The organism is Shewanella nanhaiensis (assembly GCF_019457885.1).
Lineage (GTDB): Bacteria > Pseudomonadota > Gammaproteobacteria > Enterobacterales > Shewanellaceae > Shewanella > Shewanella nanhaiensis.
The window spans coordinates 230,686-286,188 of the sequence record NZ_JAHZST010000007.1; the positions used below are offsets into that span (position 1 = coordinate 230,686).

The 55,503-nt window shown below is 42.9% G+C and carries 48 protein-coding genes (1 of these 48 only partly in view); 18 read left to right on the forward strand and 30 right to left on the reverse strand.

Translation table 11 applies throughout. The features are described from left to right. On the reverse strand, positions 1-810 hold the 5' portion of the coding sequence (locus tag K0625_RS12170) for a methyl-accepting chemotaxis protein (protein ID WP_220109936.1). Its footprint begins 684 nt before the window's first position; the window shows 810 of its 1,494 coding nt (coding positions 1-810); it begins with the start codon at positions 808-810; its stop codon lies off the left edge, out of view. Beyond that, a complete protein-coding gene (locus tag K0625_RS12175) occupies positions 803-1,678 on the reverse strand; it encodes a transporter substrate-binding domain-containing protein (RefSeq protein WP_220109937.1) in 876 nt (291 codons plus the stop codon). The genes K0625_RS12170 and K0625_RS12175 overlap by 8 nt, the downstream gene beginning before the upstream one ends. A gap of 540 nt (positions 1,679-2,218) precedes the next feature. Here K0625_RS12175 and K0625_RS12180 point away from each other — a divergent pair. After that, positions 2,219-3,112 (forward strand): sulfite exporter TauE/SafE family protein, encoded by an 894-nt coding sequence (locus tag K0625_RS12180; RefSeq protein ID WP_220109938.1) that lies wholly within the window; start codon positions 2,219-2,221, stop codon positions 3,110-3,112. Between the two features lie 95 nt (positions 3,113-3,207). Continuing rightward, the gene (locus K0625_RS12185) at positions 3,208-3,927 is read left to right on the forward strand and encodes a SapC family protein (protein ID WP_220109939.1); all 720 of its coding nucleotides are present in this window, start codon (positions 3,208-3,210) and stop codon (positions 3,925-3,927) included. 74 nt (positions 3,928-4,001) lie between these two features. Here K0625_RS12185 and K0625_RS12190 read toward each other — a convergent pair whose 3' ends face one another. Further along, positions 4,002-5,528, reverse strand: coding sequence for a tryptophan halogenase family protein (locus K0625_RS12190; RefSeq protein WP_220109940.1), 1,527 nt, complete (start codon positions 5,526-5,528; stop codon positions 4,002-4,004). Between the two features lie 117 nt (positions 5,529-5,645). Further along, a complete protein-coding gene (locus K0625_RS12195) occupies positions 5,646-8,267 on the reverse strand; it encodes a TonB-dependent receptor (RefSeq protein WP_220109941.1) in 2,622 nt (873 codons plus the stop codon). Positions 8,268-8,704: 437 nt separating this feature from the next. On the opposite strand from K0625_RS12195, the gene K0625_RS12200 reads away from it, so the two are divergent. Further along, complete coding sequence (locus K0625_RS12200) at positions 8,705-9,727, forward strand: LacI family DNA-binding transcriptional regulator (RefSeq protein ID WP_220109942.1); 1,023 nt, start codon at positions 8,705-8,707, stop codon at positions 9,725-9,727. Between the two features lie 81 nt (positions 9,728-9,808). Here K0625_RS12200 and K0625_RS12205 read toward each other — a convergent pair whose 3' ends face one another. After that, positions 9,809-10,147 (reverse strand): P-II family nitrogen regulator, encoded by a 339-nt coding sequence (locus K0625_RS12205; RefSeq protein WP_012323941.1) that lies wholly within the window; start codon positions 10,145-10,147, stop codon positions 9,809-9,811. A 243-nt stretch (positions 10,148-10,390) separates the two neighbouring features. On the opposite strand from K0625_RS12205, the gene K0625_RS12210 reads away from it, so the two are divergent. Both K0625_RS12210 and K0625_RS12215 read left to right on the forward strand, forming a co-directional pair. Then, a complete protein-coding gene (locus K0625_RS12210; RefSeq protein WP_220109943.1) occupies positions 10,391-10,900 on the forward strand; it encodes a GspH/FimT family pseudopilin in 510 nt (169 codons plus the stop codon). Positions 10,901-11,038: 138 nt separating this feature from the next. Next, positions 11,039-11,572 carry a GspH/FimT family pseudopilin gene (locus tag K0625_RS12215; protein ID WP_220109944.1) on the forward strand — a complete coding sequence of 178 codons (534 nt, stop codon included), beginning with the start codon at positions 11,039-11,041 and terminating at the stop codon, positions 11,570-11,572. 27 nt (positions 11,573-11,599) lie between these two features. On the opposite strand, the gene K0625_RS12220 is transcribed toward K0625_RS12215, so the two are convergent. The 12 genes from K0625_RS12220 to murJ form a co-directional block, all read right to left on the reverse strand. Next, positions 11,600-11,893 carry a TapY2 family type IVa secretion system protein gene (locus K0625_RS12220; RefSeq protein ID WP_220109945.1) on the reverse strand — a complete coding sequence of 98 codons (294 nt, stop codon included), beginning with the start codon at positions 11,891-11,893 and terminating at the stop codon, positions 11,600-11,602. Then, positions 11,893-12,279, reverse strand: a complete 387-nt coding sequence (locus tag K0625_RS12225; RefSeq protein ID WP_220109946.1) for a type IV pilin protein — start codon at positions 12,277-12,279, stop codon at positions 11,893-11,895. Before K0625_RS12225 ends, K0625_RS12220 begins: the two co-directional genes overlap by 1 nt. A gap of 14 nt (positions 12,280-12,293) precedes the next feature. After that, complete coding sequence (locus K0625_RS12230) at positions 12,294-15,854, reverse strand: pilus assembly protein (protein ID WP_220109947.1); 3,561 nt, start codon at positions 15,852-15,854, stop codon at positions 12,294-12,296. A 2-nt stretch (positions 15,855-15,856) separates the two neighbouring features. Further along, complete coding sequence (locus K0625_RS12235) at positions 15,857-16,285, reverse strand: pilus assembly PilX family protein (RefSeq protein WP_220109948.1); 429 nt, start codon at positions 16,283-16,285, stop codon at positions 15,857-15,859. 47 nt (positions 16,286-16,332) lie between these two features. Beyond that, a complete protein-coding gene (locus K0625_RS12240; RefSeq protein ID WP_232847064.1) occupies positions 16,333-17,301 on the reverse strand; it encodes a PilW family protein in 969 nt (322 codons plus the stop codon). Between the two features lie 12 nt (positions 17,302-17,313). Then, the gene (gene pilV / locus K0625_RS12245; RefSeq protein ID WP_220109950.1) at positions 17,314-17,880 is read right to left on the reverse strand and encodes a type IV pilus modification protein PilV; all 567 of its coding nucleotides are present in this window, start codon (positions 17,878-17,880) and stop codon (positions 17,314-17,316) included. Between the two features lie 238 nt (positions 17,881-18,118). Beyond that, positions 18,119-19,066, reverse strand: a complete 948-nt coding sequence (gene ispH, locus K0625_RS12250; protein ID WP_220109951.1) for a 4-hydroxy-3-methylbut-2-enyl diphosphate reductase — start codon at positions 19,064-19,066, stop codon at positions 18,119-18,121. A gap of 3 nt (positions 19,067-19,069) precedes the next feature. Then, positions 19,070-19,492: an FKBP-type peptidyl-prolyl cis-trans isomerase gene (fkpB, locus tag K0625_RS12255; RefSeq protein ID WP_220109952.1), complete on the reverse strand. Its 423-nt coding sequence runs from the start codon at positions 19,490-19,492 to the stop codon at positions 19,070-19,072. A 5-nt stretch (positions 19,493-19,497) separates the two neighbouring features. Next, positions 19,498-20,028: a signal peptidase II gene (gene lspA / locus K0625_RS12260; RefSeq protein WP_220109953.1), complete on the reverse strand. Its 531-nt coding sequence runs from the start codon at positions 20,026-20,028 to the stop codon at positions 19,498-19,500. 122 nt (positions 20,029-20,150) lie between these two features. Continuing rightward, a complete protein-coding gene (ileS, locus tag K0625_RS12265) occupies positions 20,151-22,973 on the reverse strand; it encodes an isoleucine--tRNA ligase (protein ID WP_220109954.1) in 2,823 nt (940 codons plus the stop codon). A 32-nt stretch (positions 22,974-23,005) separates the two neighbouring features. Continuing rightward, a complete protein-coding gene (gene ribF, locus K0625_RS12270) occupies positions 23,006-23,941 on the reverse strand; it encodes a bifunctional riboflavin kinase/FAD synthetase (protein ID WP_220109955.1) in 936 nt (311 codons plus the stop codon). A 97-nt stretch (positions 23,942-24,038) separates the two neighbouring features. Next, the gene (murJ, locus tag K0625_RS12275; protein WP_220109956.1) at positions 24,039-25,598 is read right to left on the reverse strand and encodes a murein biosynthesis integral membrane protein MurJ; all 1,560 of its coding nucleotides are present in this window, start codon (positions 25,596-25,598) and stop codon (positions 24,039-24,041) included. Positions 25,599-25,843: 245 nt separating this feature from the next. Here murJ and rpsT point away from each other — a divergent pair, with 245 nt between their 5' ends. Further along, positions 25,844-26,110, forward strand: coding sequence for a 30S ribosomal protein S20 (gene rpsT / locus K0625_RS12280; protein ID WP_012323926.1), 267 nt, complete (start codon positions 25,844-25,846; stop codon positions 26,108-26,110). A gap of 395 nt (positions 26,111-26,505) precedes the next feature. Here the strand turns inward: rpsT and K0625_RS12285 are convergent, their stop codons facing one another. Continuing rightward, positions 26,506-26,802 carry an ArsR/SmtB family transcription factor gene (locus tag K0625_RS12285; RefSeq protein WP_012323925.1) on the reverse strand — a complete coding sequence of 99 codons (297 nt, stop codon included), beginning with the start codon at positions 26,800-26,802 and terminating at the stop codon, positions 26,506-26,508. Positions 26,803-26,937: 135 nt separating this feature from the next. Between K0625_RS12285 and K0625_RS12290 the strand changes: the two genes are divergently transcribed. Together K0625_RS12290 and K0625_RS12295 are read left to right on the forward strand one after the other, a co-directional pair. Continuing rightward, positions 26,938-28,338 (forward strand): M20/M25/M40 family metallo-hydrolase, encoded by a 1,401-nt coding sequence (locus K0625_RS12290; RefSeq protein WP_220109957.1) that lies wholly within the window; start codon positions 26,938-26,940, stop codon positions 28,336-28,338. Positions 28,339-29,031: 693 nt separating this feature from the next. Beyond that, positions 29,032-29,412 (forward strand): hypothetical protein, encoded by a 381-nt coding sequence (locus K0625_RS12295; RefSeq protein ID WP_220109958.1) that lies wholly within the window; start codon positions 29,032-29,034, stop codon positions 29,410-29,412. A gap of 494 nt (positions 29,413-29,906) precedes the next feature. On the opposite strand, the gene yaaA is transcribed toward K0625_RS12295, so the two are convergent. Next, entirely contained in the window at positions 29,907-30,680 is a 774-nt protein-coding gene (yaaA, locus tag K0625_RS12300) for a peroxide stress protein YaaA (RefSeq protein WP_220109959.1), read from the reverse strand. A gap of 123 nt (positions 30,681-30,803) precedes the next feature. Beyond that, positions 30,804-32,267 (reverse strand): alanine/glycine:cation symporter family protein, encoded by a 1,464-nt coding sequence (locus K0625_RS12305; RefSeq protein WP_220109960.1) that lies wholly within the window; start codon positions 32,265-32,267, stop codon positions 30,804-30,806. Between the two features lie 431 nt (positions 32,268-32,698). On the opposite strand from K0625_RS12305, the gene K0625_RS12310 reads away from it, so the two are divergent. The 5 genes from K0625_RS12310 (at position 32,699) to K0625_RS12330 (ending at position 39,704) form a co-directional block, all read left to right on the forward strand. Beyond that, positions 32,699-35,065, forward strand: coding sequence for a phosphoketolase family protein (locus tag K0625_RS12310; protein ID WP_220109961.1), 2,367 nt, complete (start codon positions 32,699-32,701; stop codon positions 35,063-35,065). A gap of 243 nt (positions 35,066-35,308) precedes the next feature. Then, complete coding sequence (locus K0625_RS12315) at positions 35,309-36,412, forward strand: OmpA family protein (protein ID WP_012323919.1); 1,104 nt, start codon at positions 35,309-35,311, stop codon at positions 36,410-36,412. 269 nt (positions 36,413-36,681) lie between these two features. Continuing rightward, positions 36,682-37,638, forward strand: coding sequence for a transaldolase (gene tal / locus K0625_RS12320; protein WP_065187452.1), 957 nt, complete (start codon positions 36,682-36,684; stop codon positions 37,636-37,638). Positions 37,639-37,653: 15 nt separating this feature from the next. Then, positions 37,654-39,291 (forward strand): glucose-6-phosphate isomerase, encoded by a 1,638-nt coding sequence (gene pgi / locus K0625_RS12325; protein WP_220109962.1) that lies wholly within the window; start codon positions 37,654-37,656, stop codon positions 39,289-39,291. A gap of 227 nt (positions 39,292-39,518) precedes the next feature. Beyond that, the gene (locus K0625_RS12330) at positions 39,519-39,704 is read left to right on the forward strand and encodes a DUF3545 family protein (protein WP_012323916.1); all 186 of its coding nucleotides are present in this window, start codon (positions 39,519-39,521) and stop codon (positions 39,702-39,704) included. Positions 39,705-39,946: 242 nt separating this feature from the next. Here K0625_RS12330 and K0625_RS12335 read toward each other — a convergent pair whose 3' ends face one another. From K0625_RS12335 to K0625_RS12345, 3 genes are all read right to left on the reverse strand, one after another. After that, positions 39,947-40,492 carry a hemerythrin domain-containing protein gene (locus tag K0625_RS12335; RefSeq protein WP_232847065.1) on the reverse strand — a complete coding sequence of 182 codons (546 nt, stop codon included), beginning with the start codon at positions 40,490-40,492 and terminating at the stop codon, positions 39,947-39,949. 132 nt (positions 40,493-40,624) lie between these two features. Beyond that, positions 40,625-41,719: a response regulator transcription factor gene (locus K0625_RS12340; protein WP_220109964.1), complete on the reverse strand. Its 1,095-nt coding sequence runs from the start codon at positions 41,717-41,719 to the stop codon at positions 40,625-40,627. Between the two features lie 120 nt (positions 41,720-41,839). Beyond that, the gene (locus K0625_RS12345) at positions 41,840-43,879 is read right to left on the reverse strand and encodes a hybrid sensor histidine kinase/response regulator (protein WP_220109965.1); all 2,040 of its coding nucleotides are present in this window, start codon (positions 43,877-43,879) and stop codon (positions 41,840-41,842) included. Positions 43,880-44,017: 138 nt separating this feature from the next. On the opposite strand from K0625_RS12345, the gene nfo reads away from it, so the two are divergent. Beyond that, positions 44,018-44,887: a deoxyribonuclease IV gene (nfo, locus tag K0625_RS12350; protein WP_220109966.1), complete on the forward strand. Its 870-nt coding sequence runs from the start codon at positions 44,018-44,020 to the stop codon at positions 44,885-44,887. Between the two features lie 13 nt (positions 44,888-44,900). Here nfo and K0625_RS12355 read toward each other — a convergent pair whose 3' ends face one another. From K0625_RS12355 to thrA, 4 genes are all read right to left on the reverse strand, one after another. Beyond that, positions 44,901-45,158, reverse strand: coding sequence for a hypothetical protein (locus tag K0625_RS12355; RefSeq protein ID WP_220109991.1), 258 nt, complete (start codon positions 45,156-45,158; stop codon positions 44,901-44,903). Between the two features lie 372 nt (positions 45,159-45,530). After that, positions 45,531-46,811 (reverse strand): threonine synthase, encoded by a 1,281-nt coding sequence (thrC, locus tag K0625_RS12360; protein ID WP_220109967.1) that lies wholly within the window; start codon positions 46,809-46,811, stop codon positions 45,531-45,533. 28 nt (positions 46,812-46,839) lie between these two features. Then, the gene (gene thrB, locus K0625_RS12365) at positions 46,840-47,775 is read right to left on the reverse strand and encodes a homoserine kinase (protein WP_220109968.1); all 936 of its coding nucleotides are present in this window, start codon (positions 47,773-47,775) and stop codon (positions 46,840-46,842) included. Between the two features lie 85 nt (positions 47,776-47,860). Further along, positions 47,861-50,326, reverse strand: a complete 2,466-nt coding sequence (gene thrA, locus K0625_RS12370) for a bifunctional aspartate kinase/homoserine dehydrogenase I (RefSeq protein ID WP_220109969.1) — start codon at positions 50,324-50,326, stop codon at positions 47,861-47,863. Between the two features lie 727 nt (positions 50,327-51,053). On the opposite strand from thrA, the gene slyD reads away from it, so the two are divergent. Further along, the gene (slyD, locus tag K0625_RS12375) at positions 51,054-51,677 is read left to right on the forward strand and encodes a peptidylprolyl isomerase (protein WP_220109970.1); all 624 of its coding nucleotides are present in this window, start codon (positions 51,054-51,056) and stop codon (positions 51,675-51,677) included. Between the two features lie 165 nt (positions 51,678-51,842). Further along, complete coding sequence (locus K0625_RS12380) at positions 51,843-52,223, forward strand: hypothetical protein (protein ID WP_220109971.1); 381 nt, start codon at positions 51,843-51,845, stop codon at positions 52,221-52,223. Here the strand turns inward: K0625_RS12380 and trpR are convergent. After that, positions 52,220-52,498, reverse strand: a complete 279-nt coding sequence (trpR, locus tag K0625_RS12385; RefSeq protein WP_220109972.1) for a trp operon repressor — start codon at positions 52,496-52,498, stop codon at positions 52,220-52,222. The two genes, K0625_RS12380 and trpR, sit on opposite strands and share 4 nt — an antisense overlap. 281 nt (positions 52,499-52,779) lie before the next feature. Between trpR and K0625_RS12390 the strand changes: the two genes are divergently transcribed. After that, a complete protein-coding gene (locus K0625_RS12390) occupies positions 52,780-53,241 on the forward strand; it encodes a c-type cytochrome (protein WP_220109973.1) in 462 nt (153 codons plus the stop codon). Between the two features lie 78 nt (positions 53,242-53,319). On the opposite strand, the gene K0625_RS12395 is transcribed toward K0625_RS12390, so the two are convergent. Then, the gene (locus K0625_RS12395) at positions 53,320-53,988 is read right to left on the reverse strand and encodes a cytochrome b/b6 domain-containing protein (RefSeq protein ID WP_220109974.1); all 669 of its coding nucleotides are present in this window, start codon (positions 53,986-53,988) and stop codon (positions 53,320-53,322) included. 288 nt (positions 53,989-54,276) lie between these two features. Between K0625_RS12395 and hpf the strand changes: the two genes are divergently transcribed. Beyond that, positions 54,277-54,639: a ribosome hibernation-promoting factor, HPF/YfiA family gene (gene hpf / locus K0625_RS12400; protein WP_220109975.1), complete on the forward strand. Its 363-nt coding sequence runs from the start codon at positions 54,277-54,279 to the stop codon at positions 54,637-54,639. A gap of 659 nt (positions 54,640-55,298) precedes the next feature. Here hpf and K0625_RS12405 read toward each other — a convergent pair. Continuing rightward, a partial coding sequence (locus K0625_RS12405) for a hypothetical protein (RefSeq protein ID WP_220109976.1) occupies positions 55,299-55,503 on the reverse strand: 205 nt, incomplete at its 5' end.

Here is a 55,503-nt window from a genome sequence, read left to right on the forward strand (position 1 = left end):
TGCCACTTCATTGGCACTTGAATTTAGTTGAGTAACAGCAGCAACCGCAGCTTCTGTCTCTTTTAATTGAGATTGAACACGATGATTATTGTTTTTAGAAAGCTCGCCTAATGAAGATGCATCTTGGAGGATCTGCTCAGATGTCTCGTTGACCTTAGAGATGGTGCCATGTATTTTTGCTACGAAACCATTAAAAGCTGTGGCAAGTTGACCTATCTCATCATTACTCTCTACTGGTAACTTATGGCTTAAATCGCCATCACCGGAGGCTATTTCCTCCATCACAGCCGATACATGAACCAATGGAGTGATAACTAACCGCTTTAGAATAATAAAGATAAATAGTTGACTGAGAAGTAAAATAACTAGAGCTTGAAAGAAATAACTTAATTTAAGCTGATTCAATGCCTCTGTGATTGGAGCTGAAGAGAAACTCACCGTCAGCTCTCCGGTCGGTTTATTGTTTGTGGTGAATGCCAGCTTATCAGAAGTCACCGCTTTAGGATCTACAGGCGTGCTTTGTTTACTGTCACCAAGCATCTTACCTCTATGATCTTTAATCGTTATCTCATATATTTTTTCAGAGGCAAGCATGACAGATAAAACCGCGTCTATCTGTTCAAAGTCATAGTTAAATACAGGCTGAGCCAATGTCACTTCAAGGCTGGCTAAAGTATTACCCTTATACTCATTAAAATTAGTTTCTAATCGGTTAGCCTCAACCATGTAAGCGAGGGAAAACAAAACACTGACAACAACAAAAAGAGCACCAGCTAGCCCTATCTGTACCTTAATAGACAAACTATTCATCGCCCTTCCCCTCCATATTAAATAGATCAAGCCACAGCTCATCACGAGTTACTGGTGTTAATGAACTCAGTCCAGGTGTCTGTAATCGAATAATCCTACGTTTGCTGAATTGTGCTTGCTTGTAGAGCGCATCAATTTCGAGCTCTTTATTGAACATCTCATCAAAACTGCCATCGGCAATCATGCTCTCTAGCCCATCCCTTAAGTCTTTAGCAAGTAAAGGCTTTTCTGGGGAAATAAAGAAGTAAGCAGGCGATCGGTATTGCAGTAAGATGGCACTATCTACCTTCAAATTAGGATCAGGATTTTTATCTAGCTCCTGCCAGACCTCCTGTGCACCAAGAGCTAAATAATCAAAACGCCCTCCCTCTAACATCGGGTATAGATTTTTATATTTATAGCTGGTGATTAAAGGTAAACCATTCTCTTCAAGAATAAGCGCATCAGGCCAGTAACGATTTTGCCCTGCATAAAATTGCAAAAAGTCATCTCTATTTTTGACATTGATAAAACGCTGCTGCTTATCGCTTCTAATGATCAGTAAACGATTCCCCAACAAGCCTTTAAATATCGGGATCCTAACCGGGAGCACAACCGCCTCAAGTTGCTGTGATGTCATGCTCCAAAATATATCAATGCTTCCTGCTAACGCCTCTTCCACCTTACGTTTTTGATTCATTTCAGTGTCAAGCATTGAGATATCATATTGAGTTTCCACGCGAGATAGAGCTTCTTTCAACAGATTAAGCTGCCAACTTTGCGAAATGGTGGTGACAAGAGTTTCACTATAAGCACTAGGTGTTAAACAGAAGACGGATAGGAGAGAGATGAGGAGAAGTTTAATTCGAACTGGTAGCATGAAACGCATTTCCTCTTTTTATACGTCTAAATCAGACAAGAGTGTTAGTTAATTTATCTTCCAATGATTCAACCTATCAAACCTACCGCAGGATATAGTCAGCGACCTTAGAAAAAGTAGCTAAGTGTTAAATTCAAAATGATGAAGATAACACTTAGCCAAGACTAGTTTCTGGGGAGAGACTATAGAAATATCAAACACAAACTGATGCTAAAAATAACTAGCAAATGTTTGCCAAAACATGAATAAGGAGACCTCTTCCTACATCATGCAGACCTTACAAACAGAGTGTCACACAAGCAGATGACAACGCTGTCATTTACAAACATACACAAGAGCAAACAGAATATCTACATTTTTTTGACATTCATTTAGAACTTTTTTTAGCCCATCCTGAAAAGCATTAATAAAGAGAAGCGAGCAGCACTTAGATAAAAACCAGAGTAAAACACCAAAATATGACAACGCTGTCAATTATTGATAACATTCAAAAGCCCCCTTAATTCGGCTGAATAGGCACCAATAAAAAAACAATAAAGAGAGCCTAAGATGAACCTAAACAAAAACAAAAAGATAACGCTCATCTCAAGACCTCTATTCATCTTTATAGTGCTTGCTACCCTATGGTCTACATGGCTATTGCAATTCTCCCATCCCCTTGAGCTATTCAGTGATTACCTTCGTTATCTATTCTTAGGCATAACGGGAGCCATTTTTGCAAACTCTACCGGTGCAGGTGGAGGTGTCATCTTTATCCCCATCTTTAACAGCCTCGACTTTACCAATGAGCAAAGTATATCGACATCATTTGCCATTCAATGCTTTGGTATGACAGCTGGAGCATTAACATGGTGGCTACACTTTGCTCATCAAAAACAAGCTCAACAAGGGCGTCTACTTGTTAAACTTCTTTTTGTCTGTATCCCACTTTCTGTCGCAGGGATATGGACTACTCATATTTTTGAGATACAAGCCCCCGGATCGCTGGAGCACAGTTTTAGTCTCTTCTCTATTGCTCTAGGCTTTGGGATTATCTATAGCTGTTTTGCAGTTAAAAACAGTGACGCCAACCACACATTGAGCCGCTATGAAGTACTGCAACTCGGGCTTATTACCTATTTAGGTGGCATCATCACAGCTTGGTTATCTGTGGGAGTTGGTGAGATTATTGTTATCTATCTGCTGCTCAAAAAGGTGACACCAAGTTTAGCTATCGCAGTTGGCGTCATCGTCACCGCTTTCACTGTCTGGTCCGTTAGCCCTATACATTTATCAGATCAAAGTGATGCCTACTTTAAAGTGATCCTGTTTGCAGGACCCGGCGCCATTATGGGAGGCATTTTGGCAAAAAAGCTGGCTTTATATCTTCCAGTTAAGGGATTAAAAATATTTTTTGCTGGGTGGATTATTCTATCTGGCGTAACAATGCTAGTGGTGACATAAGAGTTGAAATCAGATACAACATGACTAGGGTGATAGATTCATACCATTAAAAATTAAACAATAACAAATAAATAGTAAACAGAGGCAAAATTAAAATGACAAATATCTCTCCATTGAATTCATCAAAACACCTCAATACCTACATTAAAGAGTCTAAAGACTTTAGTCGCTTTGCTGCGCAGAGCTTGATCCCTGTCGTAGTGCAAGAATTTGCAGTACTAGCAACAGAATTTCCTATTGTCTTTGTAAAAAATGCAGAGAATGGTCAATTTACCCCTATCGCTATGATGGGAATTAAAAATAACGTCAACCTGTACTGCCAAACGAAAAACTGGGAAGCCTCAGTAACTCCAATAGGCTTTAGCAAGGCACCTTTATCTTTAATGCAAACCTCTAAAGAGAGCGACGAGGTGATGGTCTTTATCGATGAAGATAGTAAGCTTGTCACCTCAGGTGAGGGAAATAAGCTTTTTGATGATTCCGGCGAGCAGACTGAATACCTGAAAAAACGCTCTAATGCGCTATTGGATCTCGCTAGCTTTACTCAACAAACAGCCGCCATTACTCAATACTTTGCCGAGCTAAACCTACTTGCTCCTAAGCAGCTGACAGTCAAACTCAACAGCGATAGCCCAGAGGTCAATATTGATGGTGTGTATATCATCGATGAACAAATCTTGAATGAGCTTAACGATGAAGCGTTTCTCACATTGAAGAGTAAAGGCTTGATGCCGCTAATATATGCTCACCTAACCTCACTGCACCAGATAGGTAGATTGATCACTAAACAAAATGAACTGGATAAAACAGCTTAATAATATTACCGGATCTAAATTCTATATAAAGACATATTGAAAGAGAGCTGCAAGCTCTCTTTCAATAAACATTACTAGATGGATTGAAGACCATACAGCTTAATTTTTTCAAGTAGATCTCTATGCTCGGGAAGCTCACCAATAAGCTGTAAAGCAACTTGATCCAGTTGATGACTCTGTTTAATTGCTAGGCTCATCTGCTTCTCTGTAAGGGCGTCAGCTTGAGTTTGATACTTCATGCCATAAAGGACATAGAGGTAGTTTTCCAGATCGAAAACCTCAAACTTACTAAAGAAGTCTTCTCTATTTGGTATATGAGTCTGCCAAAGAGATAGCTTTCTCGCTAGCTCATCGGGAATAGTACTTGGATCCCTGTTATCTACCCAAAACTGGGAATCACTTCTATCTGATAGGCAGTAATGTAGCTTAATAAACTCCACCACTCTCTCCCATGCATATTCCATCACTTGATTAAATTGAGTTTGAATACTCGCCATTTGCACAACGGATTTCGGCAGCCGATTAGCAATATAACTAGCAGCAAAGTCGGTAAGTAAAATAGATGTGGCCTCTAAAGGCTCTAAGAAACCTTGTGCTAATCCAAGACAGATACAGTTTTGATGCCAAAACTTCTCTCGGTAGCCGACTTTCATCGGTAGAAAACGGTAATTTAAACCTGATAAGCCTCCTCCCAAGTATTTATCAAGCTTTTTGATGGCAGTTTCATCATCCATATACTTAGTAGAATAAACAAACCCCACTCCCCGCCGATTAGATAACGCAATATCCCAGATCCAGCCAGCTTGATGAGCAGTAGCGAGTGTAAATGGTGGAATAGGCTCATTACTCTCAGTAGGCACCTGTACAGTTAATGCCCTGTCCACTAAAAGCTGCTTTGACTTATCAACAAATGGCACCTTAAGTGCTTTGTTAATAATTAGCGCTTCAAAGCCAGTACAATCTATGTAGAGGTCAAATTTCAACTCCCCTTGTGTATCTGTAACCAGTGAATGAACCGCGCCAGTGTCATCAAGTTTTACTTCTCTAACATTAGCTAATATATGCTCAACGCTAAACTTGTCACGAGCATTTTTTGCCAATAGTTTTGCAAATTTTGCCGCGTTTAAGTGATAAGCATATCCAAGCGAACCAACATACTCAGGTGTTGTTATCTTCTTAGGGGCCTTAAAGGCTTCACAAACACGAAACTGGGGGGAAACTATATTTGCGTAATCTTCGACCTCCCTATTAAGCCAGAAAGGAGTTAAATCATCACCCATAGGAGATGGCATATCAAACAGATGATGGAAGAAATTATTTTTGCCATGAATATCACTATCTAGCCAATTAGAAAACTTTATTGACTGCTTAAATGTTACATCGCACTGTGTAATAAACTCAGTTTCACTGATGCCAAAGCTTTGTAATGATTTTCTAATTGCTGGAACCGTACCTTCTCCAACGCCAATAGTGGGGATATCAGGGGACTCAATCAAGGTGACAGTGACATCATTAGTGTTAAACAAAGTTTTACCAAGGTGATTTGCCGCTAACCAGCCAGCTGTTCCACCTCCAACAATCACAACTTTCTTAATATCCATACTTAGCCCTTTAGATTAACGACCAATACCAAGCGATATAACTAATTATCACAACTCATGTTAATAAAAAGCCCAGCAATCGCTGGGCTTTCGTCTATACACTAGAGTATTTAATTATTAGAAGCGTAAAGCTACACCAATTTTGTAACGAGCTTCACCTTCGAAGCTCCATACTGGGTAATCAGCCTTGAACTCAGGGATAACTTCTGCATCAAGTGGTGCAACACCAATTTGAATACTGTCTTCCTCTGTTAAGTTAACCGCTTCAAACGTAATGTCCATCCAGTCGGTTACGCTGTAACCAGCACTTAAGTCGAGTGTGCCATAATCCTGGTGCTGACGGTTACCGTAAAAACCTGGTAGTTCACGCATCATGTACTCACTACGCCAGTTATAAGCAAGACGTGCCGTAAAGCTATCATTCTCGTAATAACCAACTAAGTTAACCGTATGCTCTGAAGAGTCTGAGAATACCCCCACTTGATCTGGGTAGTTTTCAGAAGGAGAACCTGCATCTGCGTAAGTGTAGTTAGCCGCATAACCAAAGCCACTATCGAATGAGTCCTGTACCTGAAGCTCGATACCTTCGATTCGACCACCGTTAGCATTATACTTCTCACTCACAGTCCAGCAATCATATACTCCGTCACCACAAGCACTTCCACCAGCAGCAATTAAATCATTATCTTCAATGCCAATCTGTTGATTCAGCTTCTGTCGAGTTGAGATAAATGAGCTTACATCTTTAATGAAGTAAGTTACTGCAGCAAGACCTTCACCACCAAAGTACCACTCTAAGCTCACATCAGCCTGCGTTGCCTTAAATGGATCAAGCGCTACTGAGCCACGGTTTAATTTTTCATTACCAGGAGTACCATCATTTAAACCTGGTAAAGTTGATGTAGCAAATAGCTCAGAATAGTTAGGGCGAGAGATAACCTGCGCCGCAGATGTACGTAGGATAAGATCTGGGGCTAAATCAAAAGCGACGTTAATGCTTGGCAAAACATCACTGTAACTTGCAGTATCGGTGCTTAGAGTATCAGCAAATTGTCCCGTATCACTTAGCGCATAGTAATCAGACTCTATGTCTGTTGACACAAAACGAAGACCGAAATTACCCCGTACACCTTCAGCTTCAAAATTAGCCATAGCGTAAAGTGCTAAATTTTTCTCATTTAAAGTACCGTAACCAGACTTGTCACGAGTAAAGCCATCAATTGCAGCATTTGCATCGGAAATCATCGCATCAAAGTTAGGCTTTGGCAGAGTAAAACCAGCACCAGCAGACATAGTACCGCTGTAGTAATATGAAGCATCACGAGAAGCAATATCACCAACGTTAGCAATATCAGTCTCTTGTGTCACATCATGATCTGCATAACGTACGCCTGTTTTAAAGGCCGTTATTGCGCCTAACTCAACGGGGATAGTAACATCGAATTGTGCATAGGTTTCTTCATCTGTATTTGGTTGCTTCTTGAGCGCCCAACCTGCAGAAGCTAATTCACCATTGAAGTCACTTGAATCAAAAGATTTATTGGCAATATCAATAGCAATCACTTCACCAGTCGCATCATAGCGGCCAGCAAAATCGCTAGACTGACCAATAGAGTTACCGTAGTTAGAAGTGAGGCTAGTACCGCCTTCCGCAGAAGTATTACCAATACGACCTTCTAGAGTAAAATTATCAGCTTCATAATTAAAATCAAAATCAAAAGTATCTGACTTCATCTCAGCTTTACGAGCCCAAGTTTGAGCCCAAGCAAAAGCATCGACGCCAGAGTGAGTGATATCAGTACATACGCCTGCTGCATTGGTCTGATTACAAGTCGATTGACCTTGTTGAGTCGGGAACAAGAAAATAGACGTGTTAGCATTATCAGCTTTCAAATCTAAACTCGTTACCGTCAAACCAAACTCTAAACTATCTGTTGGGCGATACTGAGCGGCAACATTGATTGCAGTTCTTTCACGATCTTGCTGGAAAGTTGTCGGAACGATTTCCCCCCAACCAAGAAGCGTCTCGATACCATTACGCTGATAAGTTGTTTGAGAGCCTGCTGCTGAAACTAATACACCAAAGTTCTCGCTCTCATTTTTCCAGCTATAAAGACCAGATAAAGCGGGGTCAGTTTCTTCAGAAACCGTACCGTAGTCACCCTTTGCACTTAAAAATACTGTATTAGCGTCTAGATCGAGTGGTTTACGAGTCTTAACGATAACCGTACCACCAATACCACCTTCAGTTATGTCTGCTTGTGATGACTTATAAACTTCAATTCCGCTAACCATCTCTGGCGGTAGCAATGAATAGTTGAAGCTACGGTCGATTGCTTGCTGGTCAAACCAACCAGTTGAAGCTACAGAGTGACCATTCAAAAGAGTTCGAGTTAATTGTGAAGAAGCACCACGAATAGATACTTGCTGACCTTGGCCAAACTGACGAGATACACTCACACCCGGAATACGTGCAAGGGACTCACCTACATCTCCGTCAGGAAACTTACCAATATCTTCAGCAGATACTGCATCAACAACTGAATCTGAGAAACGCTTAGCGTTTACAGATGCTTTCATTGAAGCACGCATTCCACGCACTTCAATCTTCTCAATATTTTCATCCGCTGTAGGTGCAGAGTCTGCTTCAGCTGCGACAGCAGACATAGAGACTGCTGTACCTAGCATTAAAGCGATGTTTGTCGCTAATATACTTTTCTTAAAATTAGATGTTCGCATCTCGTTTCCCTTCCATAACTTTATTTTATTTTTTTTTAGTATCCATAACCATTCCCTAATGGAATGACAACGCTGTCATGTTCAGAGCAAACATTACACAATTATTAACCCGCACGCTACAAGAAAATAACCGAGGAAGCCTTTTTTAAGTTTATTTGCACAATTTTCTTACACCAGTATTGTTTTAATCGGAAGTTGTAAACTGAGTGTTAACATAGTCTCTAGCCAAACAGTAAGAGAAAATAACTTAGATGAATTGTATATAAGAGACTTAAAAATTAAATTTGTCGTTTGCTAATTAGAGTAAAAATTCGCACTATAGTCGTAACAAATTGAAAAACTCTTCTTCGTAAAGCTAAAAAAGCAAGCATATAAATGGCTATTTCACATGCTTAGTTTTATGCGTAATGCATTGATATTAAAGAGTGTTAAACAGAATGAAAGTAACTATAAACGACGTTGCCAAGTATGCTGGCGTCTCAATAAAGACAGTCTCTAGAGTCACGAATAATGAGCCTTCGGTTAAACAAGCGACCGTAGATAAAGTCAATGAAGCGATAAAAGCACTCGATTACCAACCTAACCTTGCGGCTCGAAATTTGGCAGGTACCAAGTCTTACGTGATCGGTTTTATATATGATAACCCAAATGCTTATTACGTTATCGATATGCAAAACGGTATTCTCTCTTCTTGTAAAGATATGGGCTACGAGCTACTGATCCACCCATGTAATGCCAAATCTGACACCATTTGTGACGAGCTCACGACCATGGTAAAGCATGCCAGACTAGCGGGGTTAGTGCTCACCCCACCTCTGTCTGAAGACCCTAAAGTATTAAAAGCATTGGATGAGATAGAGGCAAATTATGTTCGGATTATTGCCGGAGATAAGATCAAAGAGGATACTGGATTAGCGGTACTCGTCAATGACAAACATGGCGCAGTGTCAATCACTCAGCACCTTATCGATCTGGGTCATAAGAAAATTGCATTTCTTAGTGGAGATCAACATCATGAGTCAACAAAAGAGCGTTTGACTGGTTTTACTCAGGCGATGAAGAGCAACAAGCTTGACGTGGATGAGAACGATATCATTGCAGGCCAATACTCCTTTGAATCAGGCGTTGAAGGCGCAAAAGAGCTATTACACAGAGATAAAATGGATAGACCAACCGCGATAGTCGCCTGTAACGATGAAATAGCGGCAGGGGCACTTTTTGCCGCTCGCCTTGAGGGAGTGGAGATACCAAATCAGCTCTCAATTGTCGGTTTTGAGGATAGCCCATTCTCCAGACAGACTTGGCCAAAACTCACAACGGTACATCAGCCAAATCAAAAAATAGCCCAAATAGCGACTGAGTTATTGATAGCTAAAAGACGCTCAATAAGTGCTGAACAAGCTAAAATATTCATTCCTGAACCAGTTATTAGAGACTCCAGCTCAGAAGCCTCAAGTTAGTAGCTCTTCTTTGTAAACTGGAACGAAAAATGCCGCAATAGGTTTGCGGCATTTTCATATAAGAAACTCTTTTAAAAAGAACTAGACGGCCTCTTCGTTCTCTTCACCAGTACGGATCCGTATCACTCTCTCAATCTCAGTAACAAAGATCTTCCCGTCGCCAATTTTGCCTGTACGGGCTGTATCAACAATGACCTCTAACGCTTGATCTAACAGTTCATCCTGGATCACTAATTCAATTTTTACTTTAGGCAAAAAATCAACCATATATTCAGCACCACGGTATAGCTCTGTGTGGCCTTTTTGACGCCCAAAACCTTTTACCTCTGAAACCGTCATCCCAGTTATACCAATTTCAGCAAGCGATTCCCGCACATCATCTAATTTAAATGGCTTAATAATGGCTTCGACCTTCTTCATCAAACTCTCCTAGTCACTTGCTTAAATGGATAAAAATCATCAATGTTTAAGCTTATCATGTGTATCTCTTTTCCCCAAAGGCAAATATCATTTTCCTATTACAGGGTTATTCCACTTTGCAAACAGTATCAAAAACTCATTAGCATAATTATTAGTCTATAATTGTCAAAAATTCACCTTAAAAATATTTTCAAAATACACTGAATTACTGGATGTAAATCAGTTAATCATCAAGGATGAAATATGAAGACACAACTAGGTTTTACTTTAGTGGAGTGTATCTCTACCTTAGCCATATCCACCATTCTCATCTCTGTCGGCGTACCACAATTCAACTCTCTGTATGAATATTTTCGCTCTGATACCTCTATACGCCGAATACAGCAATCTCTTCAACTCGCCAGAAACTATGCGATTAACTACTCAATAAGAGTAACTGTCTGCCCTATAGAGGAGGGGCGATGTTCAAAAGATTGGAAAATTGGATTAACAGCTTTTACCGATCTAGGTGAGAAAAATCTACTCGATGGAGATGACAGGGTAATATTTAAAACAAATCCTTTCAATTCAAGGGATTTTATAACATACAACCGTTCAGCAATTCGGTTCCAGCCAACAGGCTTAGCATCAGGAACAAACGGAACCCTAAGATATTGTCCCTCTAGAATCGATAGTGAACACTCCTCAGCCTTGATAGTAAACCAAGCAGGGCGCGTAAGGTTTTCAAAACAGAAGGTAATAACCTGCGATTAGAGAATTAAAAAACACTATCTTATTTGTGCCAAAAAAGCCTTAAATGCCAATATATTGGCTCATTTTTTTATCATTAAGGTGCAGATAAAACATACATTTTCACTTATACTGTAGTAAGTAGATGTGAGGATTTATGCAATGTTAACACTAGAAAAAGGTTTCACCTTAGTTGAGCTTATGGTGACACTTGTCATTGGTATGATATTGATCACCGTTGGTGTGCCCTCTTTCACAGAGATGTATCAGGGATATAGAGCTGAAAGTGAAATTAGGAAGGTGCAGCAATATTTAATGTTCGCCAGAAGCCAAGCGGTCAGTTACGGCGCTAGAGTCACAGTATGCCCTATTTCAGGCACCAGTTGCGGATCTGATTGGAAATCAGGTTTCAGCATCTTTATTGATAATGGCGCCGCAGCAACAATCGACTCTACAGATGGTGTAACAGATCCCATAATCAAGCAGGTAGATGCATTTAACAGCAAAGACTTTTTTACCTACGCAGGAAACTCAGTGAGCTTTACACCAGATGGGCTAATTCCCACCAATTCAACTGTGGGGACTTTTTCATACTGCCCAGGCTCTACAACCAGTGAGAACTCACGAGGTGTAGAGGTTAGTTCCTCAGGAAAGGTCCGCTTTTCAGATACCGTTACAAGCTGTGTTTCGTATTAAAAAGTGAGATAAAAAACGCGCTAATGGTTAATGAAGTGTCACCTTATCGACTTTTTGAGCGTCTGCGGATTCAAAAGTGTCATTGATATGAACGCACTCTTGTACCTCTTTAATAAAATACTTTTTCCCTTTCTTATTGGTATTGGTACGTCCAACTAATTTTGCCATCTTAAGTTTTAGCTCATCTGTTTTCCATCGATAAAAAACAACTTTATCTCCATCTGTTGAGTTTACAAAACATTTATAATCTTGTTTCTCGCTCGCCACAGCCGTTGTAGATAAACTCAACAAAAAGATGGGTATCATAATAAAACATTTCATTACCAACACTCCGTAGGCGTTTTTGCACCTGTATCTGTAATTTGAATCGTTGCGCAAGCACTATCTCGAGTCGCTTGAACTCCTAATGCTGTTGCAACTAAAACAAAACTGCCAGTCCCTGTTGAATCAATGCTATAAAGGTTACTTTGTGTCACAAAGGGATCAGCACCTACACCAAGCTCGTTCATATCTTCCGTGTAAGTTCTATTATCTAAATAAAACTGCTCCTGTAGGTTTGAGATCCTTAGCAGTGATGTATGTGCCTCTGCTCGAGCTCCCTCGGCAACATATTCTGTATATGAGGGGTAAGCTATTGCTGTTAATATTCCAATAATCGCAATACCAACCATCAACTCTACTAACGTAAAACCATTTCTCATTTTCATCTTAAATTCTCTACCTACTCATCAATATGATAATAGATCTTATTAACACCTAAACCAGCACCTACATTAATGGTTCCTGTTGGCGCTCCATCTTTAATCTCCCCTTTCCCCACGCCAATAATATAGATATAGGGATCTTCCCCTGTTTCAGGAGCTGGGACCACTATTTGAGGGGTATCAGGCACGCGCTCTCCTAATTCATAATAGACATTTTCATAACTTCGTGTCCCTCGATGAAGATCAAACACATATAATCGACCTTGGCCAGAGCTACTACAAACTAAATCTGAAACCTCATTCACTGACGGTAGAAAAGAGGTAAAGAAAACCTTGCCATCAATAATTAAAGCCGCAGTTAAAGATTTTTCACCTGACCCCCTAAAATCAAAGTACCATCCCCGCTTTGTACCAAAGGAAATATTTTCAGCTTCGGTAACTGGCGGAGTGGAGGTAACATTGTAGAGTTTACTCATGTCTAACACTTCAGGAACAGGCTCCCCTATCACACTTCGAGTAACAACATTACGATCTTGCAGTACAAAGAACTTATCTGAAGTCACTACACTCGTAGGGTGAGGGCGACTGCCACTACCAATAACAACGGCATCATAGGGAACATTCTGATATGAGGTTGTTGTCGTTGTCGTCCCTTCTCCATCTGTCACTTCAACTTCAGAGATGTTACTAAAAGTCGTTTGAGCCACAGCAGGCTCCGCAAAAAAACGTCTGTCATTGATGGCTGTACTTCCACCTAAATCTGCAAACTTATAAGCACTCCATGTACTCCTTGATGAATCAGCTAGATCTATCCTCCATACATGACCACCTACATCCGTGGCATAGATTCTATCGGTGTCACCATCATTGTTACTGTCCAAAATCGCAACAGAGTTTGGAATACTGTCAACAAGTCCATCCATTTTAGTCCCGCCAACTCCAGTATCTGTAAATGCATGCACTAAAGCACCTGAATCAGCATCAACTATGTAGATAGCTTTACCTTTAGCCGCTGCAGTGCTAGGTACGGTATCAGCATCATAAAGCGGAGCATCATAACCGCCACCAAATATCAGAACAGGACCAGAATGCCCCGGAATAGTCGTCACAATAGGTTCAGACCAAGATTGCCCAAGCTCAGAAAAACCTGAGCTATCAGGAGTAATAATCCATTTAACACTTGGCGAATCTGGAGAGGTGACATCTAGCGCATAATAGGAGGAACCACCACGGCGCATCCCCATAAATACCCAAGCTTTATTCACTCTCCCTGACGAGTCAGTTTCAGTGTAAGAAACTGGAGAACCATCCATACCGTAAATATAATGCCCTCCATTAGCCACATTTTGTTTCAACACAGGAACATTGCTTAAGAGTTCTGTAGGGATAAAGGCCCAGCTCTCTTCAACTTCATCTCCTGTATCTTTAAACATATGAACTAAGCCTTGATTAGTTCCTAAAACAATACGGATATCAGGACTCGCCTTTGTGCCAAAGTTCAGCGCTAATGGCTTTGAATGCAGAGGATCTCCCATAATATCACTGCGAAAATCAGTTGCACTTCCACCTGGGTTATCACTATCAACATCATAACCATATAACCACTTAACCGTGTCACTGACATCAGCTTCAACTATCCCCATACTAGTCGAGAGAATAGGTTCTAAAACTTGTGCAAGATCCGACATCGGGCTAGTCAAATTTGAGTAGATAGTACGAGCACTTACCCCAGTAGAGGGTGTCGCTCTCTGTAGGGCTTCTATGACTCCGCCCTCTAGAACACTTTTGCCATCAGACTTACCTGTGCATAAACTCCAGAAAGTACATGCAGTGTCTTTAATATCACCTCCATCACCAATAGCAACACTTCCAGACTTATCCACCAGAACACCACCAGAGGTCACTTTAAGCTTTTTAAGATTACCACTCCACCTAGGTCCTCTTCCTGGTAGAAACATTGCATAATAAGCCGCATCAAAGGTCTGAGTTCTATCGAAATTATTACTTGCGATACTAGGCGAGGTAAAGCTGGCATCGGTCTCCATAATAGACAGGAGTGCATCATTCATAGCAGCAACAAGTCCTAAGCCTCCCGTGGCTTGGAAATACCCAGTATTAACACCATCGTCATCGACTTTATTTCCACCTCTCTTCGCCGTTTCTTTCAATAGCGCTTCAGCATCCTCAGCACCAGAGCTAAAACCAATAGTAAAGGTTTTAACTGTTTGCATATGCTCTCTTGTAGAGCCATCACTCAATGTCTCTGGTGAAGTGACTAGATCGTTATGATAAAGATAACTTGCTAACGCTGGGAGATAACTTGGAGAGCTTAAGCCTGGATCAGAAAAAACAGAATAATCAGGAGCATTCACTTTATCATCAGCTTTCTCTGTCACGCCGCTAGCAGTGAGTGTGACAATATCAGTATCGGCAAAGGTATCTTGAGTTGGCACACCATCAGTAATATAGATAACATAGGCTATATCAGGGCAAACTCTGAATGGCGAGGAGTAGTTCAGACCAGACTCAGCACTCGTATCTCGTGGAGGTTTATTTCCCTCATACCAAGTTGAGTAATCAGAATCTTTTTTACCATAGAGTACTGGCTTACCGGAGAAGTACTTATAAGCTTCAAATAAAGTTTCACAAAGAGGGGTGTTTGTATCAGCGGGGATACCATCTATGGTAGATAAAAGCGCAGTTTTATTGGCCGGAGACATCTTCTGTATCTTCGACACTATTCTGCCGCCATCTCGATTCCCTTCTGATGGGTAATTCATATTAAACAGAGCTAACCCAAAGTCTACTGAAGTATTCGTGTTAATCACGGTCTCAATTGCCGTTTTTGCAATGTCTAAACGAGATTGTGGGCTAGTTGGTAACGCGTCAGCAACAGCCGCCGCATGCCAGCGAAGATAATTAGCCGTATACAGAGTAACAGCTTCACCTAACCCAAGCTGCGTATCTCCGCCTGTTGTGCTATAGGGCTTAGGGGTATTACCCTGTCTCATTCCATCGATAGGAAAACCGTCACCGTGGGCATTACCATCTTTGTCTTTGGCATTGATAGGATCATTTTCCTGAATATCTTCAAGGCAATCTATGGTGTCATAGTTAGCCCCACTGTTATCTCGTAGCTCCCCCCAAGAGCCCGTTTTACCCTTTATTCTATACTCACCAACAAAGCCAGTGAAACGCCCATACCGCTCTATAAGATCCCAACTTTGATGACAGCCATTGATATCTTTTAAAAAGCGTCTTGAATCAGAGGGGCTTAAGGGGATGTCCATACCAGCATTATCGATACCTATTCCTTTTGTGAAATAGATCTTATCATCTTGATAGGCATGGGCTGAGCTAATCGGTTCATAGGTGGTGGTTGAATCATAAGCGCCAGGAGCATTCTCCTCAATGGTCGTCATACTTCCAGAGTTATCAAAAATAATCAATACTTTAGGGTTCGCTCCCGTTCTTACAGAAGACTCTACAACATAGAGTTCAGTATCATCAGCAAAGGTTCCTGCCGATATACCAACTAAAACAAATAAAGCTGCGCATGCAACATGTTTAATCATCATCTTTAGCTCCCAGTAAGCACTTCTTGCTCTACGCCACCCACAACCGTTAACCGTCCCATATTATTTCGCCCAAAACTGGAAACACTCGTAATTTCAGAGCGGCGGCAACTGATTAAATTCGATGAACTTGCATTGGCACTGCGCTGGCAACTGACATCATCAAGTTGTAATGGCGTTATCGTACTTGCTACCCCTAGCATAGTGCCGGCATTCACTTCTCCAGTTAAATTGGCTAGTGCAACCCCTTGATTATTGTCAATGACACTATCGAGTGCGCCATGTGCTGCGGCCATCGCTTCAACCCGTTCAGATCCTGCCCCAGCCATCCGAATAGACTGGGTAGAATTAACAGCCAGAGCCACGCCAATCACCGTCATAATGACAAGTACAATTAGCGAAAAGAATAGGATCATTCCTTTTTGCTTCTTCATCTATTTACTCCAAAACATTTCACATATACCGTGAAAATGAATATTGACTATCTGATGAGTACTGGGTTTTCAAGTACAACAGTAGTCGACACCACTTTCCGTCTAAAGTTATCACCCGTAGCAGCAACCGTTTTATCACCTAAAACATAATCGGTGTTATTGGTGTAGCTGTTGTCAGCTTCTACTGCACGAACTAAGACAAATATCCTAAGAGCAACTAGGCGTTGAAACAGTTCGTTATCCCACATTAGATTTGTCACATTTTGCACAGGCATAAAACTATCAGCAGTGTTATCACCATCATTATCAAATCCGTATAACACTCTGATATTTTCGATACCTTCAACAAGCTGGTCTTCATTGGCCATGCCATTATTAACACTTAACGTTCTGCGCCTTAACACTGGGATATCACCATCATTTGCGATGTAATAAACATGATGTTGATACTCCCAGAACCGAGCATTCGCCAAAACAGGGGGAGCGGGATTGCCCACAAAAAAGATAGCCTGATTAGGCGTTGCTGCCACGTAATATCGAGTATTCAAATTTGGAGTAGCTGTTGCAGGTCCAATTAACCTTTTTATTTGAAGAACATCAGTGCCGCTATTAACGCTGTTTAAACAAGCAAGTGAATCACCGCTAACCCCACTTTCATATCCCCAAAGACGCCTGAAATGGGAAGGAGTATTGTTGGGTAAACTGGCATTATTCGCGCCAGCACCGACACAATCATTTGGGACTCCTCCAGCTGGGATCTGTGTATTTGATCCAAGTACAAAGTCAGTCCCTGTCATATCGCCCATAAACCCAAGTTGGCTGATATCTCTCTCTACTAAGGCAAGTGCAATACGCCCATTCTCTTGCAATTGATTAAACTGACTCGTCGTCGTGACATTGGTTGCCGACATATTAAACATGGAGAACAAACCAGCAGAGAGAAACAAGCCTATGACCATAGCCACCATAAGCTCAACTAGGGAGAACCCCGAAACTTGTATACCCTTATTTCGCATTAGCTGTCTCATCTATATGATCACTGTATTAATTGAATAAACACGGCGTCTGTCACTACTCGAACCACATCCTTTAATGAAAGCTGCATTATCACCTGCTGCATTAGCAGTTCCATCTGAGAGCGCTCTAATCCCTCTCCATGTCATCACAACAAGCACCTGCCCATTTGCTTGAGTCCTGATGCAAGCCGTTGGAGTATCTAATCCTCCAACATCACGCCCACTCAGTTGCTCTGAAGCGCCACCAAAAAGCTGCTCCCACTGGTAAAGATCCCAAAGCCGAGTTTCAACATTAGTGCAGACCACAGCAGGACCACCCGCAGCAACATCACACGAAGTACCAGGCAGCGGTAATCCACCGCTATAAGTGCCGTTATAGTTAATTAATTGAGAGCGGTTGAGCTTCATACGATTGATGATATCGTTGACATAATAGGAAGCTTGAGTCTGTTGAAATGACTCAAAGCTGCTTCTCTTCGAAACAATATGTAGATTAAAGATGCCAATTAAGCCGATCACCAAAATGACCAGCGACACTAACACCTCAATTAAAGAGAACCCTTTCGTCCCGTTATTCATCTGCGTCAATTGTCCTTCATTCGCCATATTATTGACGGTTAAAAACCTTATTTACCCGTTAAAAATCTGAAAGTTAGCAGTAATACCCCACTATATAGGTTAATCATAGTTTAGTCGAATGTTAGCCGCTAGTAATATTAGTGTATAAGAAGTCTTCTCATTAGAACCTGAGTAAAAATCAGGCATAAAAAAGGAGGCTATAAGCCTCCTTAAAACAAAAGTTAAACCTTCTAAATTATCACCTTAACTCGGCAGGAACAGCGAAAACCGTATCCTCTTTTCGCCCTTCAACCTCAGTGATCACGCTAGGGGCCAGTTGGGCTATTGCATCAATAACCTGCTTGACCAATACTTCTGGTGCAGATGCACCTGCTGTAACCGCAACTTTTGTCACACCTTCAAACCAACTTGAATCGATATCATCTGAGTTATCAACTAAGTAAGATTGTGTTCCTCTCTTCTGTGCAAGCTCCCGCAGACGATTTGAATTAGAGCTATTTTTAGAGCCAACAACAATAAATAGATCAACATCATCAGCGACATTTCTTACCGCATCTTGCCTGTTCTGGGTTGCATAACAGATATCATCTTTACGTGGCCCTTGAATACTAGGGAAGCGAGATTGAAGCGCCTCAATAACATCGGCAGTATCATCCATAGAGAGCGTCGTTTGGGTAACAAAACAGAGGTTATTTGGATCTTTAACCTGTAATGATTCAACATCCGCTGGGGACTCAACTAATAATACTCCTCCCTCAGGGTTATCATATTGGCCCATGGTCCCCTCAACCTCAGGATGTCCTGCATGACCAATAAGAATGCACTCAATCCCTTTGCGACTGGCCCGAGTGACCTGCAGATGAACCTTAGTCACAAGTGGACAGGTCGCATCAAACACCTTCAAACCACGATGTTTGGCTTCTTTTCTGACTGCTTGTGACACACCATGAGCACTGAAAATCACAATACTGTTATCTGGAACCTGATCTAACTCTTCAACAAAAACCGCACCGCGCTCTTTCAAGTTTTGCACCACATAGCGGTTATGAACCACTTCATGACGAACATAAATAGGTGCAGGAAACAGTTCTAAAGCTCGCTCTACAATACTGATAGCTCTATCCACCCCGGCGCAAAAGCCTCGAGGATTAGCTAGCTTGATCTGAAGATTCTGGGCTACTTGCATACGTTATAATACCTGTACAACTTCAAGCTCAAAGGTGACCACTTGGCCAGCTAGAGGATGGTTTAAATCGACGGTAATGGAGTCTCCAGCCACTTCGCGGATCATGCCTGGAATCTCACTGCCACCCGGTCCGCCAAAACTGACTATCACGCCAGGTTCAAGGCTCATATCAGCAGGGAACTTGCTTCTGTCCATATGGTGAATTGCATCGGGGTTTGACTCACCAAACGCATCCGCCGCCTGCAGCGTAAAGCTATGCTTCTCACCTTGAGCTAAATTCGTTATCTCAGCTTCAAATGCTGGGCTTAGGCTGTCATCACCAATATTGAGTCTGGCAGGCTTACCCGATGCTTTAGTACTATCGGCCGTAGAGCCATCTTCGAGTACGATATTCATATGACATACAATAGAACGTGTATCAGACAAGGTAACTACTCCTTCGCTGTATTATTATTTTCTTGAGCTTTTTTTTTCTTATCATTTCGGTCGGTAATAATGGAGTCAATAATGATCAAAGCTGCACCAACACAAATAGCAGAATCGGCAATATTAAATGCCGGAAAGTGGCTAGTGTTCCAATAAAAATGCAAAAAGTCGACCACATAACCATGTTGAAGACGGTCAATTAAATTACCTAACGCGCCACCTATCACTAAGGTGTAAGCCAAATTCAAACGCCACATCTGACTCGGTTGCTTTCTCAACCAAATGGTCAGTAATGTACTGAAGCCTACTGCCACAAAGGTAAAGAACCATCGTTGCCAACCTCCTGCGTCACTTAAAAAACTAAAAGCAGCCCCATAGTTTCGTAAGTAGGTGAAGTTAAAGAAAGGCAATAACTCTACCGATTCACGCAATTCAAAATTAGCTAATACCCATTGCTTAGATAGTTGATCGGCAATAAACACCAATACAACCATCCAATACCAACGCAAGCCACTGTCTTTCCAGTTAGTTGGCATCTATCGATCCTTTTAAATCTCAATATTGCTTCGCAATCACTTAAAGAAGCGGAACCCTTCAAGCATGCAAATTAGATAGCAGAAAAAACAACGGCTCCTCAAGAGCCGTTGCAATTACCTATTTAAGCGAACTGACGAACTTCGCCATCACCTTCAATGTTGGTTACGCAGCGTGTACATAGCGTTGGATGAGTTGCAACTTGCCCAACATCTTCTCTATGGTGCCAGCAACGTTCACACTTTTCGGCTTCTGCCTTTTTAAGCCCTAGCTTAAGCGAGCTTAGCTCTGTTTCTATCGCATCAGCAGGCGCTGCAGACAGCTCAAGTATTTGAGTCTTAGAGGTAAGCAGTACAAACCTCAACTCATCACCTAAGGTCACTAATGCAGTAGAGAGTGCATCATCGGCATAGAGTGTGATCTCAGCTTCAAGCGAACCACCAACCTGCTTTTCACGTCGAGCCTGCTCAATCACCTTGTTCACTTCACCGCGCACGGTCAAAAGCTCAGACCAGAAATCATCACTTAGATCAGACTCAAGCGTGACTGACTTAAGTCCTTGGAACCACTCTTGTGTGAAGACATACTTATCGCGCTGACCCGGCAGCAGCTGCCACACTTCATCGGCGGTAAAGCTTAAGATTGGTGCAATCCAACGAACCATAGCTTCAGAGATCAAGTACAAGGCACTTTGACAGCTGCGGCGGGCATGGCTGTCACCTTTCGCTGTGTACTGTCTGTCTTTAATGATATCTAAATAGAAACTACCCAATTCAACAGAGCAGAACTGCATCAATTTCTGCGTCACAACGTGGAAGTTATACTGCTCGTATGCTTCCAGCAGCTCCTCTTGCAGCGCAGCAGCGCGGCGAACTGCCCAGCGATCCAGCGCCACCATCTCTTCAACGGCAACCAGATCTGTCTCTGGATTAAAGCCATTGATATTAGCCAGCAGGAATCGAGCTGTATTACGAATACGGCGATACGCATCGGCGCTACGCTTTAAGATCTCGTCAGAAACCGTCATCTCGCCACTGTAATCTGTCGCAGCAACCCAAAGACGCAGAATATCGGCACCCAGTTTATTGGTCACTGTCTGAGGAGCAATCACATTACCCACAGACTTTGACATCTTGCGACCATTACCATCTACGGTAAAACCATGGGTTAGCACTTGCTTATAAGGTGCTTTACCATTCATCGCAGTCGAGATCATCAAAGATGACATAAACCAGCCACGATGTTGATCGCTACCCTCTAGGTAAAGATCAATCTCATGACCTTGAAACTCAGGGCGTGAGGCCACAACTGATGAGAACGATGAACCTGAGTCGTACCACACGTCTAAAGTATCAGTCACTTTACGGTACTGATCAGCTTCTTCACCTAAAAGCTCAGCAGCATCAAGATCCCACCAAGCTTGGATCCCTTCCTGCTCAATCTTATTCGCAACACGCTCCATAAGAGAGCTGCTGTCTGGGTGAAGCTCTTCAGTTTCACGGTGCACAAACAGTGCAATCGGTACTCCCCAAGTACGTTGACGAGAGATACACCAATCAGGACGGTTCTCAACCATCTTCTCAATACGACTCTGACCCCAATCAGGGATCCACTGAGTCTGTTCAATCTCATTGAGCGCTTGCTTTCTTAAGCCCTTCTGTTCCATAGAGATAAACCACTGAGGCGTAGCTCTAAAGATAATAGGGGTTTTATGACGCCAGCAATGAGGGTAGCTATGAAGAATATTCTCAAGCTTGATTAACGCGCCCTTCTCTTCAAGAAGTGCGACAACATTATCATTAGCCTTAAATACATGCTGACCGGCAAAAATTTCAGTATCAGACTTATAAACGCCGTTATCACCAACAGGGTTCGCCACTTCAAGGCCATACTTCTGACCCACAACGAAATCGTCTTGACCATGTCCAGGCGCGGTATGAACCACACCAGTACCTGAGTCTACAGTCACATGCTCACCCAAAATAACTGGCACATCAAAATCATAAAACGGGTGGTTAAATCTTAGTAATTCAAGAGATTGACCGCTTGTTTTACCTAATACGTTATGGGAATCAACACCATAACGCTCCATGCATGACTCAACCAAGGTCTCAGCTAAGATAACACTGGTTGTCTTATCGCCTTTAACAAACTCAACAAGGGCATAATCGATATCACCGGCAACAGATAATGCACGGTTAGCAGGCAGCGTCCAAGGTGTGGTCGTCCAGATAACCATAGAAGCTGAGCCACTGCACGCCTCTACGCCAAACTTAGCAAGTAATGCCGCTTTATCGGCAGCCGCGAAAGCCACATCGATAGCAGGAGATTTTTTATCTTCGTACTCAACTTCAGCTTCAGCCAAAGCCGAGCCACACTCGGTGCACCAGTGAACAGGCTTAACACCTTTGTGCAGATGACCACTGTCGATAACTTTTGACAAAGAGCGAACAATATTGGCTTCAGTGCTGTAATCCATCGTCAGATATGGGTTGTGCCAGTCACCAAATACGCCTAAACGCATAAAGTCATCACGCTGGCCATCAACTTGCTTTGCCGCATATTCACGACACTTCACACGAAACTCGGCAGCGGTAACCTTATGCCCAGGCTTACCGACTTTTTGCTCAACTTTAAGCTCAATAGGCAGACCATGACAATCCCAACCAGGAATATATGGCGCATCGAAGCCTGACATCGTTTTAGACTTAACAATGATATCTTTTAGAATTTTATTAACTGAGTGACCAATATGAATACTGCCGTTCGCGTAAGGAGGGCCATCATGTAGAATAAAAGGCTTACGGCCAATACGACTATCGCGGATCTGTTGGTACAGATCATCTTCTGCCCACGATTTCAACATCACTGGCTCACGATTAGCCAGATTACCACGCATCGGAAACTCAGTTTCCGGCAAATTCAAAGTAGATTTATAGTCGCTCATTAATCCTATACCATTTATGTTTGCCAAAAGGCTTAACCTGCATCACAGCCAAGCAAGGCTTTGGCTTTGTCTGCATCATTGTTAATTTGTTTTCTCAGCGCTTCCAGAGACTGGAAAGGCTGTTCATCTCGAATTTTTGCTACTAACTCAACCTCAACAGTGCGCCCGTATAGGTCACCATCAAAATCGAAAAGGTGTACTTCCAACTGGCATTTTTGCCCATTTACCGTCGGCCTAAACCCGACATTGGCAACACCATCATATATGTCACTATCATCCCAATACAGTTTAACGGCAAACACCCCTCTAACAGGGCTCACTTTACGTTTCAAAGCGATGTTGGCCGTAGGGAACCCTATGGTGCGCCCAATCTCTTCACCATGGGCAACTCGCCCACTCAAGGTAAAAGGGTGACCCAATAATCGTCTCGCCTGCTCCATCTTCCCCTTAGCGAGTAAGCCCCTTATTTCAGTGGAGCTGACACGTTTATCCCCAAGAAGAAAGCTTTGAGTACTGACAACAGCAAACTGATGTTTCTCACCCGAAGCCCTGAGCATGTCAAAATTACCCATTCGCTCCTTACCGAAGCAAAAATCATCTCCGACAACAAGGTATTTAACACCAAGTGACTTCACCAACAACTTGTCGATAAAATCTTCGGCGGGCATCTCGGCAAACTTAGTATTGAAGTTAATGCACACTAAGCGATCGATACCTAACTCTTCAAGCAAGACAATTTTATCCCGCAAAGTGCTGAGTCTTGCAGGGGCACTATCTCCCCTAAACATCTCTTGCGGTTGAGGCTCGAACGTCATCAAAGTTGCAGGTACATTCAGTTGTCTCGCTTTTTTTACAAGCTTTGAGATAACTTCAGCGTGACCACGGTGTACCCCATCAAAGTTGCCAATGGTGAGAACACAGCCATGATGTGCTGGTAAAATATTGTTTATACCGCGGATTAGTTCCATTACATTACATAACTAGCAAGCCTAAGTGGGCGGATTATATACCAGCTGACATTGATTATCAGCAATGATCTTACTTGGTATTGCCTCTAGCCGTTATTTACAGACCCGTTTTAATTTTCCAGGGACGAATTCCCAGCACTATCATGCTGATTAAGTAACTCCCTACGCCTGCACCAATCAAGGCTAAAAGTGTTAAGGCTCGCTGTGTGAACACTTGTTGCAACCAAATATCTTGACTGGGTAAAAGTTGAATTAAAACGGTGACCATCACTATACAAGATAGCAGTGCTTTACCAAAAAAGAGCCCTGTTTGTTTGCTGACTTTATAGACATTCGCTTTAGCCAAGCCTCGATATAGCAAAGTTGCATTGAGCAGTGCCGAGAGCGAAGTGGCGATTGCTAAACCAACATAACCAAATGGGATAGCAAAAATCACATTAAATACCATGTTACTCACCATGGCGATAATGCCATAACGCACGGGTGTTTTGGTATCTTGCCTCGAATAATACCCAGGAGCTAATACCTTGATAAGCATGAAACTTAGTAAACCACTGCCATAGGCCATCAAGCTGTAGGAAGCCATTTCAACATCATCGACAGTAAAGGCCCCACGCATAAACAGCACCATCAGCATAGGCTTAGCTAACAATATCAGGCCACACATTGCGGGCATGCCGAGTAACAAGATAGCTTTAACGCCCCAGTCCATGGTTTTTTCAAACCCACCTCCCTCATCATTCACATGTTTTTTAGACAGTGCGGGAAGAATAACGGTGGCAATCGCAATACCAAACAGACCTAAAGGAAACTCTAATAGCCGATCAGAATAGTAAAGCCAGCTGATAGAACCCGTCATTAGATAACTAGCAATAAAGGTATCAAATAGAAGATTAATTTGTGAAACCGACACTCCAAATATGGCCGGGATCATTAAGGTGCGGATCTTGACCACTCCCGGATGGTGCCAACCCCAAGATGGCTTAACTAACGCTCTTTCGTTAAGCAGGAAAGGTATTTGAAACAGAAACTGAATTAAGCCACCAAAAAACACCCCAAGCGCGAGTCCCAGTTCAGGGCTTTCAAGCTTTGGAGAGAGAAAAAGCGCCGCGCAGATAATGGCAATATTCAAAAAGACTGGCGTGAATGCTGACACAGCGAATCGCCCACGGGTATTAAGAATAGAGCCCGCCATGGCTGTAAACGTAATAAACCAAAGGTAGGGGAAAGTGATCTTGAGCAGCAAAGAAGCCAGTTCAAACTTCTCACCACTAGGCTCATCATTTAACCAGGCGACAAACCAGCCATTAGCAAATAGTGCCATCAATAACGGGGAGCCAATCACACCAATTAAGGTGACAACACTCACCAAAATACCTAAGGTGCCCGTTACTTTTGAGATAAGTTCACGCACCTCTTCAGGTGAATGTTTCTGCTGATATTCGGTAAATACGGGAACAAAGGCTTGTGAAAAAGCACCTTCGGCAAATAAACGTCTTAAAAAGTTAGGGATTTTATTCGCTAAGATAAAAACATCGGCGCCACTTCCGGCTCCCATCAAGTTAGCGATAACGACATCTCTGATTAATCCCATGACACGGGAAACTAACGTCATGACACTCACAATCATGCCTGACTTAACTAATTTTTTACTCAAAATATGCCCAGAAATATACCGAGAAGCCCAGAAGAATCGTCTCAATAATTTGATTTTCCCTCTGTCACCTTCTCACAATAGCTGCTAGAATTGCGCTCCATCTTACACGAGTTAGGTTGAAGATAGCCAAGCAGGCTGAATTATTTATCTTTAAGATAAAGATTCAACTATTGTCATTGACAAAGTGACAAAAATGAGGCATATTCCCGACCTTTAAAATATCTAACCCTTTTAGGAGTTGCACCTTGGCTAATAGCAAGTCTGCAAAGAAGCGCGCGCTTCAATCTGAAAAGCGTCGTCAGCATAACGCTAGCCGTCGCTCAATGTTACGTTCATACGTAAAGAAAGTTATCGCAGCTATTCAAGCTGGCGATCACGCTGCGGCGACTGAAGCATTTAATGCTGCACAACCAATCCTTGACCGTATGGCAACTAAAGGCCTTATTCACAAGAATAAAGCTGCCCGTCATAAGGCTCGCCTAAACACAAGAATCAAAGCACTAGCTGCTTAATTCTGAGTTTTGCGATAAAAAACCGGCTTAGGCCGGTTTTTTTATGCCTAAATTTTAATAATACCAATCAGTATAAGAAGTTGATCTACTCAGAGTGTCTTTTGGCAAACTAATTCAAGGCGAATGGATGATAGAATGGTTGTTCCCTTGTGAGTTCATTCAACGCAGAAGTAGGCAGCCAAAAACACTCCTTACAGGCGAGTTTTAGCGATTCTGATGCTGTGTTAACGAGCTTAACCGTAGAATAACTATGCTCTTCACTCGTTGCCTTGCCTCAGGATCGCTAAACTCTCGCTGAGCGATCAAACCTTTATACTGATTGGTATAAGACATAAAAAAACTGACAAAACAATTCGTTCTGTCAGTTTTTAATACCGATAGGTATCTCCTTCCACTTAATGACAGTAGATGTTATTGAGCAACTTAATGATCTCTGACACCTCTTGACTCTTCAGTGAGTAATAAACGGTTTGTGCCTCTTTACGGGTTTCGACTAAATTATCTTTTCTTAACCAAGCTAAATGCTGAGACAGAGCAGATTGACTTAATCCCAATTTCTTATTCATCTCACCAACACACATCTCCCCTTCGCTAAGAAGGTAACACAGGATAAAGAGACGGCGTTCATTCGCTAAAGCTTTCAACATTACAACGGCGTGGTCAGCACGTTGCTGCATTAATTCGATATTCATTACGAGCAAATTCTCCTAAAACAATCCCCGCCACTAATATAGCCTTGCCTAACGGATATAGTCGGGACATAAAGCACACTTTTTGCTAGATTGTTTTCAAAAATGGGACATAAGTAATAAAAACAAAGGAAACTTATGCAAAACTATCGTCGTACCTTACTCATGGCTTCTCTTTTAGTGCCACTTTTAGCCTGTCAACACACACAGCCAAAATCGGAAAACATCCAGATTTCCGAACAGTTACAACAGCAAGCTCTCGCCTCCTCCCTGGCCTATGATCTTGTCGAATCTCTCACCGTAGAGGTTGGGCCAAGATTAGCCGGCAGTGAAAAAGATCTTATTGCCGTTCAATGGGCAGAAGATAAATTAACCACACTCGGTTTCGATAAGGTTTATAAGGAGCCAGTAAAGGTCCCTGTATGGGATAGAGGTGATGCCAAAGCGATGGTGGTTGCCCCCTACCCTCAAGGCTTAGTCATCACAGCCCTAGGTGGCAGTGTCGCCACACCAACTGAGGGGATCACCGCCCCTATTGTCCGGTTTGATACGCTCGCCGCACTCAAAGCCGCACCAGAGGGGTCATTAACAGGAAAAATCGCCTTCATCGACCATAAAACTGAGCGACACACCACAGGTAAAGGCTATGGTAAAACCGTAGGCGGACGTTCACGGGGCGCAGTGGCGGCAGCTTCCAAAGGCGCCTTAGCCATTGTTATTCGCTCCATAGGCACAGATCATGACCGTATGGCCCACACAGGTGCGATGCGCTATCAAGACGATGTGCCGCGTATTCCAGCCGCCGCATTATCATCTCCCGATGCAGACCAACTCAACTTAATGCTAAAACGAGATGAGAATGTTGTGCTGCAGCTTAAGATGTCACCACAAAGTCATGGATACGCCACCTCCTATAATGTTATCGCCGAGGTGACTGGTGCCACTAAGCCCGATGAGATAGTGCTTATAGGCGCACACTTAGACTCATGGGATGAGGGCACAGGCGCATTGGATGACGGTGCAGGCGTTGGTATCGTGACAGCAGCAGGTAAACTGATTCAAGACTTACCACAAAAACCTGCCAGAACCATTCGAGTTGTACTTTACGCCGCAGAAGAGCTTGGGCTGATAGGGGGTAAAGCTTACGCAAAAGCCCACCAAGATGAACTTGCAAAGCACTATATCGCTGCAGAGTCTGATTTTGGCGCAGGGCTTATCTACCAGATCGACTACCGCGTCTCAGAGCCGGCATTTAAAGATGTGTTAGCAGTTAGCGCACCTATGACAGCAAATGGTGTCGCAATGGGCACCAATACCGCCTCTGGTGGCCCAGATGTCTCTATGCTGCCTAAACAAGGCGTTCCCGTTGCATCATTAAGGCAAGATGGCCGAGACTATTTTGATTATCACCACACCCCTAATGATACGTTAGATAAAATTAATCCCGAATCGTTACAGCAGAACGTGGCTGCCTATGCACAGTTTGCTTATCTAATGGCTCAATCGGAGATTGATCTACGTCCCTTGGCAACTAAGTAGATATTGCTAAATAGCTGTTTAGCGATCAGCTAGTTTGGCTTTAGGCTTCAAATGAAGCTAGATGGCATTTACAGTTAACTTAGTTGGTATTTGAAGGTTCGCTTTAAAGTGAACCTTCATTTTTATCTATCACCAGCTGACCCCCTTGTTACTCAGAGTAGAATCAAGTTTATTGTTCTTCTAATGAAGAAAGTTACATTTACTTATTTAGCTTCTGGTTGAATTTGTATTGGGGGAAGTGTCTGAAGTTATCACCTTCATCGCTGTTTATTGCCTGCCGCAGGCTTATGTGCAAGTAATCTCTCGGTACGCTGTAAACCCATCCGTGGGTGCTCTACGATTTCATCCCTGAAATCGAAGTCCTCGAGCTCACTTACACCTGTTCATAAGTCTCTTCGATTTGGCTTTGATTGGTAGGGGATGCCCAGCTATAAACTTGAGGTAATAAGCAGTCTTCAGCAGCAAGCTAGTTAAGCTACCTTTACAAATCGATAAATAACACTTGCTGATTAGACATAAATATCCATGCTAATGTTTCAATTCCCTATACTCGTTTATTCCGTAACATTCTAGTAAGGCTCTATTAATAAATAACTTTTCTATAGTGAATTTTAAATCATAGGTTTAATATATACGCATACGCATACGCACTATATAAATTCTAGCTGCCTTGGTCATCAAAAATGGAGTTGTATGGAAAGAATAGGAGTTATAATCAGCTGCCTTTGGTTGTTGATTATTGGATCTTTACTCGCCCTAAAATGGAGTGACGTTATAAACCTAACTTTGAATGAATGGGGTGATTTTCTAGCAGGTGTTACAGCTCCACTTGCCTTTTTATGGCTTATAATCGGTTATGGCTTGCAAAGAAAAGAACTCAAAGCAAACACTGAAGCTTTATTATTTCAACGAAATGAACTGGCAAGCCAGGCTAAAGAATTGTCAGCACAAACAAAACATATGGCAGAAAGCGCTAAAGCAGCTTCTGACCAAGCTAGATATACACGCAGAAAACAAACACAAGAACGTCTTGCTGCACGACTAGCCCAAAGGGAAAGTGATTCTTCAGAGTAAGCAGCTTATCGGGTAACGGTCAGAACAAACCTGATCGACTACAAATTAGGCTTAGAGGTGCGAATAAATTAAGTTACCTTTTCTAATCAATATCCGGTCACCTAAACCTAAAACTCTAACGTGTTTTTCTCCAAAACTAGCTATAACTCACAACTTCAATCGAAGAGATAAACAACTAGGTGTGAACGCAGCTGTGACCTTCCGTGACAAGGATGTCACGGCAGAGCCCACAGGGATTGTGCTTGCGGCGAGTCACTGAAGTGTTTACACATTCAGCGAGCCGCAGGCTATAGGTTAACATTGAAAATTTGATACCGAACAAGCTCAATAAGTACAAAGCCAGCCCAATGAACCCAACTTAAAAGCTATTTTAAACTTGCTAGCGGGCAAGTTTCACAAAACGATTGATATCAACGAAGTTATGGTATTCAGCAAATTACCAAATACCAACAACCAAAAAAATGAAATAGGCCTTCATTCGAAGGCCGACAAATTTATTGTTCTTCTCGCTTAAAAACGGGTGAAAGCTGCGTCGATTCAGTTTCGCAGTAATAGTAGCCTGCTACATCAAACTTGTTTAGCTCTTCAAGGTTGCTGACCTTATTATCAAGAATGTACCTCACCATCATGCCGCGAGCTTTCTTGGCAAAGAAGCTTATCACCTTGTATTGACCATTTTTACGATCTTTAAAAACAGGGGTGATAATAGTGCCGTTGACCAGCTTAGGCTTGACCGCTTTGAAGTATTCATTTGATGCTAGGTTCACTAAAAGCTCGTCCCCCTGCTCCTTCAGTGATGCGTTAACTTCATCTGTTATCACATCTCCCCAAAATTGATACAGGTTGGTGCCTTTAGCGTTGGCTAGGCGGGTGCCCATCTCTAAACGGTAGGGCTGCATCAAATCCAGCGGCTTTAATAGGCCATATAAGCCCGACAAGATGCGTAACTGACTCTGAGCTCGACTTAGACTGTCCTCTGATAAACTGTCGGCATCTAAGCCTGTGTAGACATCACCGCGAAACGCGTACACAGCTTGCTTAGCGTTGTCTGTGGTAAACCTTGGACTCCAGCTCTCAAAACGGGCGGCATTCAAACCAGCAATTTTGTCACTGACCTTCATAAGTGAGGCGATATCAGCAGGCGTGAGTTTACGACACTCCTCGATGAGCTGTTCACTGTACTGAGTTAACTTAGGGAAAGTATATTCAGTCGTCGCCGCAGGGTTGTCATAATCTAATGTTTTTGCTGGTGAAACTAAAACTAACATCACTAATCCTCATTGAACTTTATTGCTGATTATCATACTGATACCAACATAAAAAAACCACGCTATTAAGCGTGGTTTTTTAGATTGCACTAATTCAGTTAACCAAACAAAGGGCTAAGTAACTTACGCTTTATTCGTTTCTGCCGAGCTTTCAACCGTTTTTTGATTTTTGTTCACCCAGATCCCGCCCTCTAAATTATCGATTTCAGGAAATTGAGTGCTATCAAACGTTGGTGTTACGCCAGACTTAAGCTGACGCTCATAATCTTTAATCACGGCATAGGCCACCTTAGAGAGCATCACAATCGCAGCGATATTAACTAGGGCCATCAATCCCATCGACACATCAGCAAAGTTCCACACTAAGCTTAATGATGCCACTGAGCCCGCCATCACCATGGCTAGCACTAGGCCACGGAAGATGAAGAGTACTTTTTTGCTCTTAGTTAAAAACATAACATTGCTTTCTGCATAGCTGTAGTTAGCAATAATAGAGGAGAAGCAGAACAGGATAATCGCAAATGCCAAGAAATAAGATGACCAGGCACCTAGCTCATTATTTAGCGCTAGCTGCAGCAACCCTATCCCCTCTTGTCCATTTGGTGCATCGAGTACACCAGAGAGCATGATGATCGCCGCAGAGGAGCTACAGATAACAATAGTATCAACAAAAACACCGATCATCTGCACAAAACCCTGAGATGCAGGGTGATTTGGGTTCGGTGTCGCCGATGCCGCAATATTAGCCGCGCTGCCCATACCCGCTTCATTGGAGAATAAACCACGTGCAATACCCGCCATCATAGCGCCCATCGCACCACCAGCGGCCTCTTCCCAACCTAGCGCACTCTTCACTATCAGTGATAATGCTGCAGGAACCTGCTCGATATTGGTCACAAGTACCAGTAAGGCTATCGCTAAGTAAGCCACCGCCATCACAGGCACAATCAGTTCAGATGCCTTGGCAACCTTCTTTAATCCACCACAAATAATGTAAGCAGAGGCCAGTACGATAACAAGACCTATGATTGTTTTATCGAAACCAAATGCATTATTAAGCGCATCTGTCATGGTGTTGGCTTGCACAGAGTTGAAAGCGAAACCAAAAGCGATAATCAGCAGTATAGAGAAGATAGTCCCCATCCAGCGTTTGCCCAGTCCACGCTCCATATAATAAGCCGGACCACCACGGTACTGGCCTTCACTGTCTTTGACTTTGTAGACTTGGGCCAAAGTCGATTCAATAAAGGCCGTTGCCATACCTAACATAGCAATAAGCCACATCCAGAATATCGCGCCAGCGCCACCTACTGTGATAGCAACAGCCACACCGGCCATGTTGCCGGTACCCACTCGCGCCGCCATCGAGGTACAAAACACCTGGAATGAGGAGATCCCGTCAATCTTCTCACGCCCTTGAATAACGAGTTTGACACCATGTCCGAATAAACGAAACTGGATAAAACCTAAGCGTAGTGTAAATAGGACACCAGCTGCGACTAACACATAGATAAGCACGCTGCCCCAAAGCAGACCATTTGTGTAGTTGATCGCAGACTCTATCCACGTCATTAAATTTTCAAACATAAGCTAATTTTTATCCCCATGACAGATATCGGTCTGATAGCTTTACCTTACCGTATCTGGCTTGTTATAAGTTTCCTTCCAATTTTGATCAAAGAATACCGGTAAATTTTCTATTTAATTATCCTTTCCTAAGCCAACTAAAGCTAGGTTTACCGAATTCGATGCCGCAAAATAGCATACCATTAAAAATACCTCGCGTGATCATGATCACACTTAACCATTTACATAACACCTAAATCACGGTCGTTCACATTAAAGGTCACCTTTCACAACTGATAACACAAAGGTTTTACCACCAAATTGGCAACAATTTACAAAACTTATAACTTTTGCAAAACAAGATATAGAACACATTTTTGTAATAAAATTACAAATATAGTGTTTCCCATGAGGTTTGATTAACTTTTTGCTTACTATAAATGGGGTTATTTATGTCACAACAGCAAGAGATCAGCGCATTAAAGAAATTTGTCCGAGCTACCAACTTTCTAGCGACTTCGCAAATTTACCTCAAGCAGAACGTGCTACATAAACGTTCGCTTACTCACTCAGATATTAAACCTAGACTGCTTGGCCACTGGGGCACCTGCCCAGGTATCAACTTTGTTTATGCCAACGTCAACCGTCTTATCGTCAAGAACCAACGCTCTTTTGTCTATTTAGTCGGTCCAGGCCACGGTTTTCCTGCCGTACAAGCTAACCTGTTTATGGAAGGCTCTCTTAGCCACTTCTACCCAGAGAACATTCCATACAACGAAACTGGCATTGAAGATATCTGTAAAAAATTCTCCGCCGCTTACGGCTACCCATCCCATGCAAACCCTGAAGCACCAGGCCAGATCTTAGAGGGTGGCGAGCTAGGTTACTCGCTTTCTGTTGCTTGGGGCGCAGTACTGGATAATCCAGATTTAATTGCTGCATGTCTTGTGGGTGATGGTGAATCAGAAACAGGTCCACTCGCAGCATCTTGGTATGCTAACCGCTTAGTTGACCCAGCAACCAATGGTGCTGTACTGCCTATCGTCCATATTAATGGTTATAAGATCTCAGGCCCAACCCGTATGGGACGTATGAGCCATGAAGAGCTAGATCTTGAGTTCCGTGGACTTGGCTACCATCCAATCATTGTTGACGATGAGCTCGATGAAGATGTCTATGTGCAGATGACGAAAGCCATGGACACTTCCTATGAGATGATCACCGCCATTCAAACCCGTGCACGCAGTGGTGAAGATGTCGTCAAGCCTCGCTGGCCAGTGATATTGATGCGTACAGCAAAAGGCTGGACAGGTACGGCACAATATAATGGTAAGAAACTTGAAGGTAACTGTGAATCTCATCAAGTTATCGTGAATAAGTGCGCCACAGATAAGGGTCACTTAGATGCCCTCGATACTTGGCTTGCAAGCTATAACTTCAATGAGCTCTACTCAATCAACGAGCAAGGCCAGCTAATTTTCGATGAGGAGATCCAATCTCTTATTCCACCAGCAGAGCTTTGCTGTGGCCGTCAGCACCTAAGCTATGGTGGCGAGGTGGTCCGCGCCCTATCCAAACCCGACCTTGAAAAGCTCTCTTATGGTCCGGAAACACCGAGAGGACAACGTGGACTCTCTATGTATAAGATGGGTGAGTGGATGCGTGATGCATTTAAACTCAACCGTGACCAACGCAACCTGCGTATTTTCAGCCCTGATGAGACTTACTCGAATCAACTTCAAGCAGTCTTTGAAGAAACTGACCGCGCATGGCAGTGGCCTATCGAGGAGTGGGATGAAGATATGGCCCGCGATGGACGTGTTATCGAGCTACTTTCAGAGAACTTACTCTTCGGTATGATGCATGGCTACACAGTAACAGGTCGCCATGCGATGTTCCCAACTTATGAATCATTCTCACAAGTTGTCTCATCAATGGCCGATCAGTACTGTAAGTATGTCTATGCCAGCCAAGGGGTACACTTCCGTAAGCCAGTCCCCGCCTGTAACGTCGTGCTCTCATCGCTCCTTGAGCGTCAAGACCACAACGGTTACTCGCATCAGAATCCCTCATTCCTCGGCGCAATGCTTGAGAAACACCCTAAGATCATCTCAGCTTATCTACCAGCTGATGGTAACAGCACCTTGGTTTACACAGAGCGTGCCTATGAAGACAGAGATAAACTCAACATCTTAGTTGCGGGTAAGAAAGACTTGCCTCAATGGCTAACACTTGATGAAGCGCGCCAACAAGCAAAAGATGGCGTTATGGTCTGGGATTTTGCCTCCGATGAAGACCCTGATGTGGTCCTAGTTGGTTGTGGTGATTACGTCACCCAAGAGGCGATGGCATCACTGGTACTCATACGTGAACTACTACCAAGAGTGCGTATCCGCTTTGTTAGCGTCACCGAGCTTACCAGCAGCGGCTTAGGTAGCTTGGATTTCCAAAGTAAGCCTTGGTTAATGGATGAGGTATTTACTGCCGATAAAGGAGTGGTATTTAACTATCACGGTTATCCAAATACCATTAAGAAGTTGGTATTTGATTACAAAGGCAGTGATAGATTCAGAATCAAAGGCTACGAAGAGGAAGGTTCAACAACAACCCCATTTGATATGGGTGTTCGTAACGGCACTTCTCGTTACCACTTGGTTATCGACATGGCCTACAAGTTGTTCCAGCAGGGAGTCATCGACGAAACCCAACATGTGGCCATCACTACAGACATGCTTCAACGTCTCGTGGACCACAGAAACTACATCAAAGCTAACGGTGTTGACCCTATTAGCCTTGAGAATTGGGTCTGGACTCGCTAAAAAACGCTTTCATTAAGTAAAATTAATAAAAAGGTGTATCCCTACTGGGTACACCTTTTTTTATACAAAAAACTTGTAGTAAATCACTTTTTAGACACAATCAAATTGGAATTAGTTCACATTTCAATGGATAATAGTGACGCCAACGACAAAAACAAAGGATTCCCCTCCCAAAGGGTTGGCTCTGCATCATCAATCGATAAGCAGTCACGGGGAAGTATTAACAAGAAAAGGATTTGGAAAATGATGAACAATACATTAAAAGCAGTTTTGCTGACATCTATGCTCCCATTTGCTGCTAATGCAGCTCAAGAGCTCACCCCATGGTACGTGGGTGGCGGTGTTGGTGTTAACGATTATGAACCAAGCTGCGATCTAAAAACCATGAAAGTTTGTGGTAAAGATGATCCTTACGCTTGGGACGTATTTGGCGGTTACCTATTTAACGACTATTTTGGTGTTGAGCTAGGTTACCGTGATCTTGGTCGCGGAGAGTGGACAGACTATGCTAACAAGCGTAACGATGTTGGCGCCAAAGGTATGACCTTAGGTCTAGTTGGTTTTATGCCACTTTCACAACGCTGGAGTCTATCGGCTGAAGCTGGTGCGATGAACTACCTGCTATCAAACAACAAGCAGTATGGCACTGAGTATTACAGTGACAGCGGCGTAGCACCTTACTTTGGTGTTGGTGTCGGTTATAACATCACTGAAAATTTAAAACTGCAGGCTAAATACCGCCGCTATGAAAACTTAGAAGATGACAAGTGGAATACACTTGACATGGAAAGCAACTATTGGGGATTAGAGCTAAGTTACCGTTTCGGTCGCACCGCTCCAGCCGCAGTGGTCGCTCCAGTCGTTGCCGCACCAGTTGATTCAGATAATGACGGTGTGACTGACGATATGGACCAATGTCCAAATACACCTTCAACTCATCAAGTTGATGGTAATGGTTGTACTATCTACAAAGAGACAACTGAGCAGCGTGATGTTGGCTCGATTCAGTTTGCTAACAACTCATCTGTGGTTAAGAACGAATCTTACCAGCAGATAGAGAAGCTAGCGAACTACATGAACCAGCACCCTAAATCGACAGTACTGATCTCAGGTCATGCATCTGATGTAGGTAAAGCTGAGTACAACATGATGCTATCTGACAAACGTGCTAACGCCGTTGCTAAGATCTTGGTTGAAAAATATGGTATTGCGCAAGATCGCGTAGAAGCGAAAGGCTTCGGTATCACTCAACCTATCATCGAAGGTAGTAGCCCAGCCGCAAACAAGGCTAACCGCCGTATCGAAGCTCACGTCACAGGCGTGAAAAAAGAAGCCCTAATCAAGTAACACGCTTCTTGCTCTTTGGTTAAAAAAGTCGCTGCCTTGGTAGCGACTTTTTTTATCTGTAATGATAGCAAGCTACAAGCTATACTCTCGGGTACTCATTTTAAGTGGCTATTTTCAAGCAATCTTATCCTTTAAAAACCTTTTTACTGATATTTTGCAACTTTCCTGTAATTTTTTTTCATTTATGGTTGGATTTATCATCAAGATCGCTTCTAATACCTGCTGCAAATCACAAACCTTAAGCTGCTTCTTAAGAAGGATGTAATTTTATGGCTAATACACTAGAGCAATTCAAATCAATCACCACCATTGTCGCTGATACTGGAGACATTGAGGCCATCAAGCGTTATCAACCAGAAGACGCAACGACTAACCCGTCATTAATTTTAAAAGCAGCCCAGATCCCGGACTATGCTCACCTTATCGAAAATGCCATCGAATGGGCTAAAACGCAGAGTTCCCAGATTGACCAGCAAGTAGAAGATGCTGGTGACAAACTTGCTGTTAATATCGGCGTCGAGATATTAAAAATCGTTCCAGGCCGTATCTCTACCGAAGTCGATGCTCGCCTCTCTTTTGATAAAGCAGGCTCTATCGCTAAAGCCCACAAGCTCATTAAGCTTTATCAAGAAGCTGGCATAGACAAGTCTCGTATTCTTATCAAGCTTGCTTCTACTTGGGAAGGGATCTGTGCGGCTAAAGAGCTTGAGCAAGAAGGGATTAACTGTAACCTGACATTACTATTTAGCTTTGCTCAAGCACGAGCATGTGCAGAAGCTGGTGTTTACCTTATCTCTCCTTTTGTTGGCCGTATCTTAGACTGGTACAAGAAAGACACTGGGCTTGAATATTCAGCAACCGAAGATCCAGGCGTTGTTTCTGTTACCGAGATCTATAACTACTACAAGCGTCATGGATTTAACACTGTTGTTATGGGCGCAAGCTTCAGAAACACAGGTGAAATCATCGAGCTTGCCGGTTGCGACCGCTTAACGATAGGACCTGCCCTTCTTGAAGAGATGGCCAACTCACAGACAGAAGTTGTGCGTAAGCTTATTCCAGCTGAAACAACTGTGGAAGCAGGTGAGCCACTAACTGAAGCTCAGTTCCGTTGGGAATTTAACGAAGATCCTATGGCCGTTGAGAAGCTGGCTGAAGGCATTCGTAACTTCGCAATCGATCAAGGCAAGCTGGAAGTGATGCTTAAAGAGAAACTAGCCTCTTAAAAAGGAGTTAAAGAGATGACCAGACTGACCCAGAGCGACACCTGGCAGGCACTAAGCACTCATACGCAGTCACTGCCACATATGAGAGACCTGTTTGAGGGTGATGCTCAACGTTTTAAGACTATGTCAACTTCTGCCTGTGGCCTATTTTTAGATTACTCTAAAAATAGAGCGACAGAAGAGACACTCTCTTTACTTTTTAAACTTGCCGAAGATGCTCAGCTACCATCAAAAATAGCAGGCATGTTCAACGGTGAGATAATCAACACCACAGAGAAGCGCGCTGTTTTACACACCGCCCTTCGTGCTAGCCCAGAGCAAGAGATACTGCTTGATGGTGTCAACATTGTGCAGGAAGTGCAGGAAACTCAGCAGAAGATGGCTGAGTTTGTTAACGCAATCACCTCTGGTCAATGGAAAGGCTATACAGGCAAGAGAATAACTGATGTCGTTAGTATCGGCATCGGCGGCTCCTTCCTAGGCCCTAAGATTGTCTCTCAAGCACTCAGACCCTACTGGACTGGTGAGCTAAACTGTCATTTTGTTGCCAATGTTGACGCCACCTCTATCTGTGAAAAGCTAAAGACACTGGATGCTGAGACAACCCTGTTTATCATGTCGTCTAAATCTTTTGGTACTCAAGAGACACTGACAAACACCTTAAGCGCTAAAGATTGGTTCCTCAAGCAAGGCGGAAGTCAGCTTGATGTGGCTAAGCATTTCGTGGCCGTCACCTCCAATGTTCCTAAGGCGACTGAGTTTGGTATTGATGCAGAAAACATCTTCCCAATGTGGGACTGGGTAGGCGGACGTTACTCACTCTGGTCAGCTATTGGACTACCAATCGCACTGTTAATTGGAATGGAGCATTTCAAGGCGCTGTTACAAGGTGCCCATGAGATGGACAAGCACTTCTTAGAAGCGCCACTGACTGAAAACATGCCAGTGATTATGGGGCTCTTCTCTCTGCTCTATGGTAACTTCCACGGCACTCAATCCCATGTGGTACTGACCTATGATCACTACCTACGTGGCTTACCCGCATACTTCCAGCAACTTGATATGGAAAGTAATGGTAAATCAGTGACCTTAGATGGAACCGATGTGGACTTTAGCACAGGCCCTGTTATCTGGGGTGGAGAAGGTACCAATGGTCAGCACGCTTACCACCAGCTAATTCACCAAGGTACTGCGCTTATTCCAGCGGACTTTATTATGCCGCTTCAAAGCCATAACCCTCTCGGTGAACATCATATTCAATTGGCATCTAACTGCTTTGGTCAAACACAAGCTCTGATGCAGGGACGTAACTATGATGAAGCCCTTAAGGAGCTTTCAGGTAGCAAGTTATCAGCTGACGAGCAGGCACTGATCGCCAAACATAAAGTCATGCCTGGCAATAAGCCAAGTAATACAATCCTAATGGATAAGTTAACGCCATCAACACTAGGCTCACTCATTGCACTTTATGAGCACAGAACCTTCGTTCAAGGTGCTATCTGGGATATCAACTCCTTCGATCAATGGGGGGTAGAGTTAGGTAAAAGTTTAGGTAATGATGTACTGGAAAGACTCAGTGCAGACAGTGATGCGACCTCATTAGACAGTTCCAGTAATGGTCTAATCAACATGTTCAGACAAGGCAAAATCTAACGCCGTAGTCGATTTTTAGAAAAAAGCCAGTTTTTACTGGCTTTTTTTTATTCTCAAATTTCAGACACTCCATCCTTTTGTATCTTTTACACTTACCTACGACTTTAGTGTTCAAACAACATCAAAAGGTCACATTGAATTAACACAAATGAAACATTTTTCTTGCACACTATTTTAAAAGTGTGGTATTTATTTGTTGAACAGAATAACAACAACAGGAGGTTGCCATGAATCGACTAGATTATGGTAGTGCGCTAGATGCAGTCGTAGAAAGGCCGAGTCGCTCAAGAAGCTCCAATAAGAAGCGTAAATGGCGTGAAATTGAAGCACTGAAAGAGAAGCACCGCTTACTTAAAGAGCTACAAGATATCGATAAAAGTTTCGAATGTGAACTTGATAACCTCCTAATGTAAAATATCAAGATCAAAAAGAGCGCATAATGCGCTCTTTTTTGTGTCTGGAACACTTATGTCTATTTCCCATGGATGGATAGAAATTGACTTTGTGTCTGGCCATAAATGTTCCATACATTTAATGGCATTTCCTCCACTGACCCATAGGGATATGGGGAATGTCTTAAAGCGTATTGAACGCATAAGACCTTGGAGGTCAGAACACTTATTAATCAAGAGAGGATAAATAGCTCTCTGTTGTATTAATCTGTGTCATCTGAATTAATGTACTCTCTAAGCTCTTCAAACAGAACATTATCATCGTCATTAAACAGAGGGTCATCTATCAGCTTGAGGGAGCACTCCTGCTGTATGTTTTTCCAATCCTCCTCATCGGTCATCTTTGACCACAGCGGGAATATGGTGCTGTTCTCATAAAGCATATGCTCCTCTTGCTCAACAACATAGGATTTAAGATCGGTAACTAACTGCTCTCTTGAGACCATCACATCACTTAAAATTAAGTTTAAGTTCGCCATTAACGAAGCGGAAAACTCGGTCAACCTTTGATGCTCTTTAGCCAGCTTTTCATTACGCGCTTCAGGGGAGTACTTAGCCATATAATAGCTATCAATGATATCTTCTAAAGGGTGATGGCTATGCTCTGCATAGCTTTGCATATACTCAACAATATCCCTGATCAGGTTATAGTTAACAGCTTCGCCAACCTCTAGTCTGCTATATTTCACCTTCAGAATGTTGAGCAAAATTGCGATATGTTTATGATCATTGTTCAGTCTTGCAAGCATAGTGATCTCCATATTCCGAACACCTTATATGTACAATACTAGTAAATAGATTAAACATTACCCAATATAGCAAAAGCTCCTCTCTCGTTGACGTGACTAAGATCAACTTAAAAGGAGATAAAAATAGCAGTATTAAGAGACGCTCGATTCAACCACGCTTCTAACCGTTTTAAGGGATCCCTGTAGGCGATAAAATGCATCCCCTGCCGAACTGGCTTCTTTCAGGTTTCTCTCCACCAAAGATGCAAAGTAATCCTCCTGCTCCTCCGTCATATCTAACACATGGAAACTACTGCGGATCTCAGTAGTTACTCCGGTTAAAGCTGCACTAAACTTTTGGTCATGCTCTACAATTGCGCCTGAGATGTTCCCTAAAAGCCCTTGGATCTCTTTAAAAACATGCTCAAGGGTTTTCTGACGACCGATATCCATAACGCGTGCTTCAAGACCTTCTACAATAACCGCAATCACATCCCGTAATCGCCCATATAATACTTCATCATCCATAGGCATATTTTTAATCAAAAACGAAACATGCTTATCATTACATATGGTTCGACTGCCAAAGTCATATAGGCGACCATGTTTATCCAGCAGCTCTAAAATATTGGCTTCAATGGGGCTAATCTCTGCATTTTTGGGAGCAAAGTAGTGCACCTCCATATCACGGATCTCTAAACAGGTACTGAGATTAAGCTGCTGCATCAACTCAAAGAAAGCATCGGCCAAGCTCTGGTAATCATTACAGAGAAAACACTGTCTGAAGAACTGCAAAACGGCGCCATATTGCGATGACTCAGTCATGGACTGAAATGCCATATTTCTCGACATCGACTCAGCTTGAACCAGAGATTGCTTCTTAGCCTGATATGAAGCAACCGCTTGCACCTTTGCCTGAAGCTCTTTAAGCTCAAAAGGCTTAGCGATAAAATCAACGGCGCTAACCTCATAAGCCCTCAGTCTCTCCTCAAGAGTATTCATGCCCGACACAAAAATGACGGCCACATCTTTCCCTGAGTTCATCAACTCCTGACATAACTCAATACCACTTACATCAGGGAGATTGATATCCATCAGAATGAGCTCAGGTGTCTCTAGCTCCAACGCTGTGCGATATGAGTTAGCATCATTAAAGAGAGAGACCTGATAATCATCACTCAACACTTCAGATATCAACTCACAATAATCCGGATCATCATCGACGACCCATACTCGTATTTGTGCCATAACCCTCTATCTCCTTATATAAGCTCTAACCGCACACAACCCAAAAAATTAAACGTTATTTCACCTGCAACCCATTTTGAAACACTTATACCCAAACAACTTCAAGATGCAGGTTAAGACCTACTCACTAGCACAAGCGAATTGAATCCCCACCTGCTCAAGAGAGTCCACAAGCCCCTCCAGATCAAAGGGCTTATGCAACACTCGATAGGGCATATCTTCATTTTTATTGATACCGATATCACCGATAAAGCCCGATATCAGCAACACAGAAAGGTCTGCATCTGCCGACAGCTCTTTAGCCAGTTCATAACCATTTATCCCACCAGGCATCAACACATCGGTTATCAATAACTTTATATCCCCTAGACCATTGCTATAGCGTCTTCTCACCTCTAAAGGATCGCTACAGGATTCAACTTCCATTCCCAACAACTCACAGTAATCCTTTAATACATTGAGCAGCTCAACTTCATCATCGACAATCAATACCTTAAGCTTACTCGCGACCACAGGCATCTTTGCCCGCTCATCATTTTTTACCTCTTCGGCTATCGCCTGCCTAGTCACAGGAAACCAGAGGCAAAATTCGGTCCCCTGATCATCAGATTTCATCACGCTCATATAACCTTTAGAGCGCTTAACAAAGCCATACACCATAGATAAACCAAGTCCAGTGCCTTTGCTCTTATCTTTGGTGGTAAAAAAAGGCTCAAAGATTTTTTCTAAAAGATGAGTAGGGATCCCGCAGCCAGAGTCTGTTACAGATACAGTGACATACTGTCCCTCTTCAACCTGAGGACTCCCTGTTATGCCAGGCAGTAAGCCACTCAAATAGGTGATATCTGTTTTAATCAAGATATCTCCCTCTCCACCCATCGCGTCTTTAGCGTTTAACACCAAATTAAGTAGCGCATCTTCTAAATCGCCACGATCGACATAGATATCTGCGATATCATTATTCACTTCCGTTTTTAGCTTTATCTGGGTCGTGAGTGATTTACCAAGCAGCTCCTCCATGCCACCAATCACCTCATTAACTTGACAGTGATGCGCGCTAAACTGCTCCTGTCTTGAAAATTGCAGCAAACGTCGAGTAAGATCTGTCCCCCTTTGGCAAGCTTTAAACGCATTTTTAAGATAACGCAGTAGCTTCTCCTCAGTGATCTTTAGCTCCAGTAACTCCAAGTTCCCCTTAAGAACACCCAATATATTATTAAAATCGTGCGCAATTCCTCCCACTAGCTGCCCCATAGCCTGCATTTTTTGAGTTCTGGCCATAATGTGTTGTAACTGCTTTTGCTCGGTTATATCTCGGCCTACCAAAGCAAATAAGCTGCCATGCCCACTCGTCTCCTCCAGTGCAACTAAGTGCATATGCAGTAAAGCTTCTTCGTTATTCGCTGTTGTACAGATAAGTTCACCATCAAAATCGGTGCGGCAGTTAATCGCTTGCAATAGCGGGTTCTCCTCACCCCCCTCCAGCCCAGATTCAAATAACATGGTAATAGGTTTACCAATCAACTGACTTCTGGGGTAGTGACTAACACTGGTCGCTGCAGCGTTAGAGTACATGATGCTAGGCACACCAAAAGGCGATCGACTCGCCACTAGAATAAGATCTTCACTGTTACTAACGATCGATTGGAACATCTCACTGTCAATTGTTGATGTCACTCTGGCTCTCGTACTCTCCTGCCCCTCACCGGATTGTTGAGCCAACATCCCCATGATGATCTCTGACAGCGTTTCATTTGATGACAATAGAAATGACAACCACTCCTCACTTGCAGAGTGGAAAAAGATCTGAATATTGGCTCTTTTGGCTGGCCAGATAACAAATGATTGCCAGCGATGAACTGTGGGTTCCTGATTTATAAATGGCCAATCCTTAGCCTCTTTCCATAGCGTTAAATAGCGAACAGGATCACGACACCAACAGGTTGTGCAAGCAGGCATATCTTCCGATTCGAACCTGTCTTTGGGGAATATTAATACCGCTTGGGATTGACTTAGCTCAGCTAAGACTCGACATAGGGGAAGTAAAACATCCTCCCCATTGATAAAATCAGCCTGTAACTTTCCTAACTCAGCAAGTAATCGAGGCCACAAAGGATTAAGATCCGTTTGAGAGAATTCTTTAAACGCTGTAGAGTCCATTCCAATTACCTTTATCCTAGGCCATCTTTTTAATTAACTTTATGTTAATAAGCATAGTTAAGGCTTAATATTTCGCGACTTTAATTCCCTATAAAGTGTGGAACTATTTAAGAAAATTTTGTAAGGAAAACTATTTACATGAGTTCGAGTCGTTGGGTTGGTGCCCATGTCAGCGCATCAGGCGGGATTGCCAATGCCCCCATTAATGCGAAGAAAATTGGCGCTGATGCATTTGCGCTGTTCACAAAAAATCAAAGACGATGGCAAGCAGCCCCCCTATGCCCACAACAGATAATAGATTTTAAACAGAACTGCCAAGAAGCAAATATCTCAAGTGAAGCCATTTTACCTCATGATAGCTACCTGATTAACCTTGGGCATCCGGATCAAGAGCAACTTGAAAAATCCAGATTGGCATTTTTTGATGAGATGGAGCGTTGTGAGCAGATGGGGCTATCGCTACTTAATTTCCACCCAGGAAGTCACTTAAGAAAGATAGGGATTGATGAATGCCTATCTAAGATCAGTGAGTCGATAAATATGGCGTTAGACAAAACGCAGCATGTCACCGCCGTAATTGAAAATACCGCAGGACAAGGATCAAACCTAGGTCATAGTTTTGAGCAGCTCGCTCAGATCATCGATGGCATAGAGGATAAATCTCGCGTTGGGGTTTGCATAGATACCTGCCACATGTTTGCTGCAGGTTACGACATCAGTACCTATCAGGCCTGCGAGGAGAGTTTCGCCCTGTTTGACAGGATCGTAGGCGATCGCTACCTAAAAGCCATGCACCTCAATGACAGTAAAACGCCACTAAATAGCCGTGTAGACAGACACGAGTCTTTAGGCCTAGGTCATATTGGAAAAGAGGGGTTTGAATTTATTATGAACTACCCCGCCACTGAAAATATTCCACTGGTACTGGAAACCATCAACTCTGACATTTGGGTAGATGAGATAAGTTGGCTACGCAGTTTGACTAAAAAGAAGCTCTCAGTGGATTAGTACTCATTAACGATCACTGTAAACATTTATAGATAACCGCGACGACTTTAGTTGGTTCACCATGATCGGTTTGCAACCAAACAATGTGGGTACCTCCCAACTCTTCGCCATGATTCATGGCGTTGACTTTTGCATCTCTTAACGCCCTCTCACCTCGTCCTACCCCTGTCACCATGGCAAAACTATCACAATGGGTCACTTCAAAATCATAAGCTTCATTGATCCTATGATACAACTCAGGTTCATCCATCGAGGAACATGCTGTCAGCATGAGAGAGATAAGTATTGCAGTCAAAATTTTATACACAGTTTGGAACCTATCTGAAAAACTGCGAGGCAAGATATACAAATTGAAAACAAAAAGTTGTGATAGAGATCACATCAACTATTTGAAGCAGGATACGTGGTGATACACAAGTGAACTGGATAACTCAGTGTAAATTAAGCCTCTTGAATCAAAGTTTATATGTAAAAAACAGAGTGACTCCCCACAAGTATCATCATTACTTTTAACAAAGGTAATATTCAGTGGACAATCATTCACTAGACAGTAAAAAGAAGGGCGTGCCCTCCTTTTTAATGCCAATAGGTATATACCCAAGCTACCTCAATATAGTTGTTTGGGTATAAATCAGTTCAAACACTAGAGAATCTTGAAAAGGTGTGTTTTTAGTTGCTCAAAATCTGCAGGCAATGTAACAGACAAGATATCCTTCTTCTCCACCGCAGCAAGTTCTTGAGGAAGCGGTAGGTTGACCTCAAGCTCTCTATCGACCACATCTTTAAACTTAGCTGGGTGCGCTGTCCCTAAAAATATCCCCCTCTCACCATCAGATTGAGTTAAACTCAGCGCCTGGGCTGCGATGGCAGCATGGGGCTCAGAGAGGTAACCTTGACGATTCAAAGCATTCAACGCCTTTGAAGTATCCAGCTCCGATAGAGCAACACCGGTAATATCGGCTAAAGACCACCCCATCTTCTCAACTATCGCCTCAACCCTTGGCCAGTTGCTTGGTTCAGACACATCCATTGCATTAGACATGGTGGCAACCGTAGCATGTGGCAACCAGTCCCCCTTATCAAGATAACGAGGCACGGTATCATTACTATTGGTTGCAGCAACAAATCTCGCGACAGGTAACCCCATCGCCTTAGCAAATAGGCCCGCAGTTAGGTTACCAAAATTACCACTTGGAACCGCGATGACAGGATCTTGCTTGTGCTCGCGCTTAAACTGAGCAACCGCTTCAAAATAGTAACAGATCTGTGCGAGTAAACGGCTGATGTTAATTGAATTTGCTGAGTTTAAGTGCAATCCATCACGTACATCACTGTCTTCAAATGCTCGCTTAACTAAGTCCTGACATGCATCAAAATCTGACTCAACCGACACAGTGTGAATATTGTCCCCGAGCGTGGTAAACATCTTCTCTTGAAGAACACTTATCTTACTTTTAGGGTATAACACCACAACTTGGATCTTATCTAGCCCAAAGAAAGCATCTGCAACAGCAGCGCCAGTATCACCTGAGGTTGCCGTTAATATATTAATTTTTTCATCACCCGCCAGCTCATTCAGACACTGGGCCATAAAACGGGCACCAAAATCTTTAAAGGCTAAGGTAGGGCCATGAAACAACTCTAGGCAGTAACGCTGATCATCAGCCTTAGCCAGTTTAAGGTCGAAGTTAAAGGCTTTCTCAACGAGAGAGTCAACTCTCTCCTGCCCTATCTCACTGGCGAGCCAAACCCCTAATACCTTTTTGCTACGCTCGACAAACGGCAGTGCCAACAGCGAGTCCATATCCTCTAACACAGGAATAGATTTAGGAAAAAACAAGCCTCTGTCTTTACCTAGTCCTAACGTGAGTGCTTGGGCAAAGTTAACCACTTGTGAGGGGTGTTTTAAGTTATACAGTTCCATAGGTTTAACTACCTTTTTTCAATACTTATTAATCTATTGTGCGAGTGCCTAAGGCATCGAGCTTACATATATGAGAGAAACCAAGCCCTTGCTCAACATAGTTTGAGTCTAACCAGGCCTGCGCTGCTTGCGCCGTCTCTAAGCTATCGGTAACAGAGAAGAGTGTCGGCCCGCTACCTGAGATCCCCGTCGACATCATGCCTATCTTATCTAACGCGTCTTTGGCTAGCTCATAACCAGGAATGGCTGATGCGCGGTAAGGCTCAGCCATGACATCTTTCAATACCGAGATAGCCAGCTCAGCATCTTGCTTATATGAAGCGTGAACAAAAGCACTTAAGTTACGCCCAAAATCGATAGCAACAGACTTATCATAATATTCTGGCAAGAGTTCACGCATCTTAGCTGTCGAAAGGGAGATACCTGGATAGGCAACAACCCAGTACCAGTTTTCAAACGAAGGGATGCTGTCACACACTTTCGCTTGTGTATCTAGCATTAACTGCATCCCACCTAAATAACAGGGCGCGACATTATCATAATGAACAGAGCCACTTATCTTGCCCTCAAACTCCCCCATCAATCGCAGTAAAGCTTGCTTATCATAGGGCCTGTCAAAGTACTCATTTAATGCATAAAGAGCCGCAACAACCGAACTCGCACTTGATCCTAAGCCACTCCCGACTGGAAGGTTTTTCTCTAAAGTAAGTGCAACCCCATCTTGCTTATTTAATTGCTCCATAAAAAACAGTGCACATTGATAAACAATATTCTCCTTCGGCTCCGGTGGAAGCTTATCAGCCCAATGGCCCTCCACCTTTAATTGCACTCCAGAAGCAGATGCAGCGATGGAGACTTTATCCCCCAATAAACTGCCATCAATAGGTGCAAGCGCTGCACCCAAGAGATCGTAACCGACTCCAACATTTCCCATGGAAGCTGGGGCGTAAACCGTTAAACTCATAGAGAAGCTCCCTTTTTCATACTCATCAGACAGACACCTTCATCTCTGCTTCTCATCAAAAGTTGTTCGCTCAATATATTCACACTCATGCACTCATCTCCCGAGTCCAGTTTAATGTTCTAAGCAGATCAGCAAATGCGCCAGCAGCAGTCACATCGGTACCCGCACCATAGCCACGAAGTACGAACGGGATAGGTTGATAATAACGGCTATAGAAAGCCAACGCATTTTCGCCACCCTTGACGCTATAGAGAGGGTCCTCAGCATCCACTTCAGCTATCTTGACTCGGCATCCATCATCGTCGATTTGACCTAAATAACGCAGTACCTTTCCTTCTGAGCGCGCTTTCTCAACCCACTGTGCAATCTGCTGATCCAGCTTAGGCAAGTTAGCCATAAAGGTCTCAACGTCTCCACTGGCATCAAAGTCATCAGGTAACACTGACTCAATAGTGATATCACTAAGCTCCAGCTCCAATCCTACTTCACGGGCTAAAATCAACACCTTACGAGCGACATCCATGCCACTGAGATCGTCTCTAGGATCGGGCTCTGTAAAGCATTTATCTCGCGCAATTCCTGTCGCCTCAGAGAGTGTCATCCCCTCGTCTAACATACCGAAAATGTATGACAGAGAACCCGATAATATGCCATTGAACTTAAGCAGCTTATCACCAGCAAACAACAGCTTTTTAAGGTTATCAATCACAGGCAGCCCAGCACCAACAGTCGTTTCATAAAGGAACTGTCTACGCTGTTTAAGGGCGGTTTGACGCAGTGCACGGTAGTATTCGATATCACGGGTATTTGATTTCTTGTTTGGCGTCACGACATGCAGACCCGCATTCATCACATCCAGATATTTATTGGACACAGACTCACTAGAGGTACAATCCACCAGCACAGGGTTGAGTAGTTGCTGCTCTTTGGCCCACTGCAACAGAAAGTCGAGATCGCACTCAGTTTGGCTATCACTGAGCAGGCCTTGCCAGCTGTTAAGGTCGACCCCCTCGGCATCGAGAAGCATATGATGTGAGTTAGCGATACCACACACGCGAATAGTGATATGTTCCTGCTTTAACATCTGAGTTTGTTGTTTGATCTGCTCAAGCAGACCTGCACCAACATTGCCGCATCCCACCAGAAACACGTCTAGGTAGTGCTGTACATCAAAGAAGCTTTGATGACAGGCTGAGATAGCATGCTTAATCTTACGCTGCTCGATAACGGTTGAGATGGAACGCTCCGAAGAGCCCTGCGCTATCGCAACTATATTCACCGACGCTTGCGCCAGTGCTTGGAAAAACTTGCCTGCAACCCCTTTATGAGTGCGCATGCCATCTCCGATCAATGAAACGATCGCCAGATTATCTCGCATCTCAATCGGCTCTAAGATCTCATTTTTCAGCTCTAACTCGAACTCCAGCTCCAATGAAGCTTTTGCTTTATGAGCGTCTTGAGTCGCAATACAGAAACTGATGCTGTACTCAGAGGAGCTTTGAGTAATAAGAGAGATTGAGACACCAGCACGGGAGATAGCACCTAGCGTTCGACTCGCCATCCCTACCATGCCTTTCATCCCAGGACCTGAGATATCAAACATCGTCTGCGCATCAAGATTAGAGATAGCCTTCACATTTAAGCCGCTCTCATCCGCCTCATTTGAGACTAAGGTGCCTATGGCTGAAGGGTTAAAGCTATTACGGATATAACAGGGGATGTGGTAGCGGGCAATCGGAGAGATGGTCTTAGGGTGAAGTACTTTGGCACCAAAATAAGAAAGCTCCATCGCCTCTTGGTAACTCAACTGAGAGAGAAGTTTTGCATCAGCAACAACACGAGGATCAGTATTGTAAACCCCGTCAACATCAGTCCAGATCTCACAGCAACTAGCATCGATACAGGCTGAAAGAACGGCTGCGGAATAATCGGAGCCATTACGCCCAAGGGTAACTATTCTTCCCTCTCGGTCTCCAGCAGTAAAGCCGGGCATCACCCAAACACGTATACTCTCCAGCGGCACTTGTTTGAATTTAGCTTTACTTGACTCAATATCAACGACCGACTCGAGTGGCTCGCCATCGGCAACAAACAAGGCTTGAGGTACAAGTAAATCTGAACTTATCTCCTTAGCCAACATCAATTCGACCATCAATGCAGAGGAGAGCTTCTCACCGCAGACTAAAACTTCAGCGCGAACAAAATCGGGACACTCATTTAGCAAACTAATACCAAGCAGCTTCTTTTCCCAGAAGCTCAGTTGCTCAGTTAACTTATCCATTAGCAGAGATAGCTGAGAGGATGACAATGTGGAGCTAGCATCTTGGTACAAGGCGGTAAATACACGCTCTACATTCGCTAATACCGGCTTAAAATCGCCACCTTGAATTGCAAGGTCAACCATCTCCAGCAACCCATTTGTCACTGTTGCAGGCGCCGATAATACCACTGCCACGGACTCATCTTTTGCTGTATCAGCGACAATTGCCGCTGCCGCACTAAATCGTTGCCAATTAGCCAGCGAGGTACCGCCAAACTTCATTACTTTCATACTTTCTCCTTGTACCGCGCCAAATACCTAAGAAACAAAAAAGCCCGCTCCTTGGTGTGGGAGCGGGCTTGTCATATTCAAAAAAATTTAAGTACGTTTAGCCTGCCCCCACGAATGTAATCGTGGTGGTTGTAATAATGGTGGTTACAACTCGATTTAGGCAATGCATCAGAAAATTAAGCTATCCAAATAAACGTGAAAATCAGTGGATACAGAATTGCTTTTTTTCTATGGGGCTGTCAAGCCCCAAATATTAAGTTAACTGAAAAAAACCATTAGTTCCTCTTTTTCATCAATAGCATCCACTGACGAAGCTTAGCTGATACTTATACTTGATTTTGTACTAAGAAAACCACAAACCTTACGTTTACGGCAAAGTAAGTGATAGTTGTAAGCAATTAAAAACAAATGAGATAACAATAATAAAATAATCAAACGCCATATAAACTCCGTAAAACAGCATCTAACATAGAAGCTGTGATACTAAGGGTGAAAATACACAAAAACAGCTCTAAATACCCAGTTATCATTTGTGAATTTATTTTTAAAAAATATGCTTAAATAGTCACAACTTTCATTTAATAGTAAAAATCCGCCAAAAAACAATCAGGGCTGACCTGAAAATCATCGGTCAGAAAGCTGAGCTAATCGACATTACCTGATGCAAATCATCGCCAATGAATAAAAAGAGCGCTAGAATGCGCCCACATTCTGAATTGGAGGCGATATGAAAATCACCCAACACTGCGCAGTTAGCATTCACTACCGTTTATCTGATGAACAAGGCCAAGTTATCGAAGATTCATTTGAAGGTGAGCCAATGCTATATCTTCATGGAGCAGAGAACATGATCCCAGGTCTGGAAACAGAACTTGAGGGTAAAGTTGTCGGCGACAAACTGGATGTTACAGTTAATGCTGATAACGGTTATGGTCCATATCACGATGGTTTGCGCCAAGAAGTCCCATTGAGTGCTTTCGGTGATATTCAGGATATCGTACCTGGTATGCGCTTTATTGCTGAAACAGAGATGGGACAACGTCCTGTCCAGGTTAAAGAGGTTAAAGATGATGTCGTTGTTGTTGACGGAAACCATCCTCTAGCGGGTCAATCACTTAACTTTATCGTTGAGGTGATGGAGGTCCGTGAAGCGACAGCCGAAGAGATTGCCCATGGTCATATCCATGCACATGGAAGCAGTTGCGGATCAGAGCATGAACATAGCCATGAAGGCGGATGTTGTGGCGGCGGACATGATCACAACCATGAAGAGGGATGCTGCAGTGACAAGAAAGATGAACCCGCTAAAGAGGGTTGTGATGGCAACGGCGGCTGTGGTTGCAGACACTAATAGCAATATAACTCGGTAATGAGCTAATTAGTATTAACTCATTACGAATAAATATAAGCCCACTGCATGCTATCCATGCAGTGGGCTTTTTTTCGGCTAGAATGAATGGATAGAAACACGAACTAGTGCACAAGACTATTTACAAGCTCAAACAAAGGACTGTTTATGCTTAGCAAACCTCTCTATGAAATTCTGCCTATCACCTATATCGCAACTGGCTCGATAAGCTTATTGATATTAGATAGCTCCTGGGGACTTGTCGCCGCCTTTACCATCTTCTATCTAGGTAGCAAAGTCTATAATATGCGCTCTCAAAACCGTCGTACAGATCCGGTCAAGAAACGTAAAAAAGGTAGGCTTCCACAAGCCATCTATAACTCACTTCCCTTTGTTTACCTATTACTTGCCATTATCACCTATAAAATATCAACAACCGATTTGAGCTACATAATCAGTTGTAGTTTGACAAGTTACTCGCTCTATATCTTAACAAAGCGGGCATCTAACCGACGACATCAACTCCCGTTAAGCCACAGTATGTTTTAATCTAAGATCAATGTCTTAATCTTCTCTCTCTGCTCGGGAGACATATGCTTTAGATAGTTAGAGCAACGTGTGATAGTCGCAATACTTATCTTATACTCAGCAGCTATCTGACGTTGACTCATCTCACCAATAAGTAGCACTTGAAATACTTTTAGCCTGCCAGCAATAGCACTTCGCTCCTCCTCTGTTAACAGGAGTTCAAACAGCTCAATTAGCGCGTTGTGATCTTGATGACTCACGACCTTTTCTAATACACTACCCCACTCAGCTCTCATCAACCTTCACTCCAACAATCTATATGCATCTACCTGTTTGATGATGAAACAGGAGAGCAAGTTGTACTGCCTCTCCATTACAATAATACCAATAAGCCCATTAAATCCAAAGCTATCATCCTACTAAGCCAAATGTTCATACTAAATAACACAAAACTCAGTTACAAATCGTTTCATCTTTACATGTAAACTCTTGAATATTTGGATAGTACCACTCGATAAAAAAAGAATACAATAACGGCGTAATGTCACAAAACAACAAGAAACGTGAGAGCAATATAATGAACAAGAATGCAAAAATGGCCATCTTGGCAGTTGTTACCAGTACCGTGCTAGCAACAAGCGTACAGGCAGGTAATTTCAAAAAGACCGATGATGCAATTGAATACCGTCAATCAGCATTTAGCTTACTCGCCTACCATTTTGGCGATATGGGTGCGATGTTAAAAGGCAAGAAACCGTTCGATGCTGAGGTGTTTGCTATGCGAGCAGACAATGTTGCCGCACTTTCAAAGCTTCCTTTAGAGGGCTTTACACCAGGTTCTGATAAAGGTGACACTGAAGCGCTCCCTAAAGTCTGGACTGAAAAAGCTGATTTTGATGCCAAGATGCTTCAGCTTCAAAAAGATTCAGCAGCCCTAGCTATTGCGGCAAAAGCTGACGATAAAAAAGCACTGAAGCAAGCCTTTATGGCAACAGCTAAAAATTGTAAAGGTTGTCACGATAGCTATAAGAAAGACTAAGTAACACTGTCTACAGTAAGCCTGACTGCACAAGTCATCAGGCTTACTGCTTCTTATTCTGATTGGTATAACACTCAGCTACAGCATTCCCACAACAGGTTTAATTAAATAGTTTCCAACCAAGCCAGCTAACAGGGCCACCAGCAATAAAGCCACCAAGACAGATGTAAACTTTAACTCCAATCCGCTTGCCTCAGATACCTGCTTGTAACCTGTGATCATAGGAGTGATTAACTTATCACCTTTAAGCCTATGGTAAGCAACAGCCAATACATGGATAGAGGCAAAGCCCAACATCACATAGAAGATTTTTTTATGTAGCCAGCTCATCAAAGAGCCGGTCTCACTCGATACCAAAGAGTACAGTGGACCTTCAGTAAATATCTCATCAGTTGCAAATAAACCTGTGGTCAGCTGAGCAGAAACAAGCATAATCAAGGCAATCACCATATACCCACCTAATGGGTTATGACCAATGCTAGAGGAGACACCGTGCTCCTTAGTCAGTTTCATATAATCCAATACCGCTTTAGGGTGTTTAATAAAATGACTAAAACGCGAAGTATCGCTTCCAACGACCCCCCAGATAAGCCTAAAAACAATAAAAACCATTAAAGAGTATGCAAGAACTTGATGCCAATCCATCTCTCCTGCATCAGCCGTCCACCAGAGCCCTCCTAATAAAACAATCATGCCCCAGTGAAAAATCCGTGTAGGAAGATCCCAAACTTTAATTTTATTGTTCATTTATTTACCAGATATGAAAGTAGGAAAAGAAGATTGAATAACGATGTTGGTTGTATTTTGTGCAGCATTGGCAGGCATTATAAAAAAAGTGACTACACTTATCCATTCAAATATGACCTCCTTGTCCCCCCTTTACAAGCAATTTACACCAGTTATTTTCAATAATTGTCTAAGTGATCAAATAAAAGCCAAACAACACAAAAGAGCTGAAAAAACGTGATCAAGATCACGACTTTCGCTGTGGAGATTGGTAATCTGAATCCAAGGCAATAATAGAAGGTTCAATATATGACAAAGATCACTAGCAAAAACCTTGAAGTTACTCCCCTTATTCGTGAACGCATTCAGGCTCGTTTAGATAAGCTAGCTAGACATGATATTCAGCTAATCAATCCACATGTCATCATTGTTCAAGAGAAGCAGTTATTTAAGATTGAAGCCGCCGTCGGGATCCCAAGTCACAAGCTTTTTGCTCAAGCAAAACATGAAGACCTTTATTCAGCAATTAATGCCATGGGGCAGAAGCTAGAAAAACAGCTCAACCGCCTAACCCATAAACCAGAAGCTCAACGTTATGAATCCCTCAAGAGACAAGAGGAAGCTGTAGACCTCAATATTGAAGATGAAATAGATGAGGAGTTTGCCGCTTAACGTCCAAGCGGTGCTAACCTTAATACACAGAGGTATAGTGGCAGTAGTAAGTGATAGTCGATTTTAGCGATACAAGATTCAGACGATTAACCCGCCTCAATTAGGCCCTAAACAGATATAGTTAGGAAGCCATAGGCAAATAAGCTTTTATAGCAAGTAGGTCTGAAAGTATAAAGTGAGATAGTAGATCTGGCTCTTGCCTCCCTTAATCGAGAAGCGTGACGCAACTAGCTAGATCTCAGCACTAAGAGGAGTGATAAAGAATCACTGACATCATTTGCAAAATAGGTAATCGTAAAACCGGTAGGAAGTAGTCAGGCAAACTTAGCCTTAATGGCCCTAAGCAGATACAGCTAGGAAGCCAGAGGCAGATAAGCTTTTATAGCCCATATGCCTGAAAGTGTAACAGCGTGACATGAAACCTAACCCAGCCTCCCTTAATCAAGAAGTGTGACGCAACCCGTTAGGTTTCAACTTAAAAAGGAGCGATAAAGGTATCACTAACTATAGATCGCAACACAGGTCATCGTAACACAGCTGGAAACGAGTCAGGCAAGCTCAGTCTTTATGTCACAACACGCCTGATTAGTGTAAAAATAAACACGTTTTTAAACCTAAAACAGTTTCAATGACAATAGGAGGAACCCTGAGTTTGATTTTTAAATATTTTCATCTAGAGCGCACCTTATGGTGCGCTTTTTTATGTCTGGAACATTTATGCCATCATTCCATGGACGGAATGTATGGTACGCCCCGTTATTGCAAATAATAAAGCAAGATAACAGGAGTTGGTTTGCGCTAATGTATTCAGAGTCTATTGAGACCTTCATTAGTCCCAGCTCTACGATGAGATCCGCGCCAGAT

Excerpts from the sequence above, each read along its gene's own strand:
- tal (WP_065187452.1), top strand. The coding sequence starts at position 36,682 with ATGGCTAATACACTAGAGCAATTCAAATCAATCACCACCATTGTCGCT.
- K0625_RS12380 (WP_220109971.1), top strand. The coding sequence starts at position 51,843 with ATGCTTAGCAAACCTCTCTATGAAATTCTGCCTATCACCTATATCGCA.
- K0625_RS12335 (WP_232847065.1), bottom strand. The coding sequence starts at position 40,492 with ATGCTTGCAAGACTGAACAATGATCATAAACATATCGCAATTTTGCTC.
- pgi (WP_220109962.1), top strand. The coding sequence starts at position 37,654 with ATGACCAGACTGACCCAGAGCGACACCTGGCAGGCACTAAGCACTCAT.
- K0625_RS12345 (WP_220109965.1), bottom strand. The coding sequence starts at position 43,879 with ATGGACTCTACAGCGTTTAAAGAATTCTCTCAAACGGATCTTAATCCT.
- thrA (WP_220109969.1), bottom strand. The coding sequence starts at position 50,326 with ATGAAAGTAATGAAGTTTGGCGGTACCTCGCTGGCTAATTGGCAACGA.
- K0625_RS12290 (WP_220109957.1), top strand. The coding sequence starts at position 26,938 with ATGCAAAACTATCGTCGTACCTTACTCATGGCTTCTCTTTTAGTGCCA.
- K0625_RS12390 (WP_220109973.1), top strand. The coding sequence starts at position 52,780 with ATGAACAAGAATGCAAAAATGGCCATCTTGGCAGTTGTTACCAGTACC.
- pilV (WP_220109950.1), bottom strand. The coding sequence starts at position 17,880 with ATGAATAACGGGACGAAAGGGTTCTCTTTAATTGAGGTGTTAGTGTCG.
- yaaA (WP_220109959.1), bottom strand. The coding sequence starts at position 30,680 with ATGTTAGTTTTAGTTTCACCAGCAAAAACATTAGATTATGACAACCCT.
- K0625_RS12230 (WP_220109947.1), bottom strand. The coding sequence starts at position 15,854 with ATGATGATTAAACATGTTGCATGCGCAGCTTTATTTGTTTTAGTTGGT.
- lspA (WP_220109953.1), bottom strand. The coding sequence starts at position 20,028 with ATGCCAACTAACTGGAAAGACAGTGGCTTGCGTTGGTATTGGATGGTT.
- K0625_RS12355 (WP_220109991.1), bottom strand. The coding sequence starts at position 45,158 with ATGCTGACAGCATGTTCCTCGATGGATGAACCTGAGTTGTATCATAGG.
- ileS (WP_220109954.1), bottom strand. The coding sequence starts at position 22,973 with ATGAGCGACTATAAATCTACTTTGAATTTGCCGGAAACTGAGTTTCCG.
- K0625_RS12305 (WP_220109960.1), bottom strand. The coding sequence starts at position 32,267 with ATGTTTGAAAATTTAATGACGTGGATAGAGTCTGCGATCAACTACACA.
- K0625_RS12195 (WP_220109941.1), bottom strand. The coding sequence starts at position 8,267 with ATGCGAACATCTAATTTTAAGAAAAGTATATTAGCGACAAACATCGCT.
- K0625_RS12235 (WP_220109948.1), bottom strand. The coding sequence starts at position 16,285 with ATGAAGAAGCAAAAAGGAATGATCCTATTCTTTTCGCTAATTGTACTT.
- K0625_RS12175 (WP_220109937.1), bottom strand. The coding sequence starts at position 1,678 with ATGCGTTTCATGCTACCAGTTCGAATTAAACTTCTCCTCATCTCTCTC.
- K0625_RS12285 (WP_012323925.1), bottom strand. The coding sequence starts at position 26,802 with ATGAATATCGAATTAATGCAGCAACGTGCTGACCACGCCGTTGTAATG.
- K0625_RS12180 (WP_220109938.1), top strand. The coding sequence starts at position 2,219 with ATGAACCTAAACAAAAACAAAAAGATAACGCTCATCTCAAGACCTCTA.
- K0625_RS12215 (WP_220109944.1), top strand. The coding sequence starts at position 11,039 with ATGTTAACACTAGAAAAAGGTTTCACCTTAGTTGAGCTTATGGTGACA.
- thrC (WP_220109967.1), bottom strand. The coding sequence starts at position 46,811 with ATGGAACTGTATAACTTAAAACACCCCTCACAAGTGGTTAACTTTGCC.
- K0625_RS12395 (WP_220109974.1), bottom strand. The coding sequence starts at position 53,988 with ATGAACAATAAAATTAAAGTTTGGGATCTTCCTACACGGATTTTTCAC.
- K0625_RS12310 (WP_220109961.1), top strand. The coding sequence starts at position 32,699 with ATGTCACAACAGCAAGAGATCAGCGCATTAAAGAAATTTGTCCGAGCT.
- trpR (WP_220109972.1), bottom strand. The coding sequence starts at position 52,498 with ATGAGAGCTGAGTGGGGTAGTGTATTAGAAAAGGTCGTGAGTCATCAA.
- K0625_RS12185 (WP_220109939.1), top strand. The coding sequence starts at position 3,208 with ATGACAAATATCTCTCCATTGAATTCATCAAAACACCTCAATACCTAC.
- ispH (WP_220109951.1), bottom strand. The coding sequence starts at position 19,066 with ATGCAAGTAGCCCAGAATCTTCAGATCAAGCTAGCTAATCCTCGAGGC.
- K0625_RS12190 (WP_220109940.1), bottom strand. The coding sequence starts at position 5,528 with ATGGATATTAAGAAAGTTGTGATTGTTGGAGGTGGAACAGCTGGCTGG.
- K0625_RS12210 (WP_220109943.1), top strand. The coding sequence starts at position 10,391 with ATGAAGACACAACTAGGTTTTACTTTAGTGGAGTGTATCTCTACCTTA.
- K0625_RS12240 (WP_232847064.1), bottom strand. The coding sequence starts at position 17,301 with ATGCGAAATAAGGGTATACAAGTTTCGGGGTTCTCCCTAGTTGAGCTT.
- K0625_RS12315 (WP_012323919.1), top strand. The coding sequence starts at position 35,309 with ATGATGAACAATACATTAAAAGCAGTTTTGCTGACATCTATGCTCCCA.
- K0625_RS12330 (WP_012323916.1), top strand. The coding sequence starts at position 39,519 with ATGAATCGACTAGATTATGGTAGTGCGCTAGATGCAGTCGTAGAAAGG.
- K0625_RS12220 (WP_220109945.1), bottom strand. The coding sequence starts at position 11,893 with ATGAAATGTTTTATTATGATACCCATCTTTTTGTTGAGTTTATCTACA.
- K0625_RS12340 (WP_220109964.1), bottom strand. The coding sequence starts at position 41,719 with ATGGCACAAATACGAGTATGGGTCGTCGATGATGATCCGGATTATTGT.
- hpf (WP_220109975.1), top strand. The coding sequence starts at position 54,277 with ATGACAAAGATCACTAGCAAAAACCTTGAAGTTACTCCCCTTATTCGT.
- thrB (WP_220109968.1), bottom strand. The coding sequence starts at position 47,775 with ATGAGTTTAACGGTTTACGCCCCAGCTTCCATGGGAAATGTTGGAGTC.
- slyD (WP_220109970.1), top strand. The coding sequence starts at position 51,054 with ATGAAAATCACCCAACACTGCGCAGTTAGCATTCACTACCGTTTATCT.
- K0625_RS12295 (WP_220109958.1), top strand. The coding sequence starts at position 29,032 with ATGGAAAGAATAGGAGTTATAATCAGCTGCCTTTGGTTGTTGATTATT.
- K0625_RS12225 (WP_220109946.1), bottom strand. The coding sequence starts at position 12,279 with ATGAAAATGAGAAATGGTTTTACGTTAGTAGAGTTGATGGTTGGTATT.
- nfo (WP_220109966.1), top strand. The coding sequence starts at position 44,018 with ATGAGTTCGAGTCGTTGGGTTGGTGCCCATGTCAGCGCATCAGGCGGG.
- K0625_RS12200 (WP_220109942.1), top strand. The coding sequence starts at position 8,705 with ATGAAAGTAACTATAAACGACGTTGCCAAGTATGCTGGCGTCTCAATA.
- K0625_RS12205 (WP_012323941.1), bottom strand. The coding sequence starts at position 10,147 with ATGAAGAAGGTCGAAGCCATTATTAAGCCATTTAAATTAGATGATGTG.
- ribF (WP_220109955.1), bottom strand. The coding sequence starts at position 23,941 with ATGGAACTAATCCGCGGTATAAACAATATTTTACCAGCACATCATGGC.